The 57,318-nt window shown below is 45.6% G+C and carries 62 protein-coding genes and 1 pseudogene (2 of these 63 only partly in view); 53 read left to right on the top strand and 10 right to left on the bottom strand.

Annotation, left to right across the window (positions count from 1 at the left end; translation table 11 throughout):
* From spoIIP to mtaB, 11 genes are all read left to right on the top strand, one after another.
* A protein-coding gene (gene spoIIP / locus ACH32G_RS11925; protein WP_448814390.1) for a stage II sporulation protein P crosses the window boundary here: on the top strand, window positions 1–335 show its final stretch. The gene continues 859 nt to the left of window position 1, outside the view; the window shows 335 of its 1,194 coding nt (coding positions 860–1,194); its start codon lies beyond the left edge, outside the window; its stop codon occupies window positions 333–335.
* Window positions 336–351: 16 nt separating this feature from the next.
* Window positions 352–690 carry a YqxA family protein gene (locus tag ACH32G_RS11930; protein ID WP_016938900.1) on the top strand — a complete coding sequence of 113 codons (339 nt, stop codon included), beginning with the start codon at window positions 352–354 and terminating at the stop codon, window positions 688–690.
* 131 nt (window positions 691–821) lie between these two features.
* Complete coding sequence (lepA, locus tag ACH32G_RS11935; RefSeq protein ID WP_047475598.1) at window positions 822–2,657, top strand: translation elongation factor 4; 1,836 nt, start codon at window positions 822–824, stop codon at window positions 2,655–2,657.
* Window positions 2,658–2,715: 58 nt separating this feature from the next.
* Window positions 2,716–3,855 carry a radical SAM family heme chaperone HemW gene (hemW, locus tag ACH32G_RS11940; protein ID WP_448814391.1) on the top strand — a complete coding sequence of 380 codons (1,140 nt, stop codon included), beginning with the start codon at window positions 2,716–2,718 and terminating at the stop codon, window positions 3,853–3,855.
* Window positions 3,856–3,935: 80 nt separating this feature from the next.
* Window positions 3,936–4,967 (top strand): heat-inducible transcriptional repressor HrcA, encoded by a 1,032-nt coding sequence (gene hrcA, locus ACH32G_RS11945; RefSeq protein WP_448814392.1) that lies wholly within the window; start codon window positions 3,936–3,938, stop codon window positions 4,965–4,967.
* 59 nt (window positions 4,968–5,026) lie between these two features.
* Window positions 5,027–5,602, top strand: a complete 576-nt coding sequence (gene grpE, locus ACH32G_RS11950; RefSeq protein WP_016938904.1) for a nucleotide exchange factor GrpE — start codon at window positions 5,027–5,029, stop codon at window positions 5,600–5,602.
* Window positions 5,603–5,626: 24 nt separating this feature from the next.
* Window positions 5,627–7,465: a molecular chaperone DnaK gene (gene dnaK, locus ACH32G_RS11955; RefSeq protein WP_016938905.1), complete on the top strand. Its 1,839-nt coding sequence runs from the start codon at window positions 5,627–5,629 to the stop codon at window positions 7,463–7,465.
* Between the two features lie 179 nt (window positions 7,466–7,644).
* Entirely contained in the window at window positions 7,645–8,772 is a 1,128-nt protein-coding gene (dnaJ, locus tag ACH32G_RS11960) for a molecular chaperone DnaJ (protein WP_016938906.1), read from the top strand.
* Window positions 8,773–8,795: 23 nt separating this feature from the next.
* On the top strand, window positions 8,796–9,731 hold the full coding sequence (prmA, locus tag ACH32G_RS11965) for a 50S ribosomal protein L11 methyltransferase (protein WP_064777742.1): 936 nt from the start codon (window positions 8,796–8,798) through the stop codon (window positions 9,729–9,731).
* 22 nt (window positions 9,732–9,753) lie between these two features.
* Entirely contained in the window at window positions 9,754–10,524 is a 771-nt protein-coding gene (locus ACH32G_RS11970) for a 16S rRNA (uracil(1498)-N(3))-methyltransferase (RefSeq protein ID WP_099744672.1), read from the top strand.
* A complete protein-coding gene (gene mtaB / locus ACH32G_RS11975) occupies window positions 10,524–11,879 on the top strand; it encodes a tRNA (N(6)-L-threonylcarbamoyladenosine(37)-C(2))-methylthiotransferase MtaB (protein WP_047475600.1) in 1,356 nt (451 codons plus the stop codon). The genes ACH32G_RS11970 and mtaB overlap by 1 nt, the downstream gene beginning before the upstream one ends.
* A gap of 35 nt (window positions 11,880–11,914) precedes the next feature.
* Here the strand turns inward: mtaB and ACH32G_RS11980 are convergent, their stop codons facing one another.
* The gene (locus tag ACH32G_RS11980; protein WP_448814393.1) at window positions 11,915–12,841 is read right to left on the bottom strand and encodes a Na/Pi symporter; all 927 of its coding nucleotides are present in this window, start codon (window positions 12,839–12,841) and stop codon (window positions 11,915–11,917) included.
* A 171-nt stretch (window positions 12,842–13,012) separates the two neighbouring features.
* Between ACH32G_RS11980 and rpsU the strand changes: the two genes are divergently transcribed.
* The 25 genes and pseudogenes from rpsU (at window position 13,013) to ACH32G_RS12105 (ending at window position 35,995) form a co-directional block, all read left to right on the top strand.
* The gene (rpsU, locus tag ACH32G_RS11985; protein ID WP_003152957.1) at window positions 13,013–13,186 is read left to right on the top strand and encodes a 30S ribosomal protein S21; all 174 of its coding nucleotides are present in this window, start codon (window positions 13,013–13,015) and stop codon (window positions 13,184–13,186) included.
* Window positions 13,187–13,200: 14 nt separating this feature from the next.
* Window positions 13,201–13,647 (top strand): GatB/YqeY domain-containing protein, encoded by a 447-nt coding sequence (locus ACH32G_RS11990; protein ID WP_007408278.1) that lies wholly within the window; start codon window positions 13,201–13,203, stop codon window positions 13,645–13,647.
* Window positions 13,648–13,769: 122 nt separating this feature from the next.
* Window positions 13,770–15,086 carry an NfeD family protein gene (locus ACH32G_RS11995; protein ID WP_448814394.1) on the top strand — a complete coding sequence of 439 codons (1,317 nt, stop codon included), beginning with the start codon at window positions 13,770–13,772 and terminating at the stop codon, window positions 15,084–15,086.
* Window positions 15,087–15,110: 24 nt separating this feature from the next.
* The gene (gene floA, locus ACH32G_RS12000) at window positions 15,111–16,103 is read left to right on the top strand and encodes a flotillin-like protein FloA (RefSeq protein ID WP_016938912.1); all 993 of its coding nucleotides are present in this window, start codon (window positions 15,111–15,113) and stop codon (window positions 16,101–16,103) included.
* A 27-nt stretch (window positions 16,104–16,130) separates the two neighbouring features.
* Complete coding sequence (locus ACH32G_RS12005; protein ID WP_016938913.1) at window positions 16,131–16,565, top strand: hypothetical protein; 435 nt, start codon at window positions 16,131–16,133, stop codon at window positions 16,563–16,565.
* Window positions 16,566–16,621: 56 nt separating this feature from the next.
* Entirely contained in the window at window positions 16,622–16,903 is a 282-nt protein-coding gene (yqfC, locus tag ACH32G_RS12010) for a sporulation protein YqfC (protein WP_003152966.1), read from the top strand.
* A 17-nt stretch (window positions 16,904–16,920) separates the two neighbouring features.
* Window positions 16,921–18,145: pseudogene (gene yqfD, locus ACH32G_RS12015) on the top strand (sporulation protein YqfD).
* Window positions 18,109–19,068 (top strand): PhoH family protein, encoded by a 960-nt coding sequence (locus ACH32G_RS12020; protein ID WP_045926742.1) that lies wholly within the window; start codon window positions 18,109–18,111, stop codon window positions 19,066–19,068. Before yqfD ends, ACH32G_RS12020 begins: the two are co-directional and overlap by 37 nt.
* 80 nt (window positions 19,069–19,148) lie before the next feature.
* On the top strand, window positions 19,149–21,281 hold the full coding sequence (locus tag ACH32G_RS12025) for an HD family phosphohydrolase (RefSeq protein ID WP_045926741.1): 2,133 nt from the start codon (window positions 19,149–19,151) through the stop codon (window positions 21,279–21,281).
* Entirely contained in the window at window positions 21,282–21,755 is a 474-nt protein-coding gene (ybeY, locus tag ACH32G_RS12030) for an rRNA maturation RNase YbeY (RefSeq protein WP_003152973.1), read from the top strand.
* Complete coding sequence (locus ACH32G_RS12035) at window positions 21,736–22,110, top strand: diacylglycerol kinase family protein (RefSeq protein WP_016938917.1); 375 nt, start codon at window positions 21,736–21,738, stop codon at window positions 22,108–22,110. Before ybeY ends, ACH32G_RS12035 begins: the two co-directional genes overlap by 20 nt.
* A 121-nt stretch (window positions 22,111–22,231) precedes the next feature.
* On the top strand, window positions 22,232–22,642 hold the full coding sequence (locus ACH32G_RS12040) for a cytidine deaminase (RefSeq protein WP_016938918.1): 411 nt from the start codon (window positions 22,232–22,234) through the stop codon (window positions 22,640–22,642).
* Complete coding sequence (gene era, locus ACH32G_RS12045) at window positions 22,623–23,528, top strand: GTPase Era (RefSeq protein WP_016938919.1); 906 nt, start codon at window positions 22,623–22,625, stop codon at window positions 23,526–23,528. The genes ACH32G_RS12040 and era overlap by 20 nt, the downstream gene beginning before the upstream one ends.
* 155 nt (window positions 23,529–23,683) lie before the next feature.
* Window positions 23,684–23,827, top strand: coding sequence for a YqzL family protein (locus ACH32G_RS12050; protein WP_007408286.1), 144 nt, complete (start codon window positions 23,684–23,686; stop codon window positions 23,825–23,827).
* 36 nt (window positions 23,828–23,863) lie between these two features.
* On the top strand, window positions 23,864–24,631 hold the full coding sequence (recO, locus tag ACH32G_RS12055; protein ID WP_016938920.1) for a DNA repair protein RecO: 768 nt from the start codon (window positions 23,864–23,866) through the stop codon (window positions 24,629–24,631).
* Window positions 24,632–24,932: 301 nt separating this feature from the next.
* Window positions 24,933–25,820 (top strand): glycine--tRNA ligase subunit alpha, encoded by an 888-nt coding sequence (glyQ, locus tag ACH32G_RS12060; RefSeq protein ID WP_016938921.1) that lies wholly within the window; start codon window positions 24,933–24,935, stop codon window positions 25,818–25,820.
* Window positions 25,813–27,852, top strand: coding sequence for a glycine--tRNA ligase subunit beta (gene glyS / locus ACH32G_RS12065; protein WP_448814395.1), 2,040 nt, complete (start codon window positions 25,813–25,815; stop codon window positions 27,850–27,852). The genes glyQ and glyS overlap by 8 nt, the downstream gene beginning before the upstream one ends.
* Window positions 27,853–27,953: 101 nt before the next feature.
* On the top strand, window positions 27,954–28,592 hold the full coding sequence (gene ccpN, locus ACH32G_RS12070; protein WP_003152989.1) for a transcriptional regulator CcpN: 639 nt from the start codon (window positions 27,954–27,956) through the stop codon (window positions 28,590–28,592).
* A gap of 25 nt (window positions 28,593–28,617) precedes the next feature.
* Window positions 28,618–29,430 carry a pyruvate, water dikinase regulatory protein gene (locus ACH32G_RS12075; protein WP_016938923.1) on the top strand — a complete coding sequence of 271 codons (813 nt, stop codon included), beginning with the start codon at window positions 28,618–28,620 and terminating at the stop codon, window positions 29,428–29,430.
* A 256-nt stretch (window positions 29,431–29,686) separates the two neighbouring features.
* Entirely contained in the window at window positions 29,687–30,193 is a 507-nt protein-coding gene (locus ACH32G_RS12080; RefSeq protein WP_045926739.1) for a YaiI/YqxD family protein, read from the top strand.
* Between the two features lie 21 nt (window positions 30,194–30,214).
* Complete coding sequence (gene dnaG / locus ACH32G_RS12085) at window positions 30,215–32,026, top strand: DNA primase (protein WP_188154566.1); 1,812 nt, start codon at window positions 30,215–30,217, stop codon at window positions 32,024–32,026.
* A gap of 192 nt (window positions 32,027–32,218) precedes the next feature.
* Window positions 32,219–33,340 (top strand): RNA polymerase sigma factor RpoD, encoded by a 1,122-nt coding sequence (rpoD, locus tag ACH32G_RS12090; RefSeq protein WP_016938926.1) that lies wholly within the window; start codon window positions 32,219–32,221, stop codon window positions 33,338–33,340.
* A 348-nt stretch (window positions 33,341–33,688) separates the two neighbouring features.
* Window positions 33,689–34,051 (top strand): cytochrome c550, encoded by a 363-nt coding sequence (cccA, locus tag ACH32G_RS12095; RefSeq protein WP_016938927.1) that lies wholly within the window; start codon window positions 33,689–33,691, stop codon window positions 34,049–34,051.
* A gap of 182 nt (window positions 34,052–34,233) precedes the next feature.
* Window positions 34,234–34,881: a tRNA (adenine(22)-N(1))-methyltransferase gene (locus ACH32G_RS12100; protein WP_448814416.1), complete on the top strand. Its 648-nt coding sequence runs from the start codon at window positions 34,234–34,236 to the stop codon at window positions 34,879–34,881.
* Window positions 34,874–35,995, top strand: a complete 1,122-nt coding sequence (locus ACH32G_RS12105) for a Nif3-like dinuclear metal center hexameric protein (RefSeq protein ID WP_264818841.1) — start codon at window positions 34,874–34,876, stop codon at window positions 35,993–35,995. The genes ACH32G_RS12100 and ACH32G_RS12105 overlap by 8 nt, the downstream gene beginning before the upstream one ends.
* A gap of 20 nt (window positions 35,996–36,015) precedes the next feature.
* Here ACH32G_RS12105 and ACH32G_RS12110 read toward each other — a convergent pair whose 3' ends face one another.
* Window positions 36,016–36,960: a 4-hydroxy-3-methylbut-2-enyl diphosphate reductase gene (locus tag ACH32G_RS12110; RefSeq protein WP_448814396.1), complete on the bottom strand. Its 945-nt coding sequence runs from the start codon at window positions 36,958–36,960 to the stop codon at window positions 36,016–36,018.
* 121 nt (window positions 36,961–37,081) lie between these two features.
* Entirely contained in the window at window positions 37,082–37,789 is a 708-nt protein-coding gene (vrrA, locus tag ACH32G_RS12115; protein WP_049627032.1) for a VrrA/YqfQ family protein, read from the bottom strand.
* 165 nt (window positions 37,790–37,954) lie between these two features.
* Between vrrA and ACH32G_RS12120 the strand changes: the two genes are divergently transcribed.
* Complete coding sequence (locus tag ACH32G_RS12120; RefSeq protein WP_448814397.1) at window positions 37,955–39,271, top strand: DEAD/DEAH box helicase; 1,317 nt, start codon at window positions 37,955–37,957, stop codon at window positions 39,269–39,271.
* A gap of 11 nt (window positions 39,272–39,282) precedes the next feature.
* Complete coding sequence (locus ACH32G_RS12125) at window positions 39,283–40,176, top strand: deoxyribonuclease IV (protein WP_045926735.1); 894 nt, start codon at window positions 39,283–39,285, stop codon at window positions 40,174–40,176.
* Between the two features lie 28 nt (window positions 40,177–40,204).
* On the opposite strand, the gene ACH32G_RS12130 is transcribed toward ACH32G_RS12125, so the two are convergent.
* Window positions 40,205–40,459, bottom strand: a complete 255-nt coding sequence (locus ACH32G_RS12130; protein WP_045926734.1) for a DUF2624 domain-containing protein — start codon at window positions 40,457–40,459, stop codon at window positions 40,205–40,207.
* A gap of 118 nt (window positions 40,460–40,577) precedes the next feature.
* On the opposite strand from ACH32G_RS12130, the gene ACH32G_RS12135 reads away from it, so the two are divergent.
* Window positions 40,578–41,459, top strand: a complete 882-nt coding sequence (locus ACH32G_RS12135) for a YitT family protein (RefSeq protein WP_016938935.1) — start codon at window positions 40,578–40,580, stop codon at window positions 41,457–41,459.
* Between the two features lie 123 nt (window positions 41,460–41,582).
* Window positions 41,583–41,993, top strand: a complete 411-nt coding sequence (locus ACH32G_RS12140; protein ID WP_007612627.1) for a Fur family transcriptional regulator — start codon at window positions 41,583–41,585, stop codon at window positions 41,991–41,993.
* Between the two features lie 29 nt (window positions 41,994–42,022).
* On the opposite strand, the gene ACH32G_RS12145 is transcribed toward ACH32G_RS12140, so the two are convergent.
* A complete protein-coding gene (locus ACH32G_RS12145; RefSeq protein WP_448814398.1) occupies window positions 42,023–42,604 on the bottom strand; it encodes a hypothetical protein in 582 nt (193 codons plus the stop codon).
* Window positions 42,605–42,737: 133 nt separating this feature from the next.
* Between ACH32G_RS12145 and ACH32G_RS12150 the strand changes: the two genes are divergently transcribed.
* On the top strand, window positions 42,738–43,115 hold the full coding sequence (locus ACH32G_RS12150) for a DUF308 domain-containing protein (protein ID WP_087920773.1): 378 nt from the start codon (window positions 42,738–42,740) through the stop codon (window positions 43,113–43,115).
* Window positions 43,116–43,145: 30 nt separating this feature from the next.
* Here ACH32G_RS12150 and ispG read toward each other — a convergent pair whose 3' ends face one another.
* The 3 genes from ispG to ACH32G_RS12165 all read right to left on the bottom strand — a co-directional run bounded on the left by ispG (window position 43,146) and on the right by ACH32G_RS12165 (window position 45,555).
* Window positions 43,146–44,264, bottom strand: a complete 1,119-nt coding sequence (gene ispG, locus ACH32G_RS12155) for a flavodoxin-dependent (E)-4-hydroxy-3-methylbut-2-enyl-diphosphate synthase (RefSeq protein ID WP_173363136.1) — start codon at window positions 44,262–44,264, stop codon at window positions 43,146–43,148.
* A gap of 132 nt (window positions 44,265–44,396) precedes the next feature.
* Entirely contained in the window at window positions 44,397–44,699 is a 303-nt protein-coding gene (locus ACH32G_RS12160; protein WP_016938938.1) for a LysM peptidoglycan-binding domain-containing protein, read from the bottom strand.
* Between the two features lie 91 nt (window positions 44,700–44,790).
* Complete coding sequence (locus ACH32G_RS12165; protein ID WP_016938939.1) at window positions 44,791–45,555, bottom strand: DUF1189 domain-containing protein; 765 nt, start codon at window positions 45,553–45,555, stop codon at window positions 44,791–44,793.
* A 157-nt stretch (window positions 45,556–45,712) separates the two neighbouring features.
* On the opposite strand from ACH32G_RS12165, the gene ACH32G_RS12170 reads away from it, so the two are divergent.
* The 9 genes from ACH32G_RS12170 (at window position 45,713) to pstB (ACH32G_RS12210) (ending at window position 55,161) form a co-directional block, all read left to right on the top strand.
* Window positions 45,713–46,195 (top strand): DUF456 domain-containing protein, encoded by a 483-nt coding sequence (locus ACH32G_RS12170; protein WP_045926733.1) that lies wholly within the window; start codon window positions 45,713–45,715, stop codon window positions 46,193–46,195.
* A 164-nt stretch (window positions 46,196–46,359) separates the two neighbouring features.
* Complete coding sequence (gene sodA, locus ACH32G_RS12175) at window positions 46,360–46,965, top strand: superoxide dismutase SodA (protein WP_016938941.1); 606 nt, start codon at window positions 46,360–46,362, stop codon at window positions 46,963–46,965.
* A 119-nt stretch (window positions 46,966–47,084) separates the two neighbouring features.
* Window positions 47,085–48,374, top strand: coding sequence for an MFS transporter (locus ACH32G_RS12180; protein ID WP_047475615.1), 1,290 nt, complete (start codon window positions 47,085–47,087; stop codon window positions 48,372–48,374).
* A 100-nt stretch (window positions 48,375–48,474) separates the two neighbouring features.
* Window positions 48,475–50,625 carry a peptidoglycan D,D-transpeptidase FtsI family protein gene (locus ACH32G_RS12185; protein ID WP_448814399.1) on the top strand — a complete coding sequence of 717 codons (2,151 nt, stop codon included), beginning with the start codon at window positions 48,475–48,477 and terminating at the stop codon, window positions 50,623–50,625.
* 153 nt (window positions 50,626–50,778) lie between these two features.
* The gene (locus ACH32G_RS12190) at window positions 50,779–51,681 is read left to right on the top strand and encodes a phosphate ABC transporter substrate-binding protein (protein ID WP_016938944.1); all 903 of its coding nucleotides are present in this window, start codon (window positions 50,779–50,781) and stop codon (window positions 51,679–51,681) included.
* Window positions 51,682–51,728: 47 nt separating this feature from the next.
* On the top strand, window positions 51,729–52,658 hold the full coding sequence (pstC, locus tag ACH32G_RS12195; RefSeq protein ID WP_064777750.1) for a phosphate ABC transporter permease subunit PstC: 930 nt from the start codon (window positions 51,729–51,731) through the stop codon (window positions 52,656–52,658).
* Window positions 52,658–53,542, top strand: coding sequence for a phosphate ABC transporter permease PstA (pstA, locus tag ACH32G_RS12200; RefSeq protein WP_016938946.1), 885 nt, complete (start codon window positions 52,658–52,660; stop codon window positions 53,540–53,542). Before pstC ends, pstA begins: the two co-directional genes overlap by 1 nt.
* A gap of 18 nt (window positions 53,543–53,560) precedes the next feature.
* Complete coding sequence (gene pstB / locus ACH32G_RS12205) at window positions 53,561–54,367, top strand: phosphate ABC transporter ATP-binding protein PstB (protein WP_016938947.1); 807 nt, start codon at window positions 53,561–53,563, stop codon at window positions 54,365–54,367.
* Between the two features lie 11 nt (window positions 54,368–54,378).
* The gene (gene pstB, locus ACH32G_RS12210) at window positions 54,379–55,161 is read left to right on the top strand and encodes a phosphate ABC transporter ATP-binding protein PstB (protein WP_188154565.1); all 783 of its coding nucleotides are present in this window, start codon (window positions 54,379–54,381) and stop codon (window positions 55,159–55,161) included.
* A gap of 95 nt (window positions 55,162–55,256) precedes the next feature.
* Here the strand turns inward: pstB (ACH32G_RS12210) and ACH32G_RS12215 are convergent, their stop codons facing one another.
* Both ACH32G_RS12215 and ACH32G_RS12220 read right to left on the bottom strand, forming a co-directional pair.
* Window positions 55,257–55,721, bottom strand: coding sequence for an endolytic transglycosylase MltG (locus tag ACH32G_RS12215; RefSeq protein WP_016938949.1), 465 nt, complete (start codon window positions 55,719–55,721; stop codon window positions 55,257–55,259).
* Window positions 55,718–56,071 (bottom strand): hypothetical protein, encoded by a 354-nt coding sequence (locus tag ACH32G_RS12220; protein WP_016938950.1) that lies wholly within the window; start codon window positions 56,069–56,071, stop codon window positions 55,718–55,720. The genes ACH32G_RS12215 and ACH32G_RS12220 overlap by 4 nt, the downstream gene beginning before the upstream one ends.
* Before the next feature lie 347 nt (window positions 56,072–56,418).
* Here ACH32G_RS12220 and rpmG point away from each other — a divergent pair, with 347 nt between their 5' ends.
* The 3 genes from rpmG to ACH32G_RS12235 all read left to right on the top strand — a co-directional run.
* Window positions 56,419–56,568, top strand: coding sequence for a 50S ribosomal protein L33 (gene rpmG / locus ACH32G_RS12225; protein WP_003153056.1), 150 nt, complete (start codon window positions 56,419–56,421; stop codon window positions 56,566–56,568).
* A 78-nt stretch (window positions 56,569–56,646) separates the two neighbouring features.
* Complete coding sequence (locus tag ACH32G_RS12230; RefSeq protein ID WP_016938951.1) at window positions 56,647–57,201, top strand: 5-formyltetrahydrofolate cyclo-ligase; 555 nt, start codon at window positions 56,647–56,649, stop codon at window positions 57,199–57,201.
* Between the two features lie 62 nt (window positions 57,202–57,263).
* Window positions 57,264–57,318, top strand: partial view of a hypothetical protein gene (locus tag ACH32G_RS12235; RefSeq protein WP_016938952.1) — the beginning only. It continues 119 nt past the right edge of the window; 55 of the gene's 174 nt are visible here — the first part of the coding sequence; it begins with the start codon at window positions 57,264–57,266; its stop codon lies beyond the right edge, outside the window.

A 57,318-nucleotide genomic window follows, 5' to 3' on the forward strand; every position in this document is an offset into this window, starting at 1 on the left:
TTAAAGGAAAAAGCTATGCCAGAGTGGCCATCGTCGTCGGCAAAAAAAGCGCCAATTTTGAAGAAAACTATAAACTCGCAAGTGAACTTCATAAGCTCATGGAGGAAAAATACCCCGGCTTAAGCGTCGGTGTTTTATCAAAAGGCTCTCCGGGAGATAATGGAGTATACAACCAGGATTTAAACGACCGGTCGCTTCTGCTGGAATTCGGAGGCGTGGATAACAACCTTGAAGAACTGAGACGCGCATCCGAAGCCGTAGCCAATGTATTCAGCGAACTGTACTGGGATGCTGAAAAAGTCAGCTCGCAATCAGGAGAGAAGAAAAAACAATAGAAATCAGGTGATGCAAATGATCCGATTTACCGGCAAATGCCTGCTGATCGCCATCGTCATGTTTGTCGGCGTTTTGTTCGGCATGCAGCAGGCAAACAGCGGAATGCTTGATATGAAAGGATACAAAGACCCCTCCTTAAAAGGTGCATTCACGCTTAGCGGCGGAGAGGGTCAGGAAAAAGAGGCATCCATTTTGGGCCAAACCGTTACGGCGAAAGATCTGGAAGAAAAACAAAAACAGCTGGAACAGGCGGAAACCTTCAACCTGTTTTCAAAAGCCGGGGAAACCCTTTCAAATACCGTGACGGACTCAGCCCAGGCGATGTACGAGTGGGTTTCGAAACTGAACCGATAGCATTTTAAGGAGAAAAGCGGACGATTCCAAACAGGAAGCTTTTCTCTTTCTTGTTTTAATTGAATGTTTACAATCCTATTGATATAATCTAAGCTAGTGTATTTTGCGTTTAATAGTAGGAGTGATAGATTGTGACAGATAAAGAAAAGCGTTTAGAGAGGCAGTCAAGAATCCGGAATTTCTCGATCATCGCCCATATAGACCACGGCAAATCGACCTTGGCGGATCGGATTTTAGAAAAAACATCGGCGATCACCCAGCGGGAAATGAAAGAACAATTGCTTGATTCAATGGACCTTGAACGCGAACGGGGAATTACCATCAAATTAAATTCCGTTCAGCTGAAATACAAAGCAAAAGACGGAGAAGAATATATATTCCATCTCATCGACACGCCCGGACACGTCGACTTTACATATGAAGTATCACGAAGCCTGGCTGCTTGTGAAGGCGCGATTCTCGTTGTTGATGCGGCCCAGGGAATTGAAGCGCAGACATTGGCGAACGTCTATCTGGCGCTTGATAATGACCTTGAGATTCTTCCTGTCATTAATAAAATCGATCTCCCGAGCGCAGAGCCAGAACGTGTGCGTCAAGAAGTTGAGGACGTTATCGGTCTTGACGCTTCAGACGCCGTCCTCGCTTCAGCGAAAGCGGGTATCGGCATCGAAGACATTTTAGAGCAGATCGTAGAAAAAGTGCCTGCTCCCGCGGGAGATCCGGAAGCTCCGCTGAAAGCGCTCATCTTTGACTCCCTTTATGACGCGTACCGCGGAGTCGTCGCGTATATCAGAGTCGTAGAAGGAACGGTAAAACCTGGCCAGAAAATTAAAATGATGGCGACCGGAAAAGAGTTTGAAGTCATCGAAGTCGGCGTCTTCACGCCGAAAGCGCAGCCGGCTGACGAATTGACAGTCGGTGATGTAGGCTATTTGACAGCCGCGATTAAAAATGTCGGCGACACCCGTGTCGGTGATACGATTACAAGCGCGGTTAAACCTGCGGCAGAAGCGCTTCCGGGCTACCGCAAACTCAATCCGATGGTCTATTGCGGACTTTACCCGATTGACACAGCCAAATATAATGACTTGCGCGAGGCTCTGGAAAAACTTGAATTGAATGACTCCTCCCTTCAATACGAGGCGGAGACGTCACAAGCCCTCGGCTTCGGCTTCCGCTGCGGCTTTTTAGGAATGCTTCACATGGAGATCATTCAAGAACGGATTGAACGGGAATTTAAAATTGATCTCATCACGACTGCGCCGAGCGTTATTTATGACGTATATATGACGGACGGTGAAAAGATCGTCGTCGATAACCCGTCAAACATGCCTGACCCGCAAAAAATAGAACGGGTGGAAGAACCTTATGTCAAAGCGACGATGATGGTTCCGAACGATTATGTCGGAGCGGTTATGGAGCTTTGTCAGGGGAAACGGGGCAACTTTATCGATATGCAGTACTTAGACGCCAACCGGGTCAGCATTGTATACGAGATGCCTCTTGCGGAAATTGTTTATGAATTTTTTGATCAGCTGAAGTCCAGTACGAAAGGGTACGCCTCTTTCGATTACGAGCTGATCGGCTACAAGCCGTCTAAACTCGTCAAAATGGACATTATGCTGAATGCAGAAAAAATTGATGCGCTGTCATTTATCGTCCACCGCGATTACGCATACGAGCGCGGAAAAGTCATCGTCGAAAAATTAAAAGAGCTGATCCCGCGCCAGCAATTCGAAGTGCCGGTGCAGGCGGCAATCGGACAGAAAATCGTGGCGCGCTCAACCATTAAAGCCATGAGGAAAAACGTTCTTGCAAAATGTTACGGCGGAGACATCTCGCGGAAACGGAAGCTTCTTGAAAAACAAAAAGAAGGAAAACGCCGGATGAAGCAGGTCGGCTCAGTCGAAGTGCCGCAGGAAGCGTTTATGGCCGTCCTTAAAATGGATGACAGCCCGAAAAAATAACGGAAGCCGCCGCAGTCCCGCACTGCGGCTTCTTTCTGTAAAGAAGAAGGTGTTTCAAATGAAATCAGCTTATATTCATATTCCGTTTTGTGAGCATATCTGCCACTATTGCGATTTCAATAAATATTTTATTCAGAGCCAGCCTGTCGATGAGTACTTAAACTCACTCGAAAAGGAAATGATAAATACGATAGAACGTACGGGCCGCCCTGATCTTCGCACAATTTTTATCGGGGGAGGCACGCCGACATCGCTCTCACCCGCCCAGCTTGAAAAACTGATGGATTCCATTCACCGCGTGCTGAAGCCTTCTGACGGACTCATTGAATTTGCCGCGGAAGCGAATCCGGATGACTTGTCCTCGGAAAAATTAAAAATCCTGAAAAATGCCGGTGTCAATCGGCTGAGCTTCGGTGTTCAAACTTTCGAAGACGCGCTTTTGCAGAAAATCGGCAGGGTGCATAAACAAAAGGACGTGTTCAGCTCCTTTGAACGGGCGAGGGCGCTCGGTTTTGACAACATCAGTCTCGATTTAATGTTCGGCCTGCCGGGACAGACGCTGGCTGACCTTGACAATTCTGTTAAAACGGCTTTGTCGCTGGATGCGGAGCACTATTCCGTTTACTCGCTGATCGTCGAGCCGAAAACGGTGTTTTATAATTTAATGCAAAAAGGCCGTCTGCATCTCCCGGCGCAAGAACAAGAGGCTGAGATGTATGAAACGGTCATGAGGCAGATGAGTGAAGCGGGCATCCGTCAATACGAAATCAGCAACTTTGCAAAGCCCGGGTACGAGTCGCAGCATAATCTGACCTATTGGAGCAATGAAGAGTATTTCGGTTTTGGCGCAGGGGCTCACGGATATATCAGCGGCACCCGCAACGTCAACGCCGGTCCCGTGAAACATTATATTCAGCTCATCGAAGAAAAAGGGCTGCCTTATCGGGACACGCACGAGGTGACACGTGAAGAGCAGATTGAGGAAGAAATGTTCCTCGGTCTCAGAAAAATGTCAGGTGTGCAAAAAAAAGCTTTCCTGGATAAATTCGGACGTTCAGTCGACGAACTGTTTCCTGATATTCTCAAAGATTTAACTGAAAAAGGCCTGATCTGTGACTCGGAAAAATCGGTAGCATTAACGCATGAAGGCAAATTATTAGGAAATGAGGTTTTTGGCGCTTTTTTGGGTGAGTTATAATTGACATTTTTCTTTTCGTTTGTTACTTTTGATATAGAATTAGCACTCGCTGACCTTGAGTGCTAACAGGGGTGATGATGATGTTAACAAATCGTCAGCTGTTGATCCTGCAAGTGATTATTAATGATTTTATACAATCAGCGCAGCCTGTTGGATCAAGAACTCTTTCAAAAAAAGACGAGATTACATTCAGCTCTGCAACGATCAGAAACGAGATGGCTGACTTGGAGGATTTGGGCTTTATTGAAAAAACCCATTCATCCTCAGGACGGATTCCGTCGGAAAAAGGGTACAGGTATTATGTCGATCATTTGCTGTCACCTGTCAAGCTGACAAAAACTGATCTGGATTTAATTCACTCGATATTTAAAGAAAAAATCTTCGAGCTTGAAAAAACAGTCCAAAAATCAGCGCAGATCCTGTCCGAACTGACAAACTACACATCGATTGTTCTCGGGCCGACGCTGAGCGAGAATTATCTTAAGCAGATTCAAATCGTTCCGATCCAGCCGGATAAGGCGGTCGCCATCCTCGTTACGAATACGGGGCATGTCGAGAACCGCACGATCAATTTCCCGGCTAAAGTGGATTTGGCCGATATTGAAAAACTGGTCAATATATTGAACGACCGATTAGCGGGCGTTCCGATGGACGAACTGAATGAGCGTATTTTTAAAGAGGTTGTCACATATTTAAGGCAGCATATCGCCAACTATGACAGCATTCTCGAATCGCTCCGCTCCACATTCCATCCGGCGGGCCATGTTGAGAAATTATTTTTCGGCGGAAAAATCAATATGCTGAATCAGCCGGAGTTCCATGATATTGAACGGGTCCGCTCGCTCTTATCCTTAATTGAAAAAGAGCAGGATGTCCTGAAGCTGTTTCAGTCGTCAAAAGCCGGGATTTCAATTAAAATCGGTAAAGAAAACGACTACGAAGAAATGGAAAACTGCAGCCTGATCACGGCCACCTATACGGTTGACACGAAGCAGATCGGATCAATCGCCATTATCGGGCCGACGCGCATGAATTATTCAAGAGTCGTCAGCTTGCTGCAGCATGTGACTTCGGACTTGTCAAAAGCATTCACAAGTTTGTATGATGAATAAGGGAATTTTGGCAATCATTTTCAGTCATCTTTTTACAGCATTTGAGGGAGGTGAACACAATGTCAGAAGAAAAACAAACCGCAGAACAGGTTGAAGCAGCAGAACAAGAAGAAACGACAGAACAGGCAGAACAAGCCGCTTCACAAGAACAGCATGAAGAAACGGCAGGTCAGGAAGAAGCCCTTCAGCACCAAATTGATGAATTGCAGGGTTTGCTTGATGAAAAAGAAAATAAGCTTTTGCGTGTTCAAGCAGACTTTGAAAACTATAAACGACGCAGCCGCCTTGAAATGGAAGCTGCTCAGAAATACCGTTCTCAAAACGTCGTAACGGAAATCCTTCCGGCTCTCGACAACTTTGAACGGGCCTTACAGGTAGAAGCTGAAAGCGAGCAGACAAAAAGCTTGCTGCAAGGTATGGAAATGGTCCGCCGCCAGCTGATGGACGCTCTTGAAAGAGAAGGCGTTGAAGCCATCGAAGCTGTCGGTCAGGAATTTGATCCGAACCTTCACCAAGCCGTCATGCAGGTGGAAGATGAAAACTTCGGCAGCAATATTGTTATCGAAGAACTGCAAAAAGGCTACAAACTGAAGGACCGCGTCATCCGTCCTTCAATGGTTAAAGTGAATCAATAACTACATAGCAGGAGGTAATTCAAAGTGAGTAAAGTAATCGGAATTGACTTGGGTACGACAAACTCATGTGTGGCAGTGCTTGAAGGCGGCGAGCCGACAGTTATCGCCAATGCTGAGGGTAACCGTACTACTCCGTCAGTCGTTGCATTTAAAAACGGCGAGCGCCAAGTAGGGGAAGTGGCAAAACGCCAATCTATCACAAACCCTAACACAATCATGTCTATCAAACGCCATATGGGTACTGACTATAAAGTAGAAATCGAAGGAAAAGACTACACACCTCAAGAAGTGTCAGCCATTATCCTTCAGCATCTGAAAGCATACGCTGAAAGCTATCTTGGCGAAACAGTTTCTAAAGCTGTTATCACGGTTCCTGCATACTTCAACGATGCAGAACGCCAAGCGACAAAAGATGCCGGTAAAATTGCCGGTCTTGAAGTAGAGCGTATTATCAACGAGCCGACTGCAGCAGCGCTTGCATACGGACTTGATAAAACGGACGAAGACCAAACGATTCTTGTTTACGACCTTGGCGGCGGTACGTTTGACGTATCTGTGCTTGAACTTGGCGACGGCGTGTTTGAAGTCCGTTCAACTGCCGGTGACAACCGTCTTGGCGGGGACGACTTTGACCAAGTCATCATCGACCATCTCGTAGCAGAATTCAAAAAAGAAAACGGCATTGATCTGTCAAAAGACAAAATGGCGCTTCAGCGTTTGAAAGATGCGGCTGAGAAAGCGAAAAAAGATCTTTCCGGCGTATCATCTACGCAAATTTCTTTACCGTTTATCACAGCGGGAGACGCAGGTCCTCTTCACCTTGAACTGACACTGACCCGCGCTAAATTCGAAGAGCTTTCCGCTCATCTCGTTGAGCGCACAATGGCTCCTGTCCGTCAGGCTCTTCAAGATGCGGATCTTTCTGCAAGCGAAATCGACAAAGTTATCCTTGTCGGCGGATCTACACGTATTCCTGCCGTACAGGAAGCAATCAAAAAAGAAACAGGCAAAGAAGCGCATAAAGGCGTAAACCCTGATGAAGTTGTAGCGCTTGGTGCTGCAATTCAAGGCGGCGTCATCACAGGAGACGTAAAAGACGTTGTCCTTCTTGACGTTACACCGCTGTCACTCGGTATTGAAACAATGGGCGGCGTATTCACGAAACTGATCGACCGCAATACGACCATTCCGACAAGCAAATCACAAGTGTTCTCAACTGCTGCTGATAACCAAACAGCCGTTGACATTCACGTGCTTCAAGGTGAGCGCCCGATGTCTGCCGACAACAAAACACTCGGCCGCTTCCAGCTTACTGATATCCCGCCAGCACCGCGCGGCGTGCCTCAAATCGAAGTTTCTTTCGATATTGACAAAAACGGTATCGTAAATGTAAGAGCGAAAGACTTAGGCACAGGCAAAGAACAAAACATTACAATCAAATCTTCTTCAGGTCTTTCTGATGACGAAATCGAACGCATGGTGAAAGAAGCGGAAGAAAACGCTGACGCTGATGCGAAGAAAAAAGAAGAAATCGAAGTCCGCAACGAAGCTGACCAGCTTGTGTTCCAAACGGAAAAAACATTAAAAGACCTGGAAGGCAAAGTGGATGAAGAGCAAGTGAAAAAAGCAAACGACGCGAAAGACGCGCTGAAAGCAGCTATCGAGAAGAACGAAATTGAAGAGATCAAAGCGAAAAAAGATGAGCTTCAAACAATCGTTCAAGAGCTTTCCATGAAGCTTTATGAAGAAGCGGCAAAAGCGCAGCAGGCTGAAGGCGCGGCAAACGCTGAAGGCAAAAAAGCGGACGATAACGTTGTCGATGCGGAATACGAAGAAGTAAAAGACGACGAAGCGAAAAAATAAGTTCTTTCCGCAGAACGCGGAAGAACACACAGCATATTCTGATTCAACAGACAGAAAGTCAAAGTCAGGCATCTCTTGGCTTTGACTTTTTTTCTTGCCCGGGATAAAAGGAATTGAAAAAACATAATTCAAAATGATACAATCTAATTTATGTGAGAAATTCGGGAGAGTGAAGCGAGATGAGTAAGCGTGATTACTATGAAGTGCTTGGAGTAAGTAAGAGCGCTTCAAAGGATGAAATCAAAAAAGCCTATCGGAAGCTTTCAAAAAAATATCATCCTGATATCAATAAAGAATCCGGAGCAGATGAAAAATTCAAAGAGGTAAAAGAAGCATACGAAGCGCTCTCAGATGACCAAAAACGGGCTCAATATGATCAATTCGGCCATACTGATCCTAATCAGGGCTTTGGCGGCGGTTTCGGCGGCGGAGGAGACTTCGGCGGCTTCGGTTTCGATGACATCTTCTCAAGCATCTTCGGCGGCGGCACGAGACGCCGTGATCCGAACGCGCCGCGGCAGGGCGCGGATCTGCAGTATACAATGACACTGTCATTTGAAGATGCGGCTTTCGGAAAAGAGACGATCATTGAAATTCCTCGCGAAGAGAATTGTGAAACATGCAAAGGCTCAGGCGCGAAGCCGGGGACAAAGCCGGAAACATGCTCGCACTGCGGCGGTTCAGGCCAGCTGAATGTCGAACAGAACACGCCGTTTGGCAAAGTGGTTAACCGAAGAGTCTGCCACCACTGTGAAGGAACAGGAAAAATCATCAAAAACAAGTGCTCTGACTGCGGCGGCACGGGCAAAGTGAAAAAACGGAAAAAAATCAACGTTACGATCCCTGCCGGTGTGGACGACGGACAGCAGCTCCGCGTTCCGGGTCAAGGTGAACCAGGTGTAAACGGAGGCCCTCCGGGAGATCTGTTTGTCGTATTCCATGTGCGCGCCCACGAGTTCTTTGAGCGTGACGGAGATGATATTTACTGTGAAATGCCGTTAACGTTTGCTCAAGCGGCACTCGGAGACGAAGTTGAAGTGCCGACGCTTCACGGAAAAGTGAAATTAAAAATCCCTGCCGGCACACAAACCGGCACAAAATTCAGATTAAGAGGCAAAGGCGTGCAGAATGTCCGCGGCTACGGACAAGGCGACCAGCACATTGTCGTCCGCGTCGTTACGCCGACGAATCTGACAGATAAACAAAAAGACATCATCCGCGAGTTCGCTGAAGTCAGCGGCAACCTGCCGGATGAACAAGAAATGAGTTTCTTTGACAAAGTAAAACGCGCATTTAAAGGCGAGTAATGATTGGATAGGAGTTGGTAGTTTTGAAATGGTCCGAAATCAGCATTCACACAACACATGAAGCGGTTGAACCCATCTCAAATATTTTGCATGAAGCTGGTGCGAGCGGGGTTGTCATCGAAGATCCGCTTGATTTAATGAAAGAGCGTGAGAATGTTTACGGGGAAATCTACCAGCTCGACCCCAATGATTACCCCGATGAGGGTGTCATTGTCAAAGCGTATCTGCCGATCAACAGTTTCCTCGGCGAAACGGTCGACGGCATTAAAGAGACGATTAATAATCTGCTTTTGTACGACATTGATTTAGGCAGAAACACAATCACCATTTCTGAAGTTAATGAAGAGGAATGGGCGACAGCTTGGAAAAAGTATTATCATCCGGTAAAAATTTCTGAAAAATTTACGATCGTACCCACATGGGAAACGTACACACCCGTGAATACCGATGAACTGATTATCGAAATGGATCCGGGCATGGCATTCGGTACGGGAACGCATCCGACAACCGTTCTGTGCATTCAGGCGCTTGAGCGTATCGTTCAAAAAGGCGACCGTGTCATTGATGTCGGCACCGGTTCAGGAATTTTGAGCATTGCAGCCGCCATGCTTGAGGCTGAATCGGTTCATGCGTATGATCTTGACCCGGTCGCTGTCGAAAGCGCGCGTCTGAATGTGAAATTGAACAAAGTAAGCGATACGGCCGAAGTGAAACAGAACAATTTGTTAGACGGCATCACAGGCGAACACGATGTCATTGTCGCGAATATTTTGGCGGAAGTGATTCTCCGCTTTACATCGCAGGCGTACGACCTGCTAAAAGACGGAGGCCATTTTATTACTTCAGGCATTATCGGCCAGAAAAAACAGGAAGTAAAAGAAGCGTTGGAAAAAGCCGGTTTTATCATTACAGAAATTCTGTCTATGGAAGATTGGGTCAGCATCATCGCGAAAAAATAACAGTTAGTAGGTGTCACAGCGTATGCAACGATATTTTATCGAGCTCACGAAGCAGGAGATGGAAGAAACCCCTGATTTTCAAATTGCGGGAGAAGACGTCCACCACATTGCAAACGTCATGAGAATGAGTGCAGGAGACCGGATAATCTGCTGTTCGAAAGACGGCCATGAAGCGTTATGCCTGCTCAAAGAGGTTTCTAAAGATCATATATCATGCAGCGTCGCTGAATGGACGGGTGAAAACCGTGAGCTGCCGTTAAAAATCAGAATCGCCAGCGGCCTTCCGAAAGGCGATAAGCTTGAATGGATTATTCAAAAAGGGACCGAGCTCGGGGCAAGTATGTTCATCCCCTTTCAAGGCGCCAGATCCGTCGTTAAGCTTGACGACAAAAAGGCAAAGAAGAAGCGGGAAAGATGGGCGAAAATCGCGAAGGAGGCGGCGGAGCAATCGTACCGCAATGAAATTCCCGAAGTGAAAACCGTTCATACGTTCCGGCAGCTGCTTGAAATGGCGGAGAATGTCGATAAATGTGTCGTTGCATACGAGGAGTCATCAAAACAGGGAGAAACGGGCGCTTTCGCTGCGGAGCTCAAAAGCCTTCCGAAAGGTTCGTCTCTTCTCATCGTATTCGGCCCTGAAGGCGGTCTGACTGAGTCTGAAGTTCAGCAGCTTTCAGAAAAAGGCGCCGTCTTATGCGGCCTCGGACCAAGAATTTTACGGACTGAAACTGCGCCGCTTTACGCGTTAAGCGCAGTTTCCTATCATACAGAGTTATTAAGAGGTGATCAGTAATGGCAACTGTTGCTTTTCATACCCTTGGCTGCAAGGTCAATCATTATGAAACAGAAGCAATCTGGCAGCTGTTTAAAGATGCGGGTTATGAACGAAAAGAATTCGAGCAGACAGCAGATGTATATGTCATTAATACATGTACGGTAACAAACACGGGAGATAAAAAAAGCCGTCAAGTCATCAGACGGGCGATCCGCCAAAATCCTGAAGGCGTCATCTGCGTAACAGGGTGCTATGCGCAAACATCTCCGGCAGAAATTATGGCCATCCCGGGCGTTGACATCGTCGTCGGCACGCAGGATCGAGAAAAAATGCTCGGTTACATTGAGCAGTACAGAGAAGAGCGCCAGCCGATCAACGGCGTCGGCAACATTATGAAAGCACGCGTGTTTGAAGAGCTGGATGTTCCCGCTTTTACTGACCGGACAAGAGCGTCATTGAAAATCCAAGAAGGCTGCAACAACTTCTGTACGTTCTGCATCATCCCTTGGGCGCGCGGCCTGCTTCGTTCCCGCGATCCTGAAGAAGTCATTAAACAGGCGCAGCAGCTGGTGGATGCCGGTTATAAAGAAATCGTTCTGACGGGGATTCATACGGGCGGCTACGGCGAAGATATGAAAGATTATAATTTCGCCAAGCTTCTCCGTGAATTGGATACACGTGTAGAGGGACTGAAAAGGATCAGAATTTCATCTATTGAAGCAAGCCAAATCACTGATGAAGTGATTGAAGTGCTGGATGCGTCTGATAAAATTGTCCGCCACCTTCACATCCCGATTCAGTCAGGATCAAACACCGTTCTGAAACGGATGAGACGCAAATATACGATGGAATTTTTCGCGGACCGGTTAAATAAGCTGAAAGAAGCGCTGCCGGGTCTTGCTGTCACTTCTGATGTTATCGTCGGTTTCCCGGGTGAAACGGAAGAAGAATTTATGGAAACATACCGGTTCATTAAAGAACATAAATTTTCTGAGCTTCATGTGTTCCCTTACAGCAAACGCACCGGAACGCCTGCGGCCAGAATGGAAGACCAGGTTGACGAGAATGTGAAAAATGAACGGGTGCACAAGCTGATTGCTCTTTCTGACCAGCTTGCCAAAGAATACGCCTCCGATTATGAAGGAGAGGTTCTGGAAATCATTCCGGAAGAGACGTTTAAAGAGTCTGATGAAGACGGCATGTTCGTCGGCTATACAGACAATTACATGAAAGTCGTCTTCAAAGGCACGGAAGATTTAATCGGCAAACTTGTCAAAGTCAAAATTCAAAAAGCGGGCTATCCGTACAATGAAGGACAATTCGTCCGCGTTGTTGAAGAAGAAATGACTCAGAACATGCGCATGTCTTCGTAACAGATAAAAAACCGATGCTTTCACGCATCGGTTTTTTACGGTTTCGGAGGGATCAGCCTGTCAATCAGCCGATAAAATAAATGCGTGAACGGCAGAAACAATAACGCGGTGACAACATTAAACAAAAGACTGAAATGCGCGATCATTTGCGCGGGATCGTCAGACAGCCGCTCTGTAAAATCTGCTGCTGCGGACAGGAAGGGAAAGACAAGAAGTACGCCGAGAATATTAAAGACAACGTGAGCGCCGGCGGTCTGTCTCGCGGCATAACCCCCTGAAACAGCAGCCATGACGGCCGTGACGCATGTCCCGATATTAGATCCGAGAACGACGCTGACCGCCTGTTCAATGCCGACCATCCCTTCGTTCATAAAACTCATTAATATGCCGATGCAGACGGAGCTTGAATGAATGATGGCCGTCAATATCATGCCGATCAAAAGAGCGGACCAGCTTGAATCATTTACATGGCGCAAAACCTCCGCCCCCGCCTTCATTTCTGTCAGCGGAACGGCAAGACGGCTGAAGCACGTGATGCAAAAAAAGATGATGCCGAGACCGAGAAAGCTTACGCCGATCTGCCTGAACGGATATTTCCGGATAAGAATAAACACAAGGCCGCCGATCAAAAGCACCCAGATGAGCACATCCATCTTTATGGCCAAAAACTCCGTCGTAAATGTGGAGCCGACATTCGTGCCGAGAATCATCGGAATGGTCCGTTTAAAAGGTAAAGCGCCTGCACTGACAAAGCCGATCACAATAACCATAAAAGCTGAGCTGCTCTGAAGAAAACCCGTGAATACAATGCTGATGAGAAAAGCTTTCAAAGGGTGGTCGGTAAACAAGAGGAGGCTCTTCTCAATTTTTGAATACGTTAAAGCGATCAGCCCCTGTCTGAGCAGGCTCATTCCGAGTAAAAAAAACAGGATAAGTGCGGTAAAGAGAATCAGTATCAGCAAACGAAACACCCCTTTCCATCATTATATAGACAAGCCGCGTTATTCATGACGGAAAAGTGAACTCACTTAGTTGACCTGACTCATGGCTTATATTATAATGTCAAAGTACATGTTTATATGTGTATCTTTTTAAAGGTAGTCGATTGGTGTATTCGGAGGGAGGGAAAGAGAATGTCAAAAACGGTCGTTAGAAAAAACGAATCGCTTGAAGATGCTCTTCGTCGCTTCAAACGCAGTGTATCAAAGACAGGTACTTTGCAAGAAGCAAGAAAGCGCGAATTTTATGAAAAACCTAGCGTAAAGCGCAAGAAAAAGTCAGAAGCTGCTAGAAAACGCAAATTCTAAAAGAGGGTGGATTTATGAGTCTTCTTGAGCGACTTAACCAAGATATGAAGCTGTATATGAAAAGCCGTGAGAAAGACAAACTGACTGTCGTTCGAATGGTGAAAGCTTCACTTCAAAACGAAGCAATTAAGCTTAAGAAAGACAGTTTGACCGAGGATGAGGAACTTACTGTCCTATCTCGTGAACTTAAGCAACGTAAAGACTCCCTCCATGAATTTTCAAACGCTAATCGTTTAGATTTAGTAGATAAAGTTCAAAAAGAGCTGGACATTTTAGAAGTTTATTTACCGAAGCAGCTTTCTGAAGAAGAGCTGCAGACAATCGTAAATGAAACCATCGCTGAAGTCGGTGCGAGCTCGAAAGCGGACATGGGCAAAGTGATGAGTGCTATTATGCCTAAAGTAAAAGGTAAAGCTGACGGCAGCGTGATTAACAGGCTTGTCAGCAGTCAATTATCTTAATTGACGAAGAAAAAGACATCTTTCCTCGAGAGATGTCTTTTTTTATACATAAAAAAATGAAACTAAAGTACATTTGTTACGTATATAAAGAAGAATGAAACGGGAAGGAGGGTATATCTGCCTTGTTCCGAAAAAAACCCGGAATTGCTGTTGCTCTATTGGGCTTATTTGTATTATCTTTATTAGGAGTTCAATTGAACGCAAAAGCTGATCGTCCATCGGTTTATGTCATCCCGGTTGAGAAAAATGTCGAACAGGGACTTGCCGCTTTTTTATCGCGTTCTTTCAAAGAAGCGAAGGAATCCGGCGTGTCACACATTATTCTGGACATCAATACACCGGGAGGCGCCGTTCAATCAGCTTTGGATATTGCAGATGTCATCGGCGACGCGGATGTGCCTGTTACCGCTTACGTGAATAAACGGGCGCTTTCTGCCGGGGCATATATAGCGCTTCAGGCAGATGACATTTATATGGCGCCGGGCGGAAAAATGGGTGCAGCAGCCATCATCGACGGCAAAGGAAACGCGGCAGACAAAAAGGCCCAATCACTGTGGCATGCAGAAATGGAGGACGCAGCGGCTAAAAACAACCGAAACCCGAAATACGCCCTGGCCATGGCAGACCCCGCCATCAATGCAAAAGAAGCGGGCGCTCCAAAGGGAAAACTGCTGACACTGACAGCTGAAAAAGCGAAGGAAGTCGGATATTCGGAGGGAACGGTTTCAAACCTCGATGCTTTATATACAAAGCTCGGTTTTGACAAAGCCGATGTTCACCATGCAAAAGAGGGTTTTGTCGGAAAATTGGGAAGATGGCTGACAAACCCGTTTGTTGTCCCCGTCTTATTAACGCTCGCTTTGCTTGGTTTGACCATTGAATTGTTCTCGCCGGGCCTCGGCATACCGGGCGCCGTCGGACTGACGGCCATGCTGCTGTTTTTCACCGGGCATATCGCTGCCGGATTCGCCGGTTATGACAGTGTATTCTTGTTTTGCGCGGGCTTGGTTTTTATCCTTTTAGAGATATTTCTGCCCGGAGGCATAATTGGTCTTATCGGTGTTGCAGGCGTCATCGCGAGCCTCTTTCTCGCTGCGGGCAGCTTTACTGTAATGGCGGTTTCTCTCTTGATCGCCTTTAGTGTGTCTATTGCTGCCTTTATCATATTAACAAGGGTGTTGGGGAAACGAATGAAATTCTTTAAGAAATTGATATTAACTGATTCAACAAGCACGGAGAACGGTTATGTTTCAAATCAGAACCGGACGGAGCTGTTGGGGAAAATCGGTGTTACCGCTACAGCCCTCAGACCGTCAGGCACCGTTATTATTGATGATGAACGCCTTGATGTCGTTTCAGAAGGATCATTCACTGAAAAAGACAGACAGGTGAAAGTGGTGAAAGCGGAAGGCTCACGCATTGTCGTGAGAGAAATATAGATGATAATCTTGAGGAGGAATTAGATGGAACTGTCAAGTTTGGCGATTTTAGCAATAGTTGCAGCTGCCATAATTGTGTTAGCCATATTCTTCACCTTTGTACCGGTGATGCTATGGATTTCGGCACTTGCAGCAGGAGTCAGAATCAGCATTTTCACTTTGGTCGGGATGAGGCTGCGCCGCGTCATTCCAAGCCGCGTTGTCAACCCGTTAATTAAGGCGCACAAAGCCGGCCTATCCGCAACAACAAATCAGCTCGAAAGCCATTACCTGGCCGGAGGTAATGTCGACAGGGTGGTCAATGCCCTGATTGCGGCACAGCGCGCCAATATTGAGCTGACATTTGAACGCTGCGCAGCCATTGACCTGGCCGGGCGTGATGTATTGGAAGCCGTACAGATGAGTGTCAATCCGAAGGTCATTGAAACACCGTTTATCGCAGGTGTCGCCATGGACGGAATTGAAGTGAAAGCAAAAGCCAGAATCACGGTAAGAGCCAATATCGAGCGCCTTGTCGGAGGAGCGGGAGAAGAGACGGTTGTCGCCCGTGTCGGAGAAGGGATTGTCTCAACAATCGGTTCTTCACATAATCATAAAAAAGTGCTTGAAAACCCTGATATGATTTCGCAGACCGTACTTGGCAAAGGGCTGGATTCAGGCACCGCATTTGAAATTCTCTCGATTGACATCGCCGACGTGGATATCGGCAAAAACATCGGAGCGATTCTGCAGACAGACCAGGCGGAAGCAGACAAAAACATTGCACAGGCCAAAGCCGAAGAACGCCGCGCTATGGCCGTCGCCCAAGAGCAGGAAATGCGTGCGCGCGTAGAAGAAATGCGGGCGAAAGTCGTGGAAGCTGAAGCGGAAGTGCCGCTTGCGATGGCTGAAGCCTTACGTGAAGGAAACATCGGTGTCATGGATTATATGAACATAAAAAATATCGACGCTGACACAGACATGAGGGATTCTATCGGCAAGCTGACGAATGACCAGCAAGATGAAGACCAACAATAACCTCTCTATTAAGGAGGGAGCCGCTATATGCACGAGATTCTGACAAATCCGCTCGTCATTGCCGCCGTCATCGGCATTATATCGGCAATATTCGGCAAGAAAAACAAAGATGAAAAACGCCCGCCGAATAGACGTCCCGCAGATCAGAAAAAAAAGCAGGATCACACACAGCCGCCGCAAGAGCATAAGCCGGTAGCGGAAGAAATGCCTGCCGTTTCCAAAGAGAACCCTTTTGAGCAAAAAAGAAGGGAAGCTGAAAAGCGCCTTGCAGAGACAGAGAAGATGTTCAATGGGCTTGATCATAAGCTGACATCTCAACGCGCACGAAATGCGTCTCTGAAGAAATCAGCCCTCAAGATTAAGAAAGAAACTGCAGTGCAGGGCATCATATTCAGTGAGATTTTAGGTCCGCCCCGTGCCAAAAAACCGCACCGGACCATGCGGAGCATCGGTAAAAATTAAAGTGTTAGAACCCCTTTTCAAATCATACATATGAGATGAAAGGGGGTTCTTTTTTTATGGGGCAAAGAAAGAATCGTGTAAAGGCGTGGCTGACTAGAGCATTGGAAATTCCCCCGGACGTTATGATGGATCTGCCTCGCATTACGATGGTCGGCAGACTTCATATCTACATAGAGAATCACAGAGGCCTCTTGCTGTTCAGCGAAGAAGAAGTCAGGCTGATGCTCAAGCAGGGGCAATGTATCATATCAGGAAAAAACTTGGTCATTAAGGCAATCCTTCCTGAGGAAATCCTTTTGGAGGGCACGATAGATCACGTAAGATATGTCGATTCATAAAGCCGGGGGGAAATAATGTGAAAAACAAATGGCTGTCATTTTTTTCGGGTAAAGTCCAAATGGAAGTCAAAGGAAAAGGGATTGAACGGCTGCTTAATGAATGCACGAGAAACGGAATCGCCATCTTTGCGGTGAAAAAAAAGCAAGACTGTGTTCTGCTGATGATTCAGCTTCAAGATGTACATGCTTTCAGAAGAGTCATCAGAAAACATGAATGCAAAGCAAGCTTTACGAAAAGAAAGGGCCTGCCCTTTCTGCTTCTCAAATCAAAATTAAACCTGGGCTTTACTGCGGGATTTGTGATATTTTTCATTATATTGTTTCTTTTGTCCAACATGATTTGGGACATTGATATTAAAGGGGCCAAGCCTGAAACCGAGCATCAGATGATGAAGCACCTGGAAGAAATCGGTGTGAAAAAAGGCCGTTTGCAATTTCTGATGATGACGCCGGAGAAAATTCAAAAATCATTAACAAACGGCATCGATAATATTACGTGGGTCGGTGTGGAATTGAACGGGACAGCCCTTCATATGAAAGTGGTTGAAAAAAATGAACCGACAAAAGAAAAGTACGTGAGCCCCCGTCATATCGTTGCCAAAAAGAAGGCGGTCATCAAAAGGATGTTCGTGCAAAAGGGGCAGCCGATGGCTTTTGTGAACGATCATGTTGACAAAGGACAGCTCCTCGTCTCAGGACTGATCGGAAATGAAGACCGAAAAGTTGCCTCAAAAGCGGAAATTTACGGAGAAACATGGTACAAGTCAGAAGTAACCGTGCCTCTTGAAACATCATTTACGCTATATACGGGTAAAGTAAGGACGAAGCACAAGCTGTCTTTCGGATCATGGGGCGTGCCTTTTTGGGGCTTCGGGTTTAATGAGGAGCCGCTGAAACATCCGAAAACAGAGGAAGAAAAGCATCCGTTTCAATTTCTGGGGCTGAAGCTTCCGGTATCTTACGTCAAAGAACAGACAAGAGAAAGTGAAACCTCCGTGCGGTCTTATACGAAGGACGAAGCGGTTCAGGCCGGCATCAAAATGGGCAGACAAGATGTAGAGAAGCGATTAAGCGGCAGCGGAGAGGTGGAAAGTGAAAAAGTTTTGCACCAATCCGTTGAGAATGGTAAAGTAAAGTTGATTATTCTCTACCAAGTTATAGAAGATATCGTGCAAACCACACCTATTGTTCAGGGAGACTAAAGAATGGCAGAACATTTACTTGCGATTAATCACAAACTGAAAAGCCCGGATGAAGCACTTTCTTTGTTCGGCAGCCAAGATGCCTTTTTACATTTAATGGAGAAGGATCTGGGCGTAAGCATCATCACACGCGGTGAAACCATTTACGTTTCCGGCAATGATGAGTCTTTTGAGATTGCTGACAGATTATTGGGCTCGCTCCTTACTTTAATCCGCAAGGGGATCGAGATTTCGGAACGTGATGTGCTGTATGCCGTGAAAATGGCAAAGAAAGATGAACTGGACTATTTTGAAAGCATGTATGAAGAGGAAATAACGAAAACGGCAAAAGGCAAGCCGATCCGCGTCAAAACCATCGGCCAGAGAGAATATGTTGCGGCGATGAAGAAAAACGACATGGTGTTCGGCATCGGGCCGGCGGGAACCGGCAAAACATATTTGGCGGTCGTAAAAGCGGTGCATGCTTTAAAAAACGGCCACATTAAAAAAATCATTTTAACAAGACCCGCTGTGGAAGCCGGCGAAAGCCTCGGTTTTCTGCCCGGAGACTTAAAGGAAAAAGTAGATCCTTATCTGCGCCCGCTGTATGACGCGCTCCACGATGTGCTCGGAAGCGACCATACGGAGCGTCTGATGGAAAGAGGGGTTATCGAAATCGCCCCGCTTGCCTATATGAGAGGGCGGACGCTTGACGACGCATATGTGATTCTTGATGAAGCCCAGAATACCACTCCCGCTCAAATGAAAATGTTTTTGACGAGATTGGGTTTTGGCTCTAAAATGATCATTACGGGCGACGTAAGCCAAATTGACCTGCCGAAAGGCGTCACATCGGGACTTGCAGTAGCGAGGGATATGCTGAATGACATAAACGGCATTTCCGTGATTGAACTTGACCAGACAGATGTGGTCAGACATCCGCTTGTTGCAAAGATTATTGAAGCTTATGATAAGCAAAAGTAATGCAAAAATGACCCGATCTCCCGTTATCGGGTCATTTTTATATGATGTGTTCCTGATGTTTCAGGGAGGAGGTTCTTGTTTTGAAAAAGAAGGGAAAGGGTAAAAGCGCCCGGGAACGGTTCCGCACTTTCAGACATGCCCGCTCAGCCCATGTGCTGCTGTATCTGCTGCTTTCAGCGATCATGTTTGGTTTGCTCTTTATTCATGTAAAACCTGAATCACTTAATTTGGATTTGTTCTCAGTCAGTGATAAGACGATTTACGCGCCCGCCACAGTGGAAGACCAGCAGGCGACGGAAGCGAAGAAACAGGCGGCCGAAGATGCAGTAGAAGATCAATACACTCTGAAAAAAGGCTATACCGACAACCGGCTTGACCTGATCACTTCCATATTTGACAGCATCGGCGAAGTGAAAACAGATGCGGATAAAGACAAAAAGTCACCTTCGGAAAAATCGCTGGTCAAATCGGTGAAAAGCAAGCTGACACAGGATGTCAATGAATCCATCTCGGAAGATGCCATTAAATCGCTTCTCCATGCGAACAATGAAGATTTTTCATTTGTGAGGGATTCTGTCATAACCGCGGTGAACACGGTGATGAGCAGTGAAATTCCTTCTGAAAAGCTTGCAGAAGCGAAGGATAAGGTCGCCAAAGAGCTGAAAAGCGCCTCCGTGCCGTCAAAATATTTAGCGGCTGCGACTGAAATCGGAAAATATGCGGTAATCCCGAATTACGTATTTGATCCGAAAGCGACCGATGAAAAACGTCAGGAAGCGTCAGACAGCGTTCAGCCGGTGCAGATCAAACAAGGACAGGTTCTCGTGGAAGAGAATGACCTGATCGACCGGGAAGTATACAGAAAGCTCGAACTGACGGGGCTTTTGAATAATTCCAACCTATTAAAGCCGATCAGCGGTCTTCTTCTGATGATCGGGCTGTTTATTGCCACGCTTGTCTACTATTTCGAGAAACAGCAGCAGGAGCTTAAGCTGAAAAATAAATCCCTATTGCTGTTTTCTATCATTACAACGCTTATTCTCGTCATAATGGAAGTCGTCAGTCTCTTTCAGAAGATTGAATACACCAACATCGGGTATCTGGTTCCGATCGCCGCCGGCGCGATTTTGATCAGGCTGCTGCTCAATGAAAGGCTTGCCATTTTAGGAAGCATCATTCTGGCGATCTGCGGCAGTATGATGTTTAATCAGGGTGTGACGGGAACATTTAATTACGTCATCGGCATTTACTATTTAATCAGCAGCATTTCAGGCATTCTGTTTTTGGGGAAACATAACGCGAGATCTAAAATATTGCAGGCGGGATTGTTCGTCTCATTTATTAATATGATTATCGTGCTGTCGCTTTTATTAATCCAAAACACGGCGCTGTCGCCTGTTGAAATCGGAACGCTGATGCTGATGGGGGTCGTCTCGGGACTGGCTTCATCCGTTTTGATTATCGGTCTGATGCCGTTTTTTGAGACGGGATTCGGCATTCTTTCTACGATGAGGCTGATTGAACTGTCTAATCCTAACCATCCCCTGCTTCGGAAGATTTTAACGGAAACACCCGGTACATATCATCACAGCGTCATGGTGGCGAATTTGTCGGAAGCGGCCTGTGAAGCTGTAGGGGCAAACGGTCTTTTGGCAAGGGTCGGTGCGTATTATCACGATCTCGGCAAAACGAAACGCCCGCAATATTTTATTGAAAATCAGATGAATATGGATAATCCGCATGACAAGCTGTCTCCTCAGCTCAGCAAAAATATTATCATCGCGCATACGACAGACGGTGCGAATATGCTCAGAAGCTATAAGTTTCCGAAAGAGCTTGTGGATATCGCAGAGCAGCATCACGGAACGTCTCTTTTGAAATTCTTTTATTATAAAGCGAAGGAAAAGGGCGACCAGATTACAGAGCAAGAGTTCAGATACCCCGGACCGAAGCCGCAATCAAAAGAAGCGGCAATCATTTCAGTGGCCGACAGCGTCGAAGCTGCTGTCCGTTCCATGCATAATCCCAATCCCGAACGGATTGAAAAACTGGTGCGGGGAATTATATCCGACAAGCTTCAGGACGGGCAGTTCTCAGAATGTGATCTCACGTTCCGAGAGCTGGATACGATCGCCAAAACACTATGTGCGACTTTAAAAGGAATTTTCCACTCCCGGATTGAATATCCGGAGGCTACGAAGAAGGTGAAATAAATGGGTTTACTCATAGATATTGTTGATGAAACAAACAGCGTCTCAGCCGATGCGCTTCAAGAAGTGGAGAAGCTGCTCCAATTCGCGGCGGAAAAAGAAGGCGTTCAGGATCAGGCTGAAGTATCGGTCACGATTGTGACAAATGAAGAAATCAGAGAAATCAACAGAGACTACCGGGGAAAAGACACTCCGACTGACGTCATTTCGTTTGCGCTTGAAGAAGAAGGCGAAGACGAGGTTGAAATCGTGGGCGCCGACATGCCGCCTGTTTTAGGAGATATTATCATCAGTGCCGACAGAACGAAGGAGCAGGCTGAAGAGTACGGCCATTCGTTTATGAGAGAGCTTGGCTTTCTGGCCGTCCACGGCTTTTTGCATCTGCTGGGCTATGATCACATGACAAAAGAAGAAGAGGAAGAAATGTTTTCAAAGCAAAAGGATTTGCTGGATGAGTATGGACTCACGAGATCATAAAAACGAGTGGAGCAGATTCCTGAAAAGCTTTGTCCATGCATGGAGGGGAATCTGGAAAACGGCGCGGTCAGAGCGGAATTTTCAATTTCACATTATCGCAGCCTGCGCCGTTATCCTTTGCGGTTTTCTCACCGGGCTCAGTACGGCCGAATGGGCCGTTATTTTGATCCTGATTGGTGGAATGCTTGCTCTTGAGCTTGTAAACACGGCGATAGAGCATGTTGTTGATTTAGTTACCGATCAGTATCATCCGCTCGCAAAAGCGGCAAAGGATGCGGCCGCCGGAGCCGTTTGCGTCTTTGCCGTGATTTCGTGTATTATTGGTTTACTCATCTTCTTGCCGAAGATATGTTAGCAGAAGATTCTTACAATTATTTTACATTGCCAAAAATGGGCGTGAAAAACCAATCATAATTATGTAAAATAAAAGTGACAGCGGTATCATTCAGGATTAAGGTAAGAGAGGAAAAGTACACATGAACAGACAAGAATTGATTCAAGAAGCATTAACAGCACGGGATACAGCGTATGTGCCGTATTCAAACTTCAGAGTGGGAGCCGCTCTTCTTACCAAAGACGGAAAAGTGTACAGAGGCTGCAACATTGAGAATGCGGCATACAGCATGTGCAACTGTGCTGAACGCACGGCGATATTCAAAGCTGTTTCCGAGGGGGATACGGAATTTGCGATGCTCGCCGTGGCTGCGGACACTCCGGGACCGGTTTCACCGTGCGGAGCCTGCAGACAAGTAATTTCCGAGCTGTGCTCAAAGGATATGCTTGTTATTCTGACCAACTTACAAGGACAAATAAAAGAAATGACTGCGGAAGAATTATTGCCGGGCGCATTTTCATCGGAGGATTTACATGACGAACGAAAGCTTTAAATCAGGATTTGTATCAATCATCGGAAGACCGAATGTTGGAAAGTCGACCTTTTTAAACAGGGTCATCGGTCAAAAGATCGCCATCATGAGCGACAAACCCCAGACAACGAGAAATAAAGTCCAAGGGGTGCTGACAACAGGCACATCGCAGACCATTTTTATTGATACACCGGGCATTCACAAACCGAAGCACAAGCTTGGCGATTTTATGATGAAAGTGGCGCAGAACACGCTGAAAGAAGTTGACTTGGTGTTATTTATGATTAACGCCGAGGAAGGATACGGAAAGGGCGACGAGTTTATCATTGAAAAGCTTGGACAGACGTCCACGCCGGTCTTTTTGATCGTAAACAAAATTGATAAGATCCACCCTGATCAGCTCCTTCTTTTAATTGATGAGTACCGTTCGCGCTATCCGTTTAAGGAAATTGTGCCGATCTCCGCTTTGGAAGGAAACAACGTCGAGACCCTGCTCACGCAGATTGAAGCGTATTTACCGGAAGGGCCTCAGTTCTATCCGAGCGATCAGGTGACTGACCATCCTGAGCGGTTTATTATTTCTGAACTGATCAGGGAAAAGGTGCTCCATCTTACAAGGGAAGAAGTGCCGCACAGCATCGCTGTCGCTATCGAGTCCATTAAAGGGCAGGAGAACGGCTCCGTCCATGTCGCCGCCACCATCGTGGTCGAGCGGGATTCTCAAAAAGGAATCGTCATCGGGAAAAAAGGAGCTCTTCTGAAAGAAGTCGGCAAAAGAGCGCGGGCTGATATTGAAGCGCTGCTGGGCTCACGTGTTTACCTGGAACTTTGGGTGAAGGTGCAGAAGGACTGGCGGAATAAAATGTCTCAGCTGCGTGATTTCGGCTTCAAAGAGGATGAATATTAAGTCATCTGAGGCGCATGCCTGATGTGTGGGATTACCTCACAGAAACAGGGATTCGTTAGCAAAATTTGTTTAACATGAAAAGGAGGACATCAGGTCAAGATAAGGGTAAGAATTTGGATTGGCAAGCTAGTTTAATGATGAAAGGTGGGTTTTTTGTGTTGAATTTTACCTGGAACGTATTTTCTCAAACAGGAAGTGTTGATACGTACCTTCTTTTTAAAGAACTGGAAAAAGAGAACCTGGAAAGACCCGAAGAACCGGAAGATGAGCTAGCCCGTATTGATTTTCCAATTTTGTAAACCTCTTGGCCCCTCCCGTTGTTGGAAGGTGCGGAAATGCTGACAAAATGTGAAGGAATCGTGCTTCGTACGAATGACTACGGAGAGACGAATAAAATCGTGACATTGCTGACGAGGGAACACGGCAAAATCGGCGTCATGGCAAGGGGTGCCAGGAAGTCAGCCAGCCGGCTGTCAGCAGTCAGCCAGCCTTTTTTGTACGGGTCATTTTTAATGCAAAGAACATCCGGACTCGGCACGCTCCAGCAGGGTGAAATGATTCTCAGCATGAGAACGATCAGAGAAGACTTGTTTTTGACGGCATATGCCGCTTTTATCGCTGAACTCACTGACAAAGGAACGGAAGAGAAGAAACCGAACCCCTATTTATTCGAATTGATTCTCGAATCCTTTAAGAGGCTGAATGAGGGGACTGACCCGGACGTGATCACCTTCATCGTTCAGATGAAAATGCTTGGCGTCATGGGGCTGTATCCGGAGCTGAATCATTGTGTCCACTGTAAAAGCCGGGACGGAACGTTTCATTTTTCCATAAGAGATAACGGTTTTATCTGCCACCGCTGCTTTGAAAAGGATCCGTACAAAGTTCCGATTTCGCCGCAAACGGCAAGGCTGCTAAGGCTTTTTTATTACTTTGATATCGGAAGGCTCGGCAGCGTCTCGTTAAAGCACGAAACCAAAAATGAAATAAAACGGGTCATTGATCTGTATTACGAGGAATATTCAGGGCTTTATTTAAAGTCAAAGCGGTTTTTAGATCAGATGGAAAGCATGAAGAACCTTTTGGATGAAAACAAAAGTTGACATTCTGCCCATCTTTTTATATGATGATTTATTATAAAATATGTTGCAGTGACAGAAAGAAGTACTTGCGTCCAACTCATATAAGCGACCTTAGGAGAGTGTAAGCTAGGGATGAGCGCGCAACGAAAGGCATTCTTGAGCAACTCTTTAAAAAGAGGCTGAGCGATTCACATCCTCAGCAACTAGGGTGGAACCGCGGGAGAACTCTCGTCCCTATGTTTGCGGCTGGCAAGCATAGAGACGGGAGTTTTTTGATTGCCGCCGCACTTGTAAAAGAATGGAGAAAGTGGAGGTGCTTGAAATGAACATTCAAGATATGATTTTAACCTTGCAGAAGCACTGGTCTAATGAAGGCTGTGTGCTCATGCAGTCGTATGATGTGGAGAAAGGCGCAGGCACAATGAGCCCGTATACATTTTTACGAAGCATCGGACCCGAGCCGTGGAAAGTGGCTTACGTTGAGCCTTCCAGACGGCCTGCGGACGGACGGTACGGAGAAAACCCGAACAGGCTTTATCAGCATCACCAATTCCAAGTCATTATCAAGCCGTCGCCTGATAACATCCAGGAGCTTTACCTAGATTCATTGCGCGCTCTCGGTATTGATCCGCTCGAGCATGATATTCGTTTCGTAGAAGACAACTGGGAAAACCCGTCTTTAGGCTGTGCGGGCCTTGGCTGGGAAGTATGGCTTGACGGTATGGAAATCACCCAGTTTACGTACTTCCAGCAGGTGGGCGGAATTGAATGTAAACCGGTGTCTGTTGAGATTACGTACGGCATTGAGCGTCTTGCGTCTTATATTCAGGATAAAGAAAACGTCTTTGATCTTGAATGGACATCAGGATTCACAGTGAAAGATTTGTTTATGATGGCTGAATATGAACATTCCGTTTATACATTTGAAACATCAGATGTGGATATGCTTTTCCATTTGTTCAGCACTTACGAAAAAGAAGCGATCAGACAAATGGATAACGGCCTTGTGCATCCGGCCTATGATTATGTGCTGAAATGCTCTCACACATTTAACCTGCTTGACGCAAAAGGCGCAATCTCAGTGACAGAGCGGACGGGTTATATCGGACGGGTCCGCAACTTAGCGAGAAAAGTAGCAAAAACGTATTATGAAGAACGGGAAAAATTAGGGTTCCCAATGCTTAAAGAGGAGGGCTCTTCCCATGAGTAAACAAGATTTGCTTTTAGAGATCGGACTCGAGGAAATGCCGGCGCGTTTTTTACATGACAGCATGGTGCAGCTCGGTGACAAACTGACCGGCTGGCTGGCTGAAAAAAATATTGCCCACGGTGAAGTGAAACTTTTTAATACACCGAGACGTCTGGCAGTATATATAAAAGACGTAGCAGAAAAACAGGCTGATATTCAGGAAGAAGCAAAAGGACCGGCGAAAAAAATCGCTCTGGATGCTGACGGAAACTGGACAAAAGCCGCTATCGGTTTTTCCAAAGGCCAAGGCGCCGGAGTGGATGACCTGTATATTAAAGATGTAAATGGCGCGGAATATGTTTTCGTCCAAAAATTCCAGGCGGGACAAGAGACGAAAACACTTTTACCGCAGCTGGAAAACTTGATTACCGGAATGCATTTCCCGAAAAACATGCGCTGGGGCACACAGGATCTGCGTTATATCCGTCCGATCAAATGGATTGCCGCTCTCTTCGGAAAAGACGTCATTCCGTTTGACATCACGAACGTAGAGACGGGCCGGAACACACAGGGACATCGTTTTCTCGGCCAAGAAGTATCTGTTGATGCACCGTCATCATACGAAGAGCTGCTGAAAGAACAGCACGTCATTGCCGACCCGAAAGTGCGCAAACAAATGATTCAGGGGCAGCTGGACGCGCTTGCAAACGAAAAGAAATGGAATATTCCGATAGATGAAGATCTGCTGAACGAAGTCAATCATCTGGTGGAATATCCGACAGCGCTTTACGGCTCTTTTGAACCCGAGTTTCTTTCTTTACCTGAAGAAGTGCTTGTGACAACCATGAAAGAGCATCAGCGCTACTTCCCGGTAAAAGATGAAAACGGGAATCTGCTGCCTCATTTTATTACGGTAAGAAACGGGAACAGCCATGCCCTTGAAAATGTTGCCCGCGGAAACGAGAAAGTGCTGAGAGCAAGACTTTCAGATGCTGCGTTCTTCTACAAGGAAGACCAAAAGCTGAACATTGATGAAAATGTGAAGAAACTAGAAAATATTGTTTTCCATGAAGAGCTCGGTTCCCTCGGGGATAAAGTAAGAAGAGTGGTCACCATTGCGGGTAAACTAGCCGTCCGCCTAAAGGCTGATGAACAGACGCAAAAACGTGTGAAGCGCGCCGCAGAGATTTCTAAATTTGACCTTGTTACACATATGATTTATGAGTTCCCTGAGCTTCAAGGCGTCATGGGAGAAAAATATGCGCGCATGCTCGGTGAAGATGAAGCCGTCGCTGCCGCGGTAAATGAGCACTACATGCCGAGAGCGGCCGGGGGAGAGGTGCCTTCAACCTTTACCGGTGCGGTCGTGGCATTAGCCGATAAACTGGACACGATTGCTTCCTTCTTCAGCATTGACGTGATCCCGACAGGTTCTCAGGATCCGTACGGATTGCGCCGTCAGGCAAGCGGCATCGTTTCCATTCTGATCGACCGCAACTGGGGCATCTCTTTTAAAGAACTGCTGTCATTGACAGAAACGGAAAAAGAAAATGAGCTTCTTGATTTCTTTACACAGCGTCTGAAATACGTCTTAAACGCTGAAGACATCCGACATGACGTGATTGAAGCCGTTCTGGACAGCACGGAGCTTGAACCTTATGCAGCTGTTTCTAAAGCAAAAGTGCTTGAGAAACACCTCGGCACACCTGGATTTAAAGAAACGGCTGAATCACTGGGACGGGTCATCTCCATCAGTAAAAAAGGCGAGAGCCGTGATATCAAGCCGGATCTGTTTGAAAATGAACAGGAGAAAAAGCTGTTTGACGCTTATCAAAAAACAAAAGACAGCGTCGCGGAAAGCTTTGCCTCTAAAAACTATGAACAGGCGCTGGCCGCGCTCAGCGGATTAAAGGAGCCGATCGAAGATTACTTTAATCACACGATGGTCAATGCGGACAATGAAGCATTAAAAACCAACCGTTTAGCGCAAATGACTGCACTTGCAGATGTGATCAAGTCTTTTGCTAATATGAATCATCTTATTGTAAAATAAAGAAAAAGACGGTTGCTGTGTGATCGGCAATCGTCTTTTCCCCTTTTACATAAACATCACAGAATGAAAAACATAGATAATGAAACCCTTCCATAAAGGTGGTGAGTACGATCGAATTAAATAAACGGCAAGAACAAATTTTACAAATTGTAAAGGAAAACGGCCCGATTACCGGAGAGCATATTGCAGAACAGCTCAATTTAACAAGAGCCACGCTGCGGCCGGACTTGGCCATACTCACCATGTCAGGCTTCTTAGAGGCCCGTCCCCGGGTCGGTTATTTTTATACCGGAAAAACGGGAAATCAGCTGCTTGCGGATAAACTGAAAAAGCTGCAAGTGAAAGATTTTCAATCGATCCCTGTTGTCATCAATGAAAACGTCTCGGTATACGATGCCATCTGCACCATGTTTTTAGAAGATGTCGGCACGTTATTTGTCGTAGATCGTGATGCTGTCTTAGTCGGTGTGCTGTCACGCAAAGATTTGCTGCGGGCGAGCATCGGCCAGCAGGAACTTGCCTCAATACCGGTTCATATTATTATGACCAGAATGCCGAATATCGCCGTCTGCCGGCGTGACGATTATGTGATGGACATCGCCAAATATTTGATTGAGAAACAGATCGATGCCCTGCCCGTTATTAAAGATACGGATAAAGGCTTTGAGGTCATCGGCCGCTTTACCAAAACGAATATGACCAAGATACTTGTCAGTTTATCAGAGAATGAAATCATATAAGCTTGAAAACTAACGGGGGGATAACATGGACAATCGCATCATTTATGTAGTATCAGACTCAGTCGGAGAAACCGCCGAACTCGTTGTAAAAGCCTCGCTCAGCCAGTTTAACGGCTCAGCCGATGATACGCATATCAGAAGAATACCTTATGTGGAAGATATCGGCACCATTAATGAAGTCGTGTCTCTCGCCAAAGCGGACGGCGGCATTATCTGTTTTACGCTCGTTGTTCCTGAAATGCGCAAATACTTAGTTGAACAAGCGGAAAAAGCGAATGTGATGTACTACGATATTATCGGTCCGCTCATCGACAAAATGGAAACAGCCTACGGTCTGACGGCGAAATATGAACCGGGCCGCGTCCGCCAGCTTGATGAAGATTATTTCAAAAAGGTCGAGGCGATCGAGTTTGCCGTTAAATATGACGACGGCAGGGACCCAAGAGGCATTTTAAAAGCCGATATCATCCTGCTTGGCGTATCAAGAACGTCTAAAACCCCATTATCTCAATATCTTGCCCATAAGCGCCTGAAAGTGGCCAACGTGCCGATTGTACCTGAAGTCGATCCGCCGGAAGAACTGTTCAGCGTTGATCCGAAAAAATGCATCGGGTTAAAAATCAGCCCTGATAAACTGAACCATATTCGAAAAGAACGGTTAAAATCTCTCGGCTTAAATGACAAAGCCATTTACGCTAACATCAACAGAATTAAAGAAGAGCTGGAGTATTTTGAGAAAATCGTGGATCGGATCGGCTGCCAAGTCGTTGACGTTTCGAACAAAGCGGTCGAGGAAACAGCGAACATCATTCATCATCTGAAAACAAAGGGCCGATAACTCAGGACGCTTTATCCTGGGTTTTTGGGTATGCAAATAGGGAATAAACAAAAAGGATGGCATCTTCGCGAAGTTTGTATTATAATAAAAAATTGTGATAAAATGTTTATTTTTAGGTTTAAGCTTAGTGTGATACGAATAAACTATTACGGGTAAGATGTCAAGAATAACTCCCGGAAATTTTTCGACAAAGACTCAAAATAGATCCGCAGTCATGGAGCATATGCGATTTCGCTTGTTTTTATGCAGGAGATTGATGGAGGGATGGAGAATTAGTCTTCTAAATGAAAAAGAAAAGACGATTTTTGTCGATGCAGACGCATGCCCCGTAAAAGAGGAAATCTTGCTCATTGCATCGCAATTCAGCGTTCGTGTTATTTTCGTCGCATCATTTGAACACTACCAGCTTTCCAGAAGCAAAGACGAGAACTGGATATACGTTGATCCTCATAAAGAAGCGGCAGATTTATACATCGCAAACCATGTGAGATCGGGAGACGTCGTAGTCACGCAGGATATCGGTTTAGCATCTCTTCTGCTGAACAGAAATATCGCCGTCTTATCGGAAAGGGGCCGTTCTTATACTGAAGACACGATTGACTTCGCTCTGATGAGCCGTCATATGTCGGGCAAAATGAGAAGAAGCGGCATCTATTCCAAAGGACCTAAAAAATTAAATAAAGAAGATCGGAATCGATTTGTTACCCTGCTTAAAAAAATCCTGTCGAATGATGAAGGGATTTCAAATCAAAACATCGAATAATGTACGACGGAGTGTTATAAGATGGGAAACCGCATACCAGATGAAGTAGTTAATCAGGTGCAGCAGTCAGCAGACATTGTTGAAGTCATAGGTGATTATGTCCAATTGAAAAAGCAAGGCCGCAACTACTTTGGGCTCTGTCCGTTTCACGGTGAAAACACGCCCTCGTTTTCCGTCTCCAGTGATAAGCAGATCTTTCATTGCTTCGGATGCGGAGCGGGCGGGAACGTTTTCTCGTTCTTACGGCAGATGGAAGGCTATTCATTTACGGAAGCTGTTTCTCACCTTGCTGATAAATATCAGATTGATTTCCCTGATGATATAACGATTCACTCTGCATCCAGGCCGGAATCTTCCGGAGACCAGAAGATGGCGGAAGCTCACGAGCTTCTGAAGAAATTTTACCATCATTTGCTAATGAATACAAAGGAAGGCCAGGAAGCGTTAGATTACCTTTTATCAAGGGGTTTTACGAAAGAGCTCATAGATGAGTTTGAAATCGGCTACGCGCTGGATTCCTGGGATTTCATGACGAAATTCTTGAAAAAGCGCGGTTTTGAGGAAGAACTGATGGAGAAAGCGGGTCTGCTGATCAGAAGGGAAGATGGCAGCGGATATTTTGACCGTTTCAGAAACAGAATCATGTTTCCCATTCATGATCATCACGGAGCCGTGGCGGCTTTTTCAGGAAGGGCGCTCGGAAGCCAGCAGCCGAAATATATGAACAGTCCGGAAACGCCGCTGTTTCATAAATCTAAGCTGCTGTACAACTTCCATAAGGCCCGCCTGCCGATCAGGAAAGAGGAGAGAGCCGTTCTGTTTGAAGGCTTTGCGGATGTCATTTCCGCCGTCAGCTCAGGCGTAAAAGAAAGTATCGCCACAATGGGGACGTCGCTCACCGAAGAGCATGTGAAAATCCTGAGAAGAAATGTTCAGGAGGTCATTCTCTGCTACGATTCGGATAAAGCCGGGTACGAAGCTACGCTGAAAGCGGCCGACCTGCTTCAGAAAGCTGATTGTAAGGTAAGAGTAAGCATGATGCCTGACGGTCTTGATCCTGATGACTATGTCAGAACCCGGGGCGGAGAAAAGTTCAAGACAGATATCATTGATGCAAGCGTTACGGTCATGGCTTTTAAAATGCAATATTTCCGCAAAGGGAAAAACTTATCTGACGAAGGAGACCGGCTCGCTTACATGAAAGAAGTGCTGAAAGAAATCAGCGCTCTTTCAGGGTCGCTTGAGCAGGAAATGTATGTGAAGCAGCTCGCCTCCGAATTTTCTCTTTCGGTAGAATCTTTGACTGAACAGCTTTCCATCTATGCCGCCCAAAACGCCCCTGGCGGCAAAAACGCCGAACCGCAGCCAAGACGGGCCCGGGTGACGACAAAAGCGAAACGGCGCCGTCTCCGTCCCGCCTATGAGAATGCGGAAAGACTTCTTCTCGCTCATATGCTGAGAGACCGAAACGTCATAAAGAAAGTGATTGAGCGTGTCGGCTTTGAATTTAACATTGACGGACATCGTGCGCTGGCAGCATATCTGTACGCTGTTTATGAAGAGGGCGCTGAAATGACGCCGCAGCATCTTATGGCGAGAATGCAGGATGATGAAATCAGCCAGCTGCTTTCAGATATAGGGATGCTCCAAATAAACGAGGAGCTCTCAGAGGCCGAGTTATCCGATTACGTAAAAAAAGTGTTGGATCACCGAAAATGGTCAATGATAAAGGAAAAAGAAGCAGAACGAGCGGATGCAGAGAGGCAGAAAGACTTTGTGAAAGCTGCGTCTCTGGCTCAAGAAATTGTCGCATTGAACCGATCATTAAAATAACATCAAAAAAGAGGCTTGCGTTCTCTTGGCAATGATTCCTTGCGGAGGAGCAAATAGATCGCTTAACCTCATCATGAATTGTCACTTATTATCCGCTGCCCTGCATGCTGAAAAAGAGAGAAGGCTCCCGGGACGGATAAGAAACATACCGCTTTTAGAATTCGTTGCAAGCTTTGGAAGGAGGGATCCATAATGGCTGATAAACAAACCCACGAGACAGAAACAGAACTTACACTGGATCAGGTAAAAGACCAGCTTACTGAAACCGGAAAAAAACGTGGCGTTTTAACATATGAAGAAATTGCTGAACGCATGTCCAGCTTTGAAATTGAATCAGACCAAATGGATGAGTATTATGAATTTTTAGGAGAACAAGGTGTTGAATTAATTAGTGAGAATGAAGAAACGGAAGATCCTAATATTCAACAGCTTGCCAAAGCCGAAGAAGAATTTGACCTTAATGACCTCAGCGTACCGCCTGGCGTAAAGATCAATGATCCAGTCCGCATGTACCTTAAGGAAATCGGACGGGTAAATCTTCTTTCTGCTAAAGAAGAAATCACCTATGCTCAAAAAATTGAAGAAGGTGACGAAGAATCTAAACGCAGATTGGCTGAAGCAAACCTTCGTTTAGTTGTCAGCATTGCTAAACGGTATGTCGGCCGCGGCATGCTTTTCTTAGACTTGATTCAAGAAGGAAACATGGGTCTCATGAAAGCCGTCGAAAAGTTTGACTACCGTAAAGGATATAAATTCAGTACGTATGCGACTTGGTGGATCAGACAGGCGATTACACGCGCCATCGCTGACCAGGCGAGAACGATCCGTATCCCGGTTCACATGGTGGAAACGATCAACAAATTAATCCGTGTGCAGCGTCAGCTTCTCCAGGATCTGGGCAGAGAGCCGTCACCGGAAGAGATTGCTGAAGACATGGATCTTACGCCTGAAAAAGTTCGTGAAATATTAAAAATTGCCCAAGAGCCTGTTTCTTTAGAAACGCCGATCGGTGAAGAAGATGATTCACATCTCGGTGATTTCATTGAAGACCAGGAAGCGACGTCTCCGTCGGATCATGCGGCATATGAGCTTTTGAAAGAACAGCTGGAAGATGTGCTGGATACGTTGACGGATCGTGAAGAAAACGTGCTGCGTCTCCGTTTCGGTCTGGATGACGGACGCACAAGAACGCTTGAAGAAGTCGGCAAAGTGTTTGGAGTAACGAGAGAGCGTATTCGCCAAATTGAAGCAAAAGCGCTTCGTAAATTGAGACATCCAAGCAGAAGCAAACGTCTGAAGGATTTTCTCGAATAGAATGGAACGGGTCTGTTGATCCGTTCTTTTTTACGTATAAGATATATGGATAATATACCTTTATTTTACTGGATAAGCATGTGTTTTGCAAATGGGTTCGGAAAAAATGCGGCATGTCCTGAATAGAGGGAAAGCGGGATAAGTTAATTTATATTCCTTATTGTAAGCGTATACAATTCATTATACAATAGAATAAAGACAATTTTGGGTAAACAAAACAGTTATTTTTGTTTATGTATAAATTGTGAAATCAATGAATTTGCTTAATGAGACCATTTACATTTTGTAAAAATAAGTTAGAATTAGAAGTGTTTACATAGGGGGAGAATGAAAAAGGGGGATGGAGATATGAAGTGGAATCCGCTGATTCCTTTTTTGCTCATCGCAGTTCTGGGAATAGGGCTGACTTTCTTTCTGTCAGTAAAAGGAAATGGAGATGCACATCAGATCGCAAGCGGCGGTGAAAGCAAAAATGCCGAAAAGGAAACTGCAAACGCTTCACCTGAAGAGATTTATAAAGCGAACTGCATCACCTGTCACGGGGAAAACTATGAAGGTGTCTCAGGTCCGAGCTTAAAAGGCGTCGGCAAAAGAAAAGATGTCGCTGCGATTAAAACGAGAATTGAAAAAGGCGGCAACGGGATGCCAGCCGGCCTTGTCCCGGCCGAAAAGCTGGATGACATGGCAAAATGGGTTTCTGAGATTAAATAAAGCTTTACCTGTCCCTATATAAAAGACATATGAAAAACTCTATCCGCCGCTTGGATTCCGGGCGGTTTTTTTATATGATAGTAAAGGAAAAAGAACCTGAGAAAAGTTGTGATATTGTGAATGAAATGAAGTTATCTAAAAGATTGCAGTCTGTAGCGGAATATATCCCTCCGGGTGCCCTGGTGGCTGATATCGGGTCAGACCATGCGTATCTCCCCTGCTATGCCGTTTTGAATCATCTGGCAAGCCGCGCAATCGCCGGTGAAATTACAGACGGGCCGTTTCTAGCCGCCAAACAGCAGGTGGAAAAACTGGACTTAAGCGCTCTTATCTCCGTAAGGAAAGGTGACGGGCTGAGCGTCCTTGAAAAGGGGGAAGCGGACGCCATTACAATCGCCGGCATGGGCGGAGCGCTGATCGCTCATATTTTGGAGTCCGGAAAAACAAAACTGACGGGGCGTGAACGGCTGATTCTGCAGCCGAATATTCATGCCGTTCATATAAGAGAGTGGCTTTATCAGGAAGGCTATGAACTGATTGACGAAGTGATTCTCGAAGAAGACGGAAAGTGTTATGAAATACTCGTCGCGGAAACCGGCGACCGTGATGCGCCTTACCGGGACACCACGATGGCTGCCGGAATGCTTGCCGGTCCGTTTTTGTTAAAAGAAAAGAGTGAAGTGTTTCTTCGGAAATGGACCCAGGAACTTAAGCATACTGAACAAATTTATGAACAGATCAGCCGCAGCGCAAAGAATGAAAACCAGGAAAAATTAACTGAACTGAAAGAGCGGATCTTACTGCTGAAGGAGGTAATCGGACATGCCTAAACATGTGAACGGACAGGAAATCATCCAGCTGTTTGAACAATTTTCACCGAAGGCTTTTGCGGTGGAAGGAGACAAAATCGGCCTGCAGATCGGCACATTGAATAAGCCGGTGAAAAACGTCATGGTCACGCTGGATGTTTTGGAACAGACGGTGGATGAAGCCATTGAAAAAAAGGTTGACTTAATTATCGCTCACCATCCGCCGATTTTTCGGCCGCTTAAACAGATCACCACTGATCAGCCTGGCGGAAGACTGATTGAGAAATGTATAAAGCATGATATTGCCGTATATGCGGCTCATACGAATCTCGATGTGGCGGACGGCGGTGTTAACGATCTGCTTGCGGAAGCTCTCGGCCTGACAGACACAGAAGTGCTCGTTCCGACATATTTGGACCCGCTGAAAAAGCTTGCCGTGTATGTGCCGAAAGACTATGAAGAAGCTGTAAGAACCGCACTTGGCAATGCCGGAGCGGGACATATCGGCAATTACAGCCATTGCGCATTCTCTTCTGAGGGAATCGGCAGCTTTAAACCGCTGGACGGGGCAGACCCGTTTATCGGACAGACAGGAGAGCTGGAACTCGTCCATGAAGTGAGACTTGAGACCGTTTTTCCGGCAAGTATGGAGAAAACCATCATAAAAGCGCTGAAAAAAAGCCATCCGTATGAAGAGGTGGCGTATGATATTTATCCGGTGGAGCAGTCCCCGCTTGAAAAAGGACTCGGCCGCATCGGAAAACTTCAGCAAGACATGACGCTTGAAGAGTTTGCGCTGTTTGTGAAAGAGAAATTTGATGTCAATGGAGTCCGGATGGTCGGAGAGCGAAACAGCAAGGTGAAAAAAGTCGCAGTGCTTGGCGGTGACGGAAATAAATATATTTACCAGGCTAAGCGGAAGGGTGCAGATGTTTACGTGACGGGCGACCTTTATTTCCATGTAGCGCATGATGCGATGATGATGGGGTTAAATGTCGTGGACCCGGGGCATTATGCTGAAAAGATCATGAGAAAAGGAACTGCTGAGAAGCTTACGGCAATGGCCGGGGAGAAAAATTACGACGTGCGTATTTTCGCTTCCGAAACAGACACAAATCCATTTACCTTCCTATAAAAAAACTGAGGCCCGGGGCCTCAGTTTTTTATTTTTACTTTCGGAAGGATTTTTTTGAGCGGCACATTGTGCTCAAGCTGCCATGTCGATTCATCGTTATGGTCAAACTGCTCTAAAAACCGGATGACTTCCTTTGTAATCGGCGTCGGTGTTGACGCGCCCGCGGTAACGGCGACGGTATTAACGTCTTTGAGCCATTCGAGCTTCAATTCACTGATGTCTCCGATGCGGTAGGCTTTTGTTCCGGCGATTTCTTCTGACACTTGAGCCAGCCTGTTGGAGTTATTGCTTTTCGGATCGCCGACAACAATGGTTAAGTCCGCTTTTTTTGCCTGCTCTGAGACAGCTTCTTGACGAACCTGTGTAGCCAGGCAGATTTCCTGATGATATTCAACGTGCGGGTACTTTTCTTGGACTGATTCCATAATATCATGGACGTCCCACTGGGACATGGTCGTTTGGTTTGTAACGATTAATTTCTCAGCCTGAATATCGAGGTTTCTCACGTCTTTCTCTGTTTCAACGAGATGAACGATTTCAGGGGCGACGCCGACGGCTCCTTCTGGCTCGGGGTGGCCTTTTTTGCCGATATAAATGACGTGGTAGCCCTCTGCTTTTACTTTTCGGATTAAGTCATGTGTTTTCGTGACGTCCGGGCATGTGGCGTCAATCGCAACAAGCCCTTTTTCCTCAGCGGCTTTTCTTACTTCCGGAGATACTCCGTGTGCGGTGAAAATAACGGTTCCTTTTTCCACCTGCTTTAAAATCTCCAGACGGTTAGTGCCGTCAAGAGTGTAAATTCCGTCTTCTTCAAACGCATCTGTGACATGCTTATTATGAACGATCATTCCGAGTATATATATAGGTCTTGGCAAATTTTTATCGAGTGCCGCGTTTTTGGCTATGACCATGGCATCAACAACGCCGTAACAATAGCCGCGCGGCGAGATTTTGATAACGTCCAATTAGATGTCCTCCTATCAAAAGTGAGTGTAGAGGCAATATAAAAAGCCGTAGTTAAACGGCTCAAATCTTGCATTCTTCTGATCTCATTATAGCTAATCTTTCGTGAGATATCAAAGAATGTTAAATATATAATTTCGGCTTTGATCTGCCCGATGTTCTTTTTGGACGCGGCTGTTCCGCTGATGTTGCTTCAGTTTCGTCTTTTTCTTGTGAAGCGGATGCTTTTTCAGATGTCTTCTTTGATGTTTTAGATGAGGCGTCTGATTTGTTTTCACCTTCAGTTTCGTCCGTTTTTTCATCTTCATCCTTTTTGTCCTGTTCGGCTGTTTCTTTTGTCTCGCCGGATTCACTATCTTCATTCTCATCATCGCTGCTGCTTAATTGACTGTAAAGCTTCATCATGGCTGGCAGATTCCGCACTAAAGGGCCGTACTGCTGGATCATCGGCGTAACCTGCTGCGCCACGCCGAGCACCTTCTGAACGTTGCCGAGCATGCTCGACAGGGATGCCGGACTTGCCAGACTCTGAATTCCCTGCAATCCCTGCAGGCCTGCGCCTGCTCCTCCGCTGGCCGCTGCCGGTGCGGAACCGGCAGCGCTTCCTCCTGATCCGGGTAAAAAACGGGAAAGCATTCCTTTTAAGCCTCCTCCGCCTGTGCCTGCGTTTCTCAAACCTGCTCCGGCCATCTGCTGCTGAGGGAAAAACTGCCGGCCCTGCTGCATCATCTGCCGGCCCGGCAATGACGGTCTGCCTCTCATCATCATCCGCGGGTTCATCAACGGCCGGCCCTGCTGCGCCATATTTCTCATCGGCTGCTGTGGAAACATACTTGTACCTCCTTTCTGTCTCTCTGCTATTACAATATGCATCGGAGGGGGCATTTGCTTTTCTGTCCAGAAAACAGGATTCCCCCAAGACATGGTGTTTTTAAGTAAAATCGGTTATAATGTGATGATGGACACAGAATGTGCCGCTTTAAGGAGCTGGGAAAAATGAAAGAAACTAAATTTGATGGATACAACTTAAAACCGTTTATTATAGATGCAGTTCACCGCCTTGGTTTTTATGAACCGACAGATATTCAAAAGCGGCTGATACCTGCTGTATTGAAAAACGAAAGCGTGATCGGGCAGTCCCAGACGGGGACGGGAAAAACCCACGCCTATTTATTGCCTATTCTGAATCGGATTGATCCGGATTCTGATACGGTGCAGGCTGTTATCACGGCGCCGACGAGAGAGCTTGCCAATCAGATTTATCAGGAAGCGCTCAAAATCACACAGGGTGCCGAAGACGGGCCGATCCGGACAAAATGCTTTATCGGCGGAACGGACAAGCAAAAATCAATTGATAAGCTGAAAACACAGCCACATCTCGTCGTCGGAACGCCGGGCCGGATTGCGGATCTGATTAAAGCGCAGGCATTGAACGTCTATAAAGCGCAGTCTCTCGTCATTGACGAAGCTGATCTGATGCTTGATATGGGCTTTTTAGAAGACGTTGATTACATCGGATCCCGTATGCCGGAACAACTGCAGATGCTTGTTTTCTCAGCTACGATTCCGGAAAAGCTGAAGCCGTTTTTGAAAAAGTATATGGAAAATCCGAAATACGCTCATGTGGAGCCGAAAAGGATCACAGCCGAAAAGATTGAACATGTTTTGGTTCCTTCTAAACAGCGTGATAAAGACAAACTGCTTTTTGATATGATGTCGAATCTGAATCCATATCTGGGCATCGTGTTTGCCAATACGAAAAACACGGCTGACCATATTGCGAAATACCTGACCGAAAAAGGCATGAGAGTCGGCCTTCTGCACGGGGGATTAACGCCGCGTGAACGCAAAAAGGTAATGAAGCAGATTAATGATCTGGAATTCACTTATGTCATTGCGACAGACCTTGCGGCAAGAGGAATTGACATTAAAGGCGTAAGCCATGTCATCAACTACGAGCTTCCGGACGATCTGGATTTTTATGTTCACCGCGTCGGAAGAACCGCACGCGCCGGTTCATCAGGCCAAGCACTGACTATATACGAGCTTTCTGACGAAGATGCGCTCGCAAGACTCGAAAAGATGGGCATTGTGTTTGACTATGCGGAGCTTGTAAACGGGGAATGGAAGCAAGGCGATGACCGCCACCGCCGTAAAAATCGCAAAAAGACGGCAAATGAAGCTGACCAAATGGCGAAACGTCTTGTGAAAAAGCCGAAAAAAGTAAAGCCGGGCTATAAAAAGAAAATGAGCTACGAAATGGAAAAAATCAGAAAGAAGCAGAGAAGAAACCAATCTAACAGAGGAAAGTAGGGGGAATCGGGTTGCTGAAAATAGGTTCACACGTCTCAATGAGCGGAAAACATATGCTCCTTGCCGCAAGCAAGGAAGCCGTTTCATACGGGGCGAACACATTTATGATATATACGGGCGCTCCCCAAAATACGCGCCGCAAAAAAATTGAAGACTTGAATATTGAAGCGGGCCGCGCCCATATGAAGGAAAACGGCATCGGTGACATTGTCGTGCATGCGCCGTACATCATTAACATCGGAAATACGACAAACCCGGCAACGTTTGAGCTGGGCGTTGATTTTCTGCGTTCTGAAATTGAAAGAACGGCAGCGATCGGCGCGAAACAGATCGTGCTTCATCCAGGAGCGCATGTCGGAGCCGGTGCTGAAACGGGCATCAAAAAGATCATTGAAGGATTAAACGAAGTGATTGATCCGGGCCAAAGCGTCCAGATTGCGCTGGAGACAATGGCGGGCAAAGGGTCAGAATGCGGAAGAAGTTTTGAAGAGCTTGCCGAGATCATTGCGGGCGTCACACATAATGAACATCTTTCCGTCTGCTTTGACACTTGTCACACCCATGATGCAGGATATGATGTTGTCAATGATTTTGACGGCGTTCTTAATGAGTTTGATAAAATCGTCGGCATCGACCGGATAAAAGTCCTTCATGTGAATGACAGCAAAAATATCAGGGGAGCCCGTAAAGACCGTCATGAAAACATCGGGTTCGGAGAGATCGGTTTTGACGCTCTGCAGTACATTGTTCATCACGAGCAGCTTGCCGATATTCCGAAAATCCTCGAAACACCTTATGTAGGCGAAGACAAGAAAAATAAGAAGCCGCCGTACCGTTTTGAAATTGAAATGCTGAAAGAAAAGCAGTTTGACAAGGAGCTTCTTGAAAAAATATCAGCTCAATAAAAAAGGAGGGGGAATTGCCCCTCCTTTTTTACCCTGTAAATTGATTGAAAAGTTCGTCAACTTTCCGAGCCGTTTCTTTTGAGGTAATCGTTTCCACTTTTTTCAGCAGGCGAAGCCGCTCCTGTTCATCAAAAATATTGATGTTTTTTCCGTGCATCAGAGCCGCTACCTCAGCCGCTTGACTTCTCGTAATGCTGATTCCGTATTGCTTTGAATATTTCAGCAGGTCGTCCGCAGTGGCTTGATTGAGCCGCTGCAAAATAATTCTTTGTATTAAAATCATCGATACTTTCACCTCTTTAGACATAATGTATTGAGCAAATTATTAAAATGTTACAGCTTTTAATGGTAAAATGAAGTTGCTTACTGTTTAAAATAGTTATTACAGGAAAGGAGATTTTATGACCCCAAATAAACAGCACAAAAAAGAATCATTTTTACACTTTATCTTCAGGGTCATCATGATTCTGATCGGGGCGGGTTCAGCCGCCGTAAGTATTGAATTGTTTCTGGTCCCTAATAATTTTATCGACGGAGGCATTATCGGTGTTTCATTAATTTTAGACCACCTCTTTATGTCCAATCCCCTCCTCAATTTCGCCTTATTCGTTGTGTTACTCAACATTCCATTTATGATTTTCGGATATAAATATATCGGAAAAACATTTCTCATCTCTACGGTTATCGGAATCGTCGGTTTAGCGCTGATTGAATCCTCCTTGCACCATGTGGAGGCCTTTACGACCCAGCCTATTTTGGCGACGGTATTCGGCGGGCTTTTGCTCGGTTTCGGGGTAGGCCTTGTCATCCGAAACGGAGGCTCGATGGACGGTACTGAAATACTCGGTATCCTTCTCACAAAAAAGCTGCCCTTTTCAGTCGGAGAATTCGTTATGCTCATCAATGTGTTTATTTTTATTTGGGCCGGTTTTGTGTTCGGTCCGGAGCAGGCAATGTATTCTTTCATGACTTATTATATTGCCATGAAAACGATTGACGCCGTCATTCAGGGTCTCGATGAAACAAAAGCGGTCATTATCGTGGCAGACCAGTATGCGGAAATTTCAGACGCGATCTTGCACCGGCTTGGAAGGGGAACTACCAAGCTTCAGGGAAAAGGCGGATATACGGATGAAACCAAAGAAGTCATTTACGCGGTCGTGACAAGGCTTGAAGTGACTAAATTGAAATCCATTGTGTTTGAAATTGATAAAAACGCATTTATTACGATCATGAATACCCATGAAACGAGGGGCGGTAAGTTCAAAACCGCGATTCACTAGGCTTTCGTTTACTTTTCGTCATTTTATAGGTATAATTTTATACAGCATAAGAAAATGGCCTGCTGTTCAGTCAGCTGCCATTTTCTTTTTGGAGCGATACCGTGTTGTAAAGGGGAGGTCCTCATGAACGTCCAAGAAGCGTTGAACCTGCTGAAAGAAAAAGGGTATAAATATACGAGTAAGCGAGAAGACATGCTGCAGCTTTTTGCTGATTCTGATAAATATCTGACGGCCAAAAACGTGCTTGCCGCATTAAACGACGACTATCCGGGTTTGAGCTTTGATACCATATACAGAAATCTTTCGTTATATGAAGAACTCGGTATTTTAGAAACGACGGAGCTGTCCGGGGAAAAACTGTTCCGTTTTACATGCTCTTATACCCATCACCACCACCATTTTATCTGTTTAACCTGCGGGAAAACGAAGGAAATTGAGTCCTGTCCGATGGATAAGCTTCACGATGATTTGGAAGGGTATGACATCAGCGGTCATAAATTTGAAATTTACGGCACCTGTCCGGCGTGCCGATAAAAAACCTCCTGTATAAGCAGGAGGTTTTTTCAGCTTCTGACATGCTGAAGGCTGTGTTTGTTTTTATTGATCCAGGCGACGGCTTCAAGCCAATTCTGCACCCTGATAATATTGGAATCGGTGGGGAGCTGGTTATAAGGGGAATCAAAAAGGATAACCGGAATGCCTGCTTCTTTTGCGATCATTGTCGCGTTGCCGTGGTGATCTTCGAAAAACAGGTCAATGCCGTGTTTTTTGACGGCCTCCACTTTGTGATGACTCCCGACAAGCTCAATGTGATCGTAATGAACGTTCCGGTTTGCAAACCAGTCCAGCGTGACATCTTCTAAGTGGCTGCGTCTTGCCGTAATGTAAATGAGGCGATGCTCTTCTTTCAGTCCGTCCAGCGCCTGCTTCGCAAATTCCGCGAGCTGCGCTTCTTTATATATGGCTGCTTCATGAACATTCATCCATTCCCAAAACTCCTCAGCTGTAATGTTCAAAAGCTTGGTCAGATCATAATCAGTCATATCATCCAAGGTAATGGAAAGATGAAATGAGCGGTTTAAATAAGGGACAAATGTATCCTGTGCCGTAACCGTGCCGTCAATATCTATACCTAACCGTAACATGTCCACACTCCTATATTTTCATCCCTTCAAGTGTAACATAAACAATTGACAATACCAGCAAAGTTTAGCAAACATGATTCCGTGAAAAACGCGGAAACTAAAAAAGCTCCTTTCATAAAAGAAAAAGGGGGAATTGAAGGTGGCATACGATTACGAAAATCGAAAAGGCAACGACTACTATGTGGATCATGGATCGGAAGGAACGGATATCACGCGTGATGTTTATTCAGAAGAGACAGCGGCCGAAATTTCAGAGCCATATCGTGCTTCTGACCGAGCAGCAGACCGCGATGATAACCGGGACGGAGTAAGCGAAGGCCGGGGTATAGGGTATGCAGCATTGGCTATTTCTATCATCTCCCTGTTCGTGCTCCCAGTTTTATTAGGGGCATGCGGCATTATCGTCGGCTATATCGCCAGAAGAAGAGGAGCGGGCGCTCTAGGCGGCTGGGCGATGGGAATCGGTATTGTTTCCCTTGTGCTGGGCATCTTCATTACACCGTTTTTCTAACACGCAAAAAAAAGCTTGGCGGATTATCCGTCAAGCTTTTTGTGTTTCTTGTTCTGCTTTTGCTTTTTCTGCTTCAAGCTTTGCATAGTGTTCTTCTGCCAGCTTGTCGATTTCTTTCTTCAGCTCTTCGACCATTGTTTCTTCAGGGACTTTGCGGACGATTTGGCCTTTGCGGAAAAGAAGTCCTTCGCCGCGGGCGCCGGCAATACCGATATCGGCTTCTCTTGCTTCGCCCGGTCCGTTAACGGCGCACCCGAGAACGGCTACTTTAATCGGCGCTTTGACTTTAGAAATGTATTCTTCGACTTCATTTGCGATGCTGATGAGATCAATTTCGATCCGTCCGCATGTCGGGCAAGAAATAAGCGTAGCCGCGTTTGAAGCGAGACCGAATGATTTCAGCAGCTCTCTGGCTACTTTTACTTCTTCAACAGGGTCGGCGCTCAGGGAGATCCGGAGCGTGTTTCCGATTCCTTTGCTTAATATCGCTCCGAGTCCAGCCGCGCTTTTTACCGTTCCTGCAAACAGCGTGCCTGATTCTGTAATCCCAAGGTGGAGCGGATAATCAAATGCTTTTGACGCTTTTTCATATGCTTCTATGGCGAGATTGACGTCAGACGCTTTCATGCTGACGATGATGTCATGAAAATCAAGGTCTTCCAGGATTTTTATATGATGAAGCGCACTCTCAACCATGCCGTCAGCAGTCGGATAGCCGTACTTTTCAAGAATTCGTTTTTCCAATGATCCCGCGTTTACGCCGATCCGGATCGGAATTCCTTTTTCTTTAGCCGCTTTTACGACCGCTTCCACTTTTTCACGGCGGCCGATATTACCGGGGTTGATTCTGATTTTGTCGGCGCCGCCCTCAATTGCTTTTAATGCGAGCTTGTAATCAAAATGAATATCGACAACGAGAGGGATGGAAATTCGTTTTTTGATGTCGGCAATTGCGTTCGCCGCGCGTTCGTCAGGGCATGCCACCCGGACAATTTGGCAGCCGGCTTCGGCTAAACGGTTGATTTCCGCCACTGTTGCTTCTACGTCGTGTGTTTTGGTCGTCGTCATACTTTGGATGACGACTTCGTTATTTCCGCCTATTGTTAAAGGTCCCACTTTGACGGGACGCGTTTTTGTACGATGTGTGATTTCACTCACTTGTCAATCGCTCCTTAATTGTAGTTACCGCTTCTGCAGGCTGAGCCTTTTACATGTCAGGCAACTTCTATTTACATATTATATTGTAACAGTGTATTTGCCGAACTGACAAGAAATTAACGTTTAATTACGGTAGACGGGGAATTTATAAGCGGTGCCCGCCTGAATGGCGTTTGCTTTCACATTCGGATTCAGCGCTTCAAAATCTTGTACAATATCATCCGGCGCTTTATGTGCGCCGACGATCGACATTACCGTATCACCTTTTTTGACCGTAACCGTTCTGTATGATGTTTCCTGATTTGCAGGCTGAGCCGCCGCAGCGTATGCAGGAAGGCCTTGAGAAGGGATCGTGCCGATTTTAAGATCATAAAAGATAATAAATATCACAAATAAACTGCCGAATACAAAAGTAAGCCGCTTCATTCCAACCGCCTCCCGCATACATGTTTACTTCATTGTATGCTTGTCCCATTTTGTTCATGACAAAAAAAGAAGACCGCCGGGGCGGTCTTTGTTACACAGCAGTCTTTCTTGGCGGTATCTCTTTTAAGACGAGGAAAAGGATGATAAAGTTTACAAACCAATTCACTAAAAATTCGCTCGGCACCGTAATGACAAGCGCGCGCATAATCGTAAAGAATATGGTGGAGAGCGTAATGGAATAAGCTGAAAGCTTCCAAAGCTGCTGATAATTCAATGTCTTTCTTTGCGCATTTTTTATAATCAGGCCGATGACGGCGAGAAATGAGACTTCAATGAATTTGCCGGCCGCCGTCATAATGAACAGCAAAACGGAAAGGACGGTGACGATCATCGTTTTATTTTGGTTTAAAGCTGATATGATTTCACTTTTAGTGATATCAGCAGGCATTAATGAATAATTCATTTCTGTCGCCTGTCCGTCTACTGCAAGCACCATTTTATTCTTCAAAATGCCGATCGCATTTTGTTTCGCCGCTATTTGTTTAGCGCCGTACGCATCAGTGGGATCAAACACGATGACAAAACCGTTCGCTTCCGTTTCCTTAGAGGCGGAAGCTTTCGTCTGCAATTCACCGTTTGAAATTTTGAAATCAGGGAAATCTTTTTCTAACACGGTTTTGAAACCGTTCATTGAGTTTACGGTGCCTGAGCAAAGGTAATAAGCGCTCGGCAGCGTAAAAAGGACAGACAGCAAAAATACATAAAGGATCGCTTTTCCTATCCCCTGAAACCGTGTTTTTGCAATATCTGCCGGAGAGTATGTACTTTTCAATAAAGCCGTAAATATGTTCAACATCTTCACTTCCTAGCCTAAACTGGTATATGTTGCTTATTGTATCGTTCACCGGAGATGAACACAAGTGAGAGTATTTAAAGCGGCGGTAAGGAATCATACATATTAAGACAAAACGGAAGCAGTAATGCTCCGTAAAACAAAGGAGGGTGTTTAAATCATGAGTGTTTTGTATTGGCTGATTATTATTGCGGTCTTCGTCATTGCTTTCATCGGTCTTGTCTATCCGGTGATCCCAAGCGTTATATTTATCGTGGCCGGTTTTCTCCTCTACGGATTTCTGTTTTCTTTCAGTCCTTATTCTTACCTCTTTTGGCTCATTGAGGCGGTATTTGCGGCCGTTTTATTCGCAGCTGACTATGTGTCAAACTTACTTGGCATCAAAAGGTACGGAGGAAGCAGGGCGGCGATCTGGGGGAGCACGATCGGATTATTGATCGGGCCCTTCGTTATTCCCGTGGCAGGCATTATATTAGGCCCGTTTATCGGTGCTGTCTGCGCTGAGATATTTGTTCATCAAAAGGATATCAAGTCTGCGGCAAAAGTGGGACTGGGCTCGTTAATCGGCTTTTTAACAAGCGTCGCGGCCAAAGGAGTCATTCAGCTCTTTATGATTGGATACTTCTTATGGACGGTGCTTTAGAAGGTTTAATTTCGGCCGTGAACGGATAAAGTGTAATATGTCTGCTGGAATCGTCGGATTGTGAGCTTTTTCATTGATTACCATGCTTTCTTTTGTTACATTGAGATTAGAAAAGTTCGCTAAAAGCGGCATTTCAGTACATATATTTAAAGGAGGAAAAAATTATGGCTTACAAACTTCCAGAACTGCCTTACGCTTATGATGCTTTAGAACCGCATATCGATAAGGAAACAATGACGATTCACCACACGAAGCACCATAACACATACGTTACAAACCTGAACAAAGCGATCGAAGGATCAGCTCTTGCAGAGAAATCTGTAGAAGAGCTTGTCGCTGATTTAAACGCAGTGCCGGAGGATATCCGCACAGCTGTCCGCAACAATGGCGGCGGACATGCAAACCACTCTTTATTCTGGACTCTTTTATCTCCAAACGGCGGAGGCGAACCGACTGGTGAGCTTGCTGAAGAGATCAAAAGCACGTTCGGAAGCTTCGATCAATTTAAAGAAAAATTCGCTGCAGCGGCTGCCGGCCGTTTCGGTTCCGGCTGGGCTTGGCTTGTTGTAAACAACGGCAAACTTGAAATTACAAGCACGCCTAACCAAGATTCACCGCTTTCAGAGGGTAAAACGCCTATCCTCGGTCTTGATGTTTGGGAGCACGCTTACTACCTGAACTACCAAAACCGCCGTCCTGATTACATTTCAGCTTTCTGGAATGTTGTAAATTGGGATGAAGTTGCCCGTCTTTACAGCGAAGCAAAATAAATCGTTCTGATCAAACAAGGTCTCCCGAGGGAGGCCTTGTTTTTTTATTGACTTTGATTCCTTTTTACATATCTCAGTTTGAGTGAGACAGACTAATGTGTAGTAAAGGGGAGTCAATGATGAGCAAAATAAAAAAAATTATCGGCGACATCGAAGTAAATAAAGGTCTGCTGCTGTTATTGACGATTGGCGGCCTTTACTCATTAGGCATCGCGCTGTCAAATACATTTGTCAATGTGTATTTATGGAAACAGTCAGGGAAATTCATTGATTTGGCCATATACAATTTATCGGTCGTGACGATGCAGCCGATTACCTTTCTTCTGGCGGGCCGGCTGGCTAAAAAAATTGACAGGGTGTTTATTCTCAGGTTCGGTGTTATCTTTTTGGCGGCTTTTTATTTAAGTGTGCTCCTTGCCGGGGAAAATGCGGCTTCCCGCCTCATTTTGATCGGTGCCGTGCTCGGAGTGGGATACGGTTTTTACTGGCTGGCCTTTAATGTGCTGACTTTCGAAATTACGGAACCTGAAACGAGAGATTTTTTCAACGGATTTTTAGGCATTTTATCTTCGTCGGCAGGGATGATCGGCCCGATTGTGGCCGGGTTTGTCATCTCAAGACTTCAAAACAATACGGGTTATACAGTCATTTTCAGCCTGTCGCTCGGCTTATTTGCCCTTGCCGTGGTCATGAGCTTTTTTCTCAAGCGGAGAGAGTCGAAAGGCCGGTTTATGCTGAAAAAAGTTTATGATGAGCGTCACACGAATCTGAATTGGCGCCGGATTACAAACGCGCACTTTTTTCAAGGGTTGAGAGAAGGGATTTTTGTTTTTTTAATCAGCGTATTTGTGTTCATTGCGACAAACAGTGAGCTGGCGCTCGGGACATTCGGTCTCGTCAATTCCGCTGTTTCTTTTTTTGCTTACTATTTTGCATCAAGGCTCATCAAAAAAAGATCGCGTAAAAAGGCGATTCTTATCGGCGGATTGATTGTGTACGGCGCCCTGTTTCTCATTATTTTTCATATGAGCTTTACGACGCTTCTTATATACGGAGTGTTTATTGCGATCGGCTATCCTGTTCTGCTCGTGCCGTATGTCTCGCTTACATATGATGTAATAGGCCGGGCGCGGCTTGCCAGAAAGGCCAGAATTGAGTACATCGTGCTCAGGGAATTGTTTTTAAATGCAGGCCGGATCGTTTCCATCCTGTGCTTTCTTTTGATCGTTACATTGCTGAAGGAAAAAGTGGGAATACCGGCGGCGCTCGTGCTGCTCGGAGCCGGTCATCCGCTGATTTATTACTTTATTAAAGACGTCAAACTGGATACGGAAACTTCTGATGAAACAGTGGAAGAGGACCGACAAAAACAGGCGGGTGAACCGAATTTTATAAAAGGAGAAAGATAAAAGGGTTATCTGTAGAAAATTATCGAAAAAACCTTTAGAATGAAAATGGCACCTGAACAAAAGGTGTCATTTCTTTCTGTAAATAAGAAAAGGTGATGTCATGAGGAGAAATAAAAAGAAAATAGCAGTAAGCAAAGAAAAGAAAAAATCATTGCCGATCCGGCTTAATTTTTTGTTTTTGGCCGCGTTTCTTATTTTCACGTGGATTATCGTCGAGCTTGGCATCAAGCAGATCGTTCAGGGTGATGACTATAAAAACGCCGCCAATAAGCAAGAAGAGTCTGATGTCAGCACAGCTGTTCCGAGAGGGAAAATATACGACCGGAACCTTAATCCCATCGTAACGAATAAAGCATTAAATGCGATTACATATACACGTTCAGCCTCAACCACCCAGGCACAGCGTTTGAAAATCGCAAAAAAACTGTCGGGTATGATTAAGGTAAGCACCAAAAAGGTGACTGAACGCGATAAAAAAGACTATTGGATGTTAACGAGGCCTGATGAAGCGAAAAAACTGATTACGGCCAAAGAAAAGCAAAAAGCTGAAGACAAAAAACTGTCTGATGATGATTTATACCAGCTCCAGCTGAAACGCATCACGGACAAACAGCTGAATGAACTCACTTCAAAAGATATGCAGATCCTCGCGATCAAAAGGCAGATGGATTCAGGCTACTCACTGACGCCTCAATACATCAAAAATGAAGGAGTATCAGCAAAAGAAATGGCCGTCGTCAGCGAACATTTAGATGAGCTTCCGGGGGTTGACGTGACGTCTGACTGGGAACGGTCTTATCCAAATAAAGGGTTGTTGAAATCAGTTCTCGGCAGTGTCTCGAGCTCCAATGAGGGACTCCCTTCAAATCTTCTTGAGCATTATTTGTCACTCGGCTACAGCAGGAATGACAGAGTAGGAAAAAGTTATTTAGAGTATCAATATGAAAATCTGTTGCAGGGACAAAAAGAAAAAGTGAGAAGTGTGACAGATTCCTCTGGAAACGTAACAGATACAGAAACGGTTTCAAAAGGTAAAGCCGGGGATGATTTAGTGCTTACTATAGATACCGAATTGCAAAAAGACGTTGAAAAAATTATTGAGAAAAATTTAAGGGCTGCAAAGGCAAGACCGAGTACACAGTTGCTTGACAGAGCATTTGTCGTAATGATGGATCCCCGTAATGGAGAAGTGCTTACAATGGCGGGTAAACAGATTAAACAAGTAGACGGCAAATATAAAATTGATGATTATGCACTAGGAACAATGACTTCCTCGTACAACATGGGCTCAGCTGTAAAAGGGGCAACACTGTTAACGGGTTATCAAACAGGTGCTATTAAAATCGGAAATATATTTACGGATGAAGTTTTAAATATTAAAGACTCTCCTCCTAAAAAATCGGTAAGTGTAATGGGGCCGATAAATGATTTAACTGCACTTGAGCGCTCATCTAACGTTTATATGTTTAAAACTGCGATTGCAATTGGTAAGGGTAAATATATATCAGGACATCCATTGCCGCTTGATTACAGCGCATTTGATAAATTTCGTTATTACTTCAGTGAATTCGGTTTAGGGGTAAAAACAGGAATTGATTTGCCTAACGAAGCTACAGGATATGTGGGAACTAAAAGACAGTCAGGTTTCTTGCTTGATTTTGCGATTGGCCAATATGACACATACACTCCGCTTCAAATGGCTCAGTATGTATCGACCATTGCTAATGGCGGCTATCGTATGAAGCCCCAAGTCGTGAAAGAAGTAAGAAAACCTTCCAAAAAAGGTATCGGGGCCGTCGTTGAATCTGTTAATCCGGAAGTGATGAACCGTCTTGATATGACGGAAAATGAAATTAAACGTGTTCAACAAGGTTTTAAACTTGTTATGAATGGAGCTCAAGGGACTGCGAGAGCAAATTTTGCTAATAAAAGTTATCACCCTGCCGGTAAAACTGGAACAGCACAAGCTTTCTATGATGGACCTATAAAATCAAGAACTGGTGCTTCTACTTATAACACAACCTTAGTGGCTTATGCTCCTGCAGATCATCCTGAAGTTGCTATTTCGGTAGTGGTTCCATGGGCTTATGAAGATTATAATGACAGGTATTCTATAACTAATGACATTGGGGAAGCAGTTCTGGATAAATACTTCGAGCTGAAAAAGAAACAAGAAGATAATAATACGAAGCAGAAAAACGAAGATAAAATTCAGGAAGACGCTGCTAACGGCAATACAAATAACGGATAGAAGAAACGCTCACAGTCTGTGGGCGTTTTTTTTATACAAAAAAACATCCGGATTTACAAAACCTTAACATTCGATTTATACGCATTTTACACGAACCCTTTACTCTATACGTGTAGGACAAATTACACATTAAACGCAGGGGGAATTCAGGAAATGAAAAAAAACAAATGGATGCTTATGCTTCTGATGGCTGCTGTTATGATCGTCGCTGCAGCATGCGGAAATGCAAAGGAAAGCGGCAAGACGGACGGCCAATCTGCAAGTGAGGATAAAAAAGCATCAGGTTCTTTAACCATTTCTGGTTCATCAGCCATGCAGCCGTTAGTACTGGCAGCGGCGGAAAAGTTTATGGAAAAACATCCGGATGCCGATGTGCAGGTGCAAGCGGGAGGTTCAGGAACAGGTCTTTCACAAGTGTCTGAAGGCGCAGTGCAAATCGGCAACTCAGACGTCTTTGCCGAAGAAAAAGAAGGCATTGATGCGAAAGCCCTGAATGATCACCGTGTAGCGGTAGTTGCGATGGCGGCTGCGGTCAACCCGGGTGCAGGCGTAAAGGATATAACCAAAAAACAGCTGGCAGACGTCTTTACAGGCAAAATTAAAAACTGGAAAGAGCTTGGCGGCAAAGATCAAAAGATTACACTCGTCAACCGTCCTGATTCATCAGGCACACGCGCTACGTTCGTCAAATACGCGCTTGACGGAGCGGAACCTGCAGAGGGCATCACAGAGGATTCCTCCAATACAGTCAAAAAAATCATTGCGGAAACACCGGGAGCAATCGGTTATCTGGCTTTCTCTTATATAAACGATGACAAAGTAACGCCTTTATCAATCGGCGGCATCAAACCCGAAGAGAAAAATGTCGTCACAGGCGAATATCCGATTTGGGCTTACGAGCACTCTTATACGAAAGGTGAAGCATCTGGCCTGACCAAAACATTTCTTGACTATTTGAACAGCGATGAAGTACAGAAAAGTATCGTGAAAGATCAGGGCTACATTCCGATCTCTGATATGAAAGTTACACGTGACGCAAAAGGCAAGCAAAGCTGAGGGGAGGGCGGGCTCCCCGTCCTTCTTCTTTATAGGAGTGTAAACAAATGATAAATCACAGAGAAAAAGAGTCTGTAAGCGAACGCTTAATAAGCTCAAAACAAAACAGGCAATTGGATGAAGTCCGCGGAAGAGTGATTGTGTCTGTATGTGCGGCGATTATCATTGCGGCATCAGCGGCAATCACAATCTTTCTCGGCATAAAGGGGCTGCAATCTTTTTTTGAAAATGGTGTAAGCCCGATTGAATTCTTAACAAGTCTGAATTGGAATCCAACCCAGGCAAAGCCTGAGTTCGGCGCGCTGCCTTTTATTTTCGGATCATTCGCGGTCACGGTTCTATCCGCTCTGATCGCGGCGCCCCTCGGGATTGCGGGTGCCGTGTTTATGACGGAAATTGCGCCGACTTGGGGAAAAAAAGTGCTGCAGCCGGTAATCGAGCTGCTTGTCGGCATTCCGTCCGTCGTTTATGGATTCATAGGTCTTACAGTATTGGTTCCGTTTATCGGATCTTTTAAATCAAGTGGAACAGGTCACAGTCTTCTGGCGGGAACGATCGTTCTTTCGGTGATGATTCTGCCGACCATTACGTCGATTTCCGCTGATGCGCTTGCGTCATTACCGAAACATCTTCGTGACGGTTCATATGCGCTAGGTGCGACGAGATGGCAGACAATCAGGAAAGTGCTTATCCCGGCGGCGTTTCCGACATTGCTGACCGCTGTCGTGCTTGGAATGGCAAGAGCGTTCGGAGAAGCTCTCGCCGTACAGATGGTTATCGGAAATACAAAGCTTCTCCCGGAAAGCCTGCTTGATACGGCGGGGACATTAACGACGATTATCACGTTAAACATGGGCCATACCACATACGGAAGTATCGAAAATAATACGCTGTGGTCGATGGGGCTTGTTCTTCTTATCATGTCGTTTCTGTTTATACTGCTCATACGCTACTTGTCATCTAGGAGGAAAGTATAATGAACCGGAAAATAACGGATAAATTGGCCACCGGTGTATTCGGTTTATGCGCCGCTGTGATTGCGGCGATTTTAGCAGGATTGTTTTTGTATATTCTGATTCACGGCGTCTCGGAAATCACATTGCATTTTCTTACGTCAAAATCAAGCGCTATCGCGTCAGGCGGCGGGATACGGGATCAGCTTTTTAACTCCTTTTACATTCTGTTCATCACCATGCTGATCACGATACCGCTTGGTGTGGGGGGCGGCGTCTTTATGGCTGAATATGCGCCGCAAAATAAAATCACTGATTTTATCAGAACATGTATTGAAGTTCTGTCGTCGCTTCCGTCGATTGTCATCGGGATGTTCGGCATGCTGATGTTTGTGAACCTGACGGGGTGGGGATACACGATTATCGGGGGCGCACTCGCCTTAACGGTCTTTAACCTTCCCGTAATGGTCCGGGTGACAGAAGGCGCGCTCACTGCAGTTCCTAAAGAACTGAAAGAAGCTTCTCTCGCTTTAGGCGTATCGAGATGGCATACCGTCAAAACGGTGCTGATTCCGAGCGCGATTCCTTCGATTTTAACCGGAGCCATTTTGGCATCAGGAAGAGTGTTCGGAGAAGCGGCGGCATTGTTATTTACAGCGGGGCTGACAACGCCGCGGCTGAATTTTACCGATTTAAACCCGTTTTCTGAAGCATCTCCATTAAATATTTTCAGGCCGGCTGAGACGCTGGCGGTTCATATATGGAGCGTCAATACCCAGGGGATCATTCCCGATGCAGAAGCAATAGCAAACGGCGGCTCGGCAGTGCTGGTGATTTCAGTGCTCTTGTTTAATCTTTGTGCAAGATGGCTCGGATCTGCCATTTATAAAAAGCTTACGGCAAATTAATCGGAAAGAGGCGAAAACATGATTGATCACATCGTCAGGGAACAAGCGGAACAGACAGAGCGCTCGCCGGAGTCGTCGATTTTGGAAGTGAATCATTTGTCCATTTACTACGGAGACAAACAAGCGGTTAAGCGTGTGAATATGGATATTGAAAAACATGCGGTGACGGCTCTGATCGGCCCGTCCGGCTGCGGGAAATCAACATTTCTGAGGCAGATCAACAGAATGAACGATGCCATCCCTTCTGCAAGAAGCGAGGGGGAAATCCTTTATGAAGGACTGAATATTTTGGGGGAAGAGATTAATGTCGTGTCTCTCAGACGGGAGATCGGTATGGTGTTTCAAAAACCGAATCCGTTCCCCAAATCCATTTACAATAACATCACACATGCGCTGAAGTATGCGGGTGAACGAAGAAAAGCCGTTTTGGACGAAGCGGTAGAGGAAAGCTTAACGAAAGCTGCGCTTTGGGATGAAGTCAAAGACCGTCTTCATTCATCGGCTCTTTCATTATCAGGCGGCCAGCAGCAGCGCCTTTGCATCGCCCGGACGCTTGCGATGAAACCTGCCGTACTTCTTTTAGATGAACCGGCCTCAGCTCTGGATCCCATCTCAAACGCCAGAATCGAGACGCTTTTGACAGAACTGAAAAAAGATTATTCGATTGTTATCGTTACGCATAACATGCAGCAGGCGCTGAGGGTGTCTGACCGCACGGCTTTCTTTTTAAACGGAGAAGTGGTGGAGTACGGACAGACAGAACAGATTTTTACTAGTCCTAAAGAGAAAAAGACGGATGACTATATTAACGGAAAGTTCGGATAGGGGGAAGGACCGTGAGCGTTGTAAAAGAAGCGGTGCACACACAGAATCTATTTGATATTCAAGGCATGAACGTATGGTATGGAGCTCATCAGGCCTTGAAAAATATTACGATCGGGTTTGAGGAGCGGAAGGTAACTGCCATCATCGGTCCGTCCGGCTGCGGGAAATCCACGTTTATTAAAACATTAAACTTAATGCTGCAAATGGCTCCGAATGTCAAAGTGACAGGCGATATGATTTATAACGGGCGCAATCTGCTGAAGGAAAAGACGGATGCGGCAGAATTAAGAAAGCAGATCGGTATGGTGTTTCAAAAAGGCAATCCGTTTCCGCAGTCCATATTTGAAAATGTCGTGTACGGACCGAGAATACATGGCGAAAAAAATAAAAAGAAACTGCATGAAATCGCCGAAGAATCATTAAAGGCAGCAGCGCTCTGGGATGAAGTGAAGGATCGTCTCCATCAGCAGGCGCTTTCCCTGTCAGGCGGACAGCAGCAGCGGCTGTGCATCGCAAGGGCGCTCGCCACAAAACCGGATGTCCTATTGATGGATGAACCGACGTCTGCTCTTGATCCCGTGTCCACCCGGAAAATAGAAGAGCTGATTCTGGCCTTAAAAGAGAAGTATACCATTGTCATTGTGACGCACAACATGCAGCAGGCTGCGAGAGTTTCTGATCAAACCGCGTTTTTCTATATGGGTGAACTTGTAGAGCGCGGCGATACGGGCAAAATCTTTTCCAAGCCGGATCATCAAAAAACACATGATTATATCACCGGAAAATTCGGATGAAAAAACGGCCCGGCCATTGACCGGGCCCGTTTTAAATTGCCTATTAAAAAAGCCTGCCGGCCGTATCCATGAATGGACGATGCCTGCAAGCTTTTTTAGCGGGTTAATGTTTTGACGATTTTTTTGAAGCTCATATCTGAATCGACTTTGAAATGGCCGGCGCGGATTTCTTTGTGGTAGCCTGCGTCGATGACGTAATCATTAAAGTCCTTCGCTGAAGGAATAATTCCTTCTTTTTCAAGGATGGATGACACATCAGCAGTGCTCATTCCGTCTTTGATCGTAAGTTTGTATGTGACCTTTTTCTTTTTGGCGTCCGTGTTTTGATCGTTGTTTAACGATTTTTCTTTAGCGTCAAGCAGTTTTTGATAGTCATCCCGTTTGACGGAGACTTTTTGCTGAGAGTCGAGGTAGCTGTTTACTTCTTTTTCTGTCAATGCTGTTTTTTCAGTTTTAACGGCAGCTGCCTGGTCATGGTCAGTCAAATAGAAGACAGCGGCGAGGACGGCCGTCGCTAAAATCATGCCTGCTGCAAAAGCCTGAATGCCCCGTTTTGTCATACGAGCACCTTCTCATTATCTTTAATAATGGTATTGACGTCCTCGACAGACACGTGTTCCGCTTTTGCGATGGCTTCGGCAGACATCCCGTTGTTATATTTTGAAATGATTTGTTTGGCGATTTTTTGGTTAATGCCGCTGCTTTTGGTTTTGCGGATGACGAGGTTGGTTTCCAGCAATTCTTCTTCAAGCACCGTCATTTTCTTTTTTAACTTGTAAATTTCCTGCATGGCGGAAAGCTGAAGCGTTTCAAGCTCCTGTTCCACGTCTTTCATCGGATCTCTTTGAGAATATGAGAATGCAATAAGCGCTATACTGACGATAAACAACGCAATAATAGCAATTTCCACGTTTCATCACCTTCTATTATTAATTTGCCCTTCTTTTTTATACCATAAAACGCCGCCATTCTAAAGGAAATAGAGAAAAAAACAGAATTTTGTCGGAAAATCTTTTTTATTCGGGGGGCAAACGGATATTTCTCTATAGATTTCGCATATGAAAGCCCTTTTTTGTCCTGTTTCGTCATTTTTTGTATGCGTCTTGCGCAAGGTCATTCAGAGGATCAGAAACATAAACTGATGTTTTCTGCACTTAAACAACATTTCATGTAAATCAGCTCTAGCATTCCGTGCATTATAGTGGTATTATGTATAAGTCTGAATAAGTAAATGATATTTAGTTTGGAGGGAAAATAATGCGCGTTAATATTACTTTGGCTTGCACTGAATGTGGTGAGCGTAACTATATTTCTAAAAAGAACAAACGCAACAATCCGGACCGCGTTGAATTTAAAAAATATTGCCCACGTGATAAAAAATCTACGTTACACCGTGAAACAAAATAAGCTGTTTTAAACGGCGGAAAAAGCTGGAGCTTTCAATAAAGTTCTGGCTTTTTTGTCTTTCAGGGAGGTTTGAGAAACGTGAAAGCACAAATCAGAACCGATATAAAAGCAAAGCTTTCCGGCATAACAGAAAGTGAATGGGAGGCAAAAAGCCGCAGCATGTACAAAACGCTGTTTTCTTTAAAAGAATGGAAACAAGCCCGCATGATTGCCGTCACCATCTCGAAACGCTTGGAAATTCCGACACGGCCGATTATTGAACAGGCTTGGAAAGAGGGAAAACAAGTCTGTATCCCGAAATGCTTCCCCCAGACGGGAGCGATGGAATTCCGTACATTTTCTGCGGATGATCAGCTGGAAACCGTATATGCCGGTCTCAGTGAACCGATCGAAAGCCTGACTGAAAAAGCGGCTCAAAAAGACATTGATCTTGTTATTGTACCCGGTGTGGCTTTTGACCGGGAAGGCTTCAGAATCGGATATGGCGGCGGATATTATGATCGCTTTCTGACTGGTTATGAAGGACGTACCGTGTCGCTCCTCTTCGACTGCCAGCTGACAGACCGCATCCCCCGCATGCCCCACGATATTCCGGTCGATATGATCGTGACAGAATCTGAAACCATCGCATAAAAAACTTCTTGCATCCGAATAATTCTCGCTGTTTGACAAACGATAGGGGCAGGAGGGATAAAATGAAAAAATTGTTGATCTACTCATTATGCGCCGTCTCTGTTTTTGCCGTTTACC

It is taken from the genome of Bacillus sp. CIS52, assembly GCF_053545315.1.

Excerpts from the sequence above, each read along its gene's own strand:
- ACH32G_RS11930 (WP_016938900.1), top strand. The coding sequence starts at position 352 with ATGATCCGATTTACCGGCAAATGCCTGCTGATCGCCATCGTCATGTTT.
- hemW (WP_448814391.1), top strand. The coding sequence starts at position 2,716 with ATGAAATCAGCTTATATTCATATTCCGTTTTGTGAGCATATCTGCCAC.
- hrcA (WP_448814392.1), top strand. The coding sequence starts at position 3,936 with ATGTTAACAAATCGTCAGCTGTTGATCCTGCAAGTGATTATTAATGAT.
- grpE (WP_016938904.1), top strand. The coding sequence starts at position 5,027 with ATGTCAGAAGAAAAACAAACCGCAGAACAGGTTGAAGCAGCAGAACAA.
- dnaJ (WP_016938906.1), top strand. The coding sequence starts at position 7,645 with ATGAGTAAGCGTGATTACTATGAAGTGCTTGGAGTAAGTAAGAGCGCT.
- ACH32G_RS11970 (WP_099744672.1), top strand. The coding sequence starts at position 9,754 with ATGCAACGATATTTTATCGAGCTCACGAAGCAGGAGATGGAAGAAACC.
- mtaB (WP_047475600.1), top strand. The coding sequence starts at position 10,524 with ATGGCAACTGTTGCTTTTCATACCCTTGGCTGCAAGGTCAATCATTAT.
- rpsU (WP_003152957.1), top strand. The coding sequence starts at position 13,013 with ATGTCAAAAACGGTCGTTAGAAAAAACGAATCGCTTGAAGATGCTCTT.
- ACH32G_RS11990 (WP_007408278.1), top strand. The coding sequence starts at position 13,201 with ATGAGTCTTCTTGAGCGACTTAACCAAGATATGAAGCTGTATATGAAA.
- floA (WP_016938912.1), top strand. The coding sequence starts at position 15,111 with ATGGAACTGTCAAGTTTGGCGATTTTAGCAATAGTTGCAGCTGCCATA.
- ACH32G_RS12005 (WP_016938913.1), top strand. The coding sequence starts at position 16,131 with ATGCACGAGATTCTGACAAATCCGCTCGTCATTGCCGCCGTCATCGGC.
- yqfC (WP_003152966.1), top strand. The coding sequence starts at position 16,622 with ATGGGGCAAAGAAAGAATCGTGTAAAGGCGTGGCTGACTAGAGCATTG.
- ACH32G_RS12020 (WP_045926742.1), top strand. The coding sequence starts at position 18,109 with ATGGCAGAACATTTACTTGCGATTAATCACAAACTGAAAAGCCCGGAT.
- ybeY (WP_003152973.1), top strand. The coding sequence starts at position 21,282 with ATGGGTTTACTCATAGATATTGTTGATGAAACAAACAGCGTCTCAGCC.
- ACH32G_RS12035 (WP_016938917.1), top strand. The coding sequence starts at position 21,736 with ATGGACTCACGAGATCATAAAAACGAGTGGAGCAGATTCCTGAAAAGC.
- ACH32G_RS12040 (WP_016938918.1), top strand. The coding sequence starts at position 22,232 with ATGAACAGACAAGAATTGATTCAAGAAGCATTAACAGCACGGGATACA.
- era (WP_016938919.1), top strand. The coding sequence starts at position 22,623 with ATGACGAACGAAAGCTTTAAATCAGGATTTGTATCAATCATCGGAAGA.
- recO (WP_016938920.1), top strand. The coding sequence starts at position 23,864 with ATGCTGACAAAATGTGAAGGAATCGTGCTTCGTACGAATGACTACGGA.
- glyQ (WP_016938921.1), top strand. The coding sequence starts at position 24,933 with ATGAACATTCAAGATATGATTTTAACCTTGCAGAAGCACTGGTCTAAT.
- glyS (WP_448814395.1), top strand. The coding sequence starts at position 25,813 with ATGAGTAAACAAGATTTGCTTTTAGAGATCGGACTCGAGGAAATGCCG.
- ACH32G_RS12075 (WP_016938923.1), top strand. The coding sequence starts at position 28,618 with ATGGACAATCGCATCATTTATGTAGTATCAGACTCAGTCGGAGAAACC.
- ACH32G_RS12080 (WP_045926739.1), top strand. The coding sequence starts at position 29,687 with ATGGAGGGATGGAGAATTAGTCTTCTAAATGAAAAAGAAAAGACGATT.
- dnaG (WP_188154566.1), top strand. The coding sequence starts at position 30,215 with ATGGGAAACCGCATACCAGATGAAGTAGTTAATCAGGTGCAGCAGTCA.
- rpoD (WP_016938926.1), top strand. The coding sequence starts at position 32,219 with ATGGCTGATAAACAAACCCACGAGACAGAAACAGAACTTACACTGGAT.
- cccA (WP_016938927.1), top strand. The coding sequence starts at position 33,689 with ATGAAGTGGAATCCGCTGATTCCTTTTTTGCTCATCGCAGTTCTGGGA.
- ACH32G_RS12105 (WP_264818841.1), top strand. The coding sequence starts at position 34,874 with ATGCCTAAACATGTGAACGGACAGGAAATCATCCAGCTGTTTGAACAA.
- vrrA (WP_049627032.1), bottom strand. The coding sequence starts at position 37,789 with ATGTTTCCACAGCAGCCGATGAGAAATATGGCGCAGCAGGGCCGGCCG.
- ACH32G_RS12120 (WP_448814397.1), top strand. The coding sequence starts at position 37,955 with ATGAAAGAAACTAAATTTGATGGATACAACTTAAAACCGTTTATTATA.
- ACH32G_RS12130 (WP_045926734.1), bottom strand. The coding sequence starts at position 40,459 with ATGATTTTAATACAAAGAATTATTTTGCAGCGGCTCAATCAAGCCACT.
- ACH32G_RS12135 (WP_016938935.1), top strand. The coding sequence starts at position 40,578 with ATGACCCCAAATAAACAGCACAAAAAAGAATCATTTTTACACTTTATC.
- ACH32G_RS12140 (WP_007612627.1), top strand. The coding sequence starts at position 41,583 with ATGAACGTCCAAGAAGCGTTGAACCTGCTGAAAGAAAAAGGGTATAAA.
- ACH32G_RS12145 (WP_448814398.1), bottom strand. The coding sequence starts at position 42,604 with ATGTTACGGTTAGGTATAGATATTGACGGCACGGTTACGGCACAGGAT.
- ACH32G_RS12160 (WP_016938938.1), bottom strand. The coding sequence starts at position 44,699 with ATGAAGCGGCTTACTTTTGTATTCGGCAGTTTATTTGTGATATTTATT.
- ACH32G_RS12165 (WP_016938939.1), bottom strand. The coding sequence starts at position 45,555 with ATGTTGAACATATTTACGGCTTTATTGAAAAGTACATACTCTCCGGCA.
- ACH32G_RS12170 (WP_045926733.1), top strand. The coding sequence starts at position 45,713 with ATGAGTGTTTTGTATTGGCTGATTATTATTGCGGTCTTCGTCATTGCT.
- sodA (WP_016938941.1), top strand. The coding sequence starts at position 46,360 with ATGGCTTACAAACTTCCAGAACTGCCTTACGCTTATGATGCTTTAGAA.
- ACH32G_RS12180 (WP_047475615.1), top strand. The coding sequence starts at position 47,085 with ATGAGCAAAATAAAAAAAATTATCGGCGACATCGAAGTAAATAAAGGT.
- ACH32G_RS12185 (WP_448814399.1), top strand. The coding sequence starts at position 48,475 with ATGAGGAGAAATAAAAAGAAAATAGCAGTAAGCAAAGAAAAGAAAAAA.
- ACH32G_RS12190 (WP_016938944.1), top strand. The coding sequence starts at position 50,779 with ATGAAAAAAAACAAATGGATGCTTATGCTTCTGATGGCTGCTGTTATG.
- pstC (WP_064777750.1), top strand. The coding sequence starts at position 51,729 with ATGATAAATCACAGAGAAAAAGAGTCTGTAAGCGAACGCTTAATAAGC.
- pstA (WP_016938946.1), top strand. The coding sequence starts at position 52,658 with ATGAACCGGAAAATAACGGATAAATTGGCCACCGGTGTATTCGGTTTA.
- pstB (WP_016938947.1), top strand. The coding sequence starts at position 53,561 with ATGATTGATCACATCGTCAGGGAACAAGCGGAACAGACAGAGCGCTCG.
- ACH32G_RS12215 (WP_016938949.1), bottom strand. The coding sequence starts at position 55,721 with ATGACAAAACGGGGCATTCAGGCTTTTGCAGCAGGCATGATTTTAGCG.
- rpmG (WP_003153056.1), top strand. The coding sequence starts at position 56,419 with ATGCGCGTTAATATTACTTTGGCTTGCACTGAATGTGGTGAGCGTAAC.